We start from the raw sequence: 57671 nt of genomic DNA, 5'->3' as shown, positions 1-57671 counted from the left end.
ATACTGAAGATGAATTTACGATCATAGAATATGTGCCGCTTGGATTGCAAAACAAATACGATTATTATCCGCTGGAAAAAGTTACGATTACATTTCAACCCAACGGAATGTACAATTTAGAAAGCAATTTAATTTTTGAACCGCCACAGTTTGACAAAAAAACCTTGCATCATATTTACAATAGCAACAATGCAATTCTTGAAAAATTGATCAAAAATGTTTCACTCAACGAACAAGAAGATCACGATTTGCGCAATCTTCCGGCAACCTATATGATTTGTTATTTGAATGGTTTTCATGATGCTAAAGACAAACTAGACGCTGCCAAATCGTTTTTAAAAACCTATGATAAAGACATTTACGAACTCTACAAAGCAACAATTCGAATTTTAAGGAAGATCAAATACAGTTAATTTGTACTTTTGTCACATGATGCAAAACATTCGTGTAGCGGTTGACGCAGTCGTATTTGGGTACAAAGACCATCAATTGAACGTGCTTTTGATTAAAAGAAAAGTCGCGCCGTTTCAAGGTTCATGGGCATTGCCAGGCGGATTGGTATTAGAAAACGAAAGTTTAGAAACTGCCGTCGAACGTGAATTAAAGGAAGAAACCAACGTAACTATTGACTATTTAGAGCAATTATATTCGTTTGGAAAACCTGGCCGCGATCCGCGAAACAGAGTCATTTCGGTGGCGTATTTTGCCTTGGTAAAACCTGCACATCACACCATAAAAGCAGATACTGACGCACAAGATGTTGCTTGGTTTCCAATGACTGAATTGCCCGAATTAGCGTTTGATCATCATATTATTTTAGAAAAAGCAAAAACACGTTTACGAAACAAATTGACTTACGAACCTATTGGTTTTGACTTGCTATCGACCAAATTCTTGTTCTCCGATTTAGAAAAACTCTACATGACCATTTTAGAGAAAAAAATTGATCGTAGAAACTTCCGTAAAAAAATCATGAGTTTTGAAATCTTAGAAGAACTCGACGAAAAAGTTTCGGAAGGTCGTGGAAGACCTGCTAATTTGTTCAAATTCAACAAAAAACAATACTTTAAACTTCAAAAAGAAGGTTTCTTATTTGATATCAAATAATTTGGGCGTGCCCGTAAACGGTCAGGCTCTCAGCAGTCGCTCTCTTCGAGGAACTCCAACAAAGCCTCCATCCTTCACGCGAAAATGAACAACCTTTACGAACCAAATAAGTCTAAAATAGTTTTTCTAAAACTACTATTAGCTATCAACTTTTCATACGTCGCATTCTCAAATACTTCTACCAATTCCTCACTTCCTACTTCATTTCGTGTAGGACCATAAAATCTTATATTTGGGTATGACAATTTAAAAACACCTATCAAATTTCTATATTCAGTAAACTCAATTTCGCAAGGAGCTTCTCCACGAATTTCCTTAATGGCCTTATAAAACCCATTCAAAAAACCTTTGGTATGTGTTCCATTATCTATAATGACATCTGCTCTTGGCAATGTAATCGTAGAAAAGGTTTCTTTCCCATTATGTACGGAAAATACAATTTCTGCTTTCAAATCAATAGTTTCACCTTCAATGAAAAACTGAAAAGGTTTCATTAAAAGCTCTGATTCAAAACTTTTTACAGCAAACCAATCTAGCAATCCGTTTGATAAAAGGCTAGTAATAATTTGCTCATTTTCAAACACATGAATTTGTTTTTCAGGATACAAAAAAGTATAGCGTTTAAAGAAATTCAACAACAAATATTCAGGTAATTTTTTGCTGCGTAAAATGGCAGTATCAAACTTAAATGTAATTCTCAACTCATTTGCTTTTGTTACTTCTTTTTCAGAAATCAATTCACCTTTTTCATACATTAGTTCCTTTCCATTCGATTGAATCATGCATGTTTCAGACAAAGCTGGCAACGTATACATTTCATAACCTGATGAATTTATATTTTCAGGAGTTAATTCAAAATTTAAAACACTATCTAAAGCAATTTGAAATGTATCATTTTGAAGATATACAAAGTTTGTTTTACTCCATTTTGAGTGACTCACCAAATATTCAAACAAGAAAGAAATGATTCTCAAATTACCTATTTCATCTACACGACCAATATACATCCCTGGTCGCTTTCGTACATGTTCAATAGGATTTACTATTGGCTGAATACTGTCTTTTGAATACTTATTTTCTTCACTCATAATCGGTGTTTTAAAAGACAATAAGATACAAAAAATGAAGTGTTTTTTCAATCTTTCAATGCTTCAATTTTTTAATCATTGAATTCTTTTAATGTAATTTTTACACAAAATAATTTGCAGAACTAAAAAAGCATTCTATATTTGCGTACAAATAACGCTAATATGAATTATTTACATTTAGATCACGGCTTTACTCCTTTTGGAAAATCAATTGATTTTGAAACATTTACATTTTCTGGCGGAGAACCACATATCAAAATCAAAGAAACGGTAAAAGGCGCAATTACCATAACGCAACGAATTACAAGTTTCAATGATTTAGGTTTTATATTGTTAGCAACAGATGCGTTACGCAGAATGAATGTAAAAGAAATTAACTTGTTCATTCCGTATTTTCCGGCTGCACGCCAAGATCGTGTCATGGTTTCAGGCGAATCGTTAAGTGTAAAAGTGTATGCGGACATCATCAACAGTCAGCATTATGAAAAAGTAACCGTTTTTGATCCGCATTCGGAAGTTACGCCAGCGTTGTTAAATAATGTGGAAGTCATCAACAATCACGAATTTGTAAAACGTTGCTTGAAAACCATAAAAGAAGAAATTGTGTTAATTTCACCTGACGGCGGCGCATTGAAAAAAATATACAAATTATCTTCATATTTAGGCGGAATTGAAGTAATTGAATGTTCTAAGAAACGAGATGTAAAAACAGGTCAATTATCTGGGTTCACCGTTTATGCTGATGATTTAAACCAAAAAACGGCAGTTGTCGTAGATGATATTTGTGATGGCGGCGGCACATTTTTAGGATTAGGAAAAGCGTTGCAAGAAAAAAATTCGGGAGATTTACACTTAATCGTAAGTCACGGAATATTTAACAAAGGATTTGAAGAATTAGAAAACATATACAAAACCATTTTTACCACAAACTCGTTTAGGGATGTGGAATCAAAACAGGTAGTACAAATAAAGTTTTGAGTGAAGAGTTATGAGTTATTAATACCTAATTTAAAATTCAACATTAAAAGAAAAAATTATGAACTTATTAAAACGCTTACAAGGAGGAATATTTGGAGTTGCCACAGGTGACGCTTTGGGCGTTCCGTATGAGTTTTTGAGTAAAAAACGTATGCAACGATTTCCAGCCACAGACATGATTGGTTTTGGAACGCATCATCAACCTTTAGGAACTTGGTCAGACGATAGCTCGCTTACGTTTTGTTTAATGGAAGGTTTACTTTCTGGATACAACCTAAAAGTTATTGCTGAAAAATTTGTCGCTTGGTATGATCGTGCATATTGGTCACCGCACGGAAGTGTTTTTGACATTGGAATTACGACGCGACAAGCCATCGACAGATTAGAACAAGGTCACACGCCAGAAATTTGTGGAGGAATGGACGAGTATTCAAACGGAAATGGTTCGCTTATGCGAATTCTTCCTTTGGTATATTACTTGAGAAATGTAGAGGATATTGAGGAACGCTATCAAATTATAAAAGATATCTCTTCAATGACACACGCACATTTTCGTTCGGTTTTGGCATGTTTTATTTATGTAGAATTTTGTTTGTTATTATTGAATGGAACTGAGAAGTTTCAAGCGTATAAAGAAGTGAAAGAAACTGTCAATTCATTTGTAAAAGCACAAGATTTCAACGAAAAAGAACTTGGGTTTTATTACGAAGTATTACAACAAGATATTGCAAAACGCGATCCTGAATTTATTAGTGGAAGTGGTTATGTTGTCAATTCCTTAGAAGCGTCCCTTTGGTGTTTTTTAACAACCGAAACTTATGAGGAATGTGTGCTAAAAGCTGTCAATTTGGGAGAAGACACAGATACAACTGCCGCAATTGCTGGCGGATTGGCAGGAATTTATTACGGATTTGACGCAATTCCGGAAACATGGAAATTTCAATTAGCTCGTTATGATGACATTCATAACTTAATTGATCGTTTCCACGAAAGTTTATAATAAAAATGAACATACACATCATACAGTCCGACATTACCACTTTAAAAGTTGATGCTATTGTAAATGCCGCAAACTCGTCATTGCTTGGCGGTGGCGGTGTTGATGGCGCAATTCATCGAAAAGGTGGTTTGGAAATTCTGGAAGCGTGTAAAAAAATTAGAGCACGACAAGGAAAATGCAAAACAGGCAAAGCCGTAATTACAACAGCTGGAAAATTACCTTCAAACTATGTCATTCATACGGTTGGACCTGTTTGGAATACTGGTGGAAAAGACAAAGAAAAGTTACTAGCAAATTGCTATAAAAACAGTCTTGATTTAGCTGTTGAAAACAATATCAAAAGCATTGCTTTTCCAAACATAAGTACGGGAATTTATAGATTTCCAAAAAAGTTAGCTGCTGAAATCGCGCTAAAAACGGTTACAGCGTACGAACATATAAACAAAATTGATGATCTCTATTTCTGTTGTTTCGATCAGGAGAATTTTGAGATGTATCAAGAATTAATAAAAAAATGAACACACATAGATTACAATTAGCACAAAAATCATTGCTTGGAAATAGTATTGGAGATGCCTTTGGCGAAAGCTTTTTTGGTCCAGAAGATGCTGTTTACAATGCAATTCACTTTCGTGAAATTCCACAAACCGCTTGGGAATTCACAGATGATACGGTAATGGCAATTGCAATCTATAAATCATTGGAAACGTTTGGTGAAATTAATCAAGATGTAATTGCGAAAGACTTTGCAAAGAATTATCATTTAGATTTCAGAAGAGGTTACGGACCCGCAATGCACAGAACCATGCGTGCTATTGAAGAAGGAAGCCATTGGAAAGAAGTTTCAAATGCAGCTTTCAACGGAATGGGTTCTATGGGAAATGGCGGCGCGATGCGTGCTGGATTGATTGGCGCATATTTTTATGATGATGCAAACAAAGTAAAACAACAAGCATTGTTATCATCTGAAATTACACACGCAAATGAAGAAGGTTGCGTTGGTGCAATGGCTGTTGCTTTAGCGACTGCAATAAACACCAAATTGCATCTAAATAATCAAGTGCTTGATCCGAATGAATTCATAAAGCAAGTTGCTTCAGAATTACCAGATTGTGACACAACTTCTAAGATTAAAAAGGCACTTACAGTATTGCCAAATTATGATATTAGAACTGTCGTTTCAATTTTAGGAAATGGTGTGAAAATGATTGCACAAGACACAGTTCCGATTTCAATTTGGATTGCTGCGCATCATCAAACAGATTTCAAAGAAGCAATTTGGCGAGCCGTTTCTGCTTTAGGCGATAGAGATACTATTTGTGCAATTGTTGGTGCAATTACCATCATGAATACAAAAGAAGAAAACATTCCAGTTGACTGGAAAAATAATGTAGAAAACTGGCAGCAAAGCGAGTTTTACAAAAACAATTAATGTCTACTGTTTCGACAAAGTTCGATATGACATTACAAGAATTAGAAAACATGAAATTAAACATACAAAACTATAAAATACAACATACTGAATGGCCACAAAACGGACATCACATTATGGCACAATACGACGATGAAAAAATAATCGTATATCAATCATACCGACCTGCCATTGGTCATTTTGCAGCTAAAAATCAATTTTTTGGCGGACCATTTAGCTTGGGCAGAATGACCTGGATAAAACCAAATTTTCTTTGGATGATGTACAGAAATGGTTGGGGAACAAAAGTTGGACAAGAAGTCGTTTTAGCAATTCACTTGAAACGGGAAGCTTTCCAAAAATATTTAGAAAATGCAGTGCATTCTTCTTTTAAACCAGAATTATATGATTCGCAAGAAGCTTGGAAAAAAATAGTTAAATCGTCCAATGTACGTTTGCAATGGGATCCAGATCATGATCCGTACGGCGCAAAATTAGAACGCAGAGCGATCCAAATTGGCGTTCGAAACGAATTTATTCGATCGTTTGCAAAAGATGATATTCTCGAAATAGAAGATATCTCAGCATTCGTCGCAGAACAATACGAATTTGTTAAGTCGAATCAGTTAGACAAACTAATGATTCCCGCAGAACGTCCTTTTTTACCAGATGGTGACGAACTGCGGAAAAAATTACAATTACAATGAACACAAATTACCAACAAATAAGAGCGCATTTTGACGCCAAAACGATTACTGTTTATCAAGCATACAGCAAAGCTATTGCATTGCCTGCAATACAAAATAATCGTTTTGAACCTCCATTTTCTTTCAATAGAATGACGTGGATAAAGCCTTCTTTTTTGTGGTTAATGGAACGTAGTAATTATGGTACAAAATCGAATCAGGAATATATTTTAGGAATCAAACTCAAAAGAGAAGCTTGGGAAAAGATCTTAACTATTGGCGTATTAACGCATCCTGATCCGAAATTATATAAAAGTGCTTCTCAATGGCAAGAATTATTTGATGCAGCAAAAATTCATATTCAATGGGATCCTGAAAGAAATTTAAAAGGAGGGAAACTAGAAATACGAAGCATTCAAGTAGGAATCAGTCGCTTTTTAATTCAGGATTTTAATGAAAATTGGATTGAAAGCATAGAAGATTATACGCCATTAGTTAAAAAAATAAATCAATTGCGCAAAGCAGGAAAATATAAAGAAGCGAAACGATTACTTCCTTCGGAAAAATTATATCCAACTCCTGCTGCAATTGCTAAAAAAATTGGAATACAATGAGTAAAAAAAATAAAAACACAAGCAAATTTCTAAGTTATGTACTTAGACATCATCCTGAAAAACTAGGAATTACACTCGATGAAAATGGGTGGACTTCGGTTGCCATTTTACTAGAAAAAATAAACGATGGCAATTATTCACTTTCTATGGAGGAATTAGAAGATATCGTAGCCACAAATAATAAAAAACGCTTTGCTTTTAATGAAGATAAAACTAACATTAGAGCGAGTCAAGGACATTCTGTTTCTATCGATTTAGGTATAGCATCAAAACAACCGCCTGAATATGTATATCACGGAACGGTTGAAAAATTTATTGAATCTATTCAAAATAAAGGATTAATTAAAGGAAGTAGGCAACACGTCCATTTGAGCGCAGACAAAGAAACCGCCATCAATGTTGGAAGTAGAAGAGGAAAACCAATTATTCTGACGATTCGCAGTGGCGAAATGCATCAAGAGAATTATGCGTTTTACCAATCAGAAAATGGTGTTTGGTTAACGGATGAAGTACCAACAAAATTTATTGAATTTAATTCCTAAAAACAGGAATCATGGAAGAATTAGCAACAATTTTGAAAGAGAACTTTCAAAAAGAAAAAAGAAATAAAATTACATTTTTAACAGGCGCAGGATTGTCCGCAGCCAGCGGAATTCCTACGTATAGAAGTACGGACGGAATTTGGGTAAAAGGAACAAAATTTCATAAACCGGAAGAGTTTGGAACCTTCAGCTATTTTAAAGGACATCAAGATGAAGTATGGCAATTTAATTTGTTTAGAAAAGGTATGTTTGAAAAAGCAGCACCAAACGATTCACATAAATTATTAGCTAAAATTGAACAGAAAATTCCAGAAGAATTCTCAATTATCACGCAGAATATTGACGGTTTACATCAACGTGGTGGAAGTTCGGGAAACAAAGTCTATGAAATTCATGGAAACATGCGAACAGTTCGTTGTGCATTAGAATGTTCAAAAGCAGTATATCTATATCCAAATGACATTAAAATTGATCATATCGATCAAGAATTAACGGATACAGATTGGAAAAAATTAGCATGTCCAAAATGCGGTGGTTTATTGCGTCCAAATATTTTATGGTTTGACGAGTATTACAATGAACGTTTATACAAAGTAGATTCTACCTTGCGAATTGCTAAAAATACAGGTATTTTGGTCGTTATTGGAACTTCAGGTTCTACATCATTACCATTAAGTCTTATACAGCAAACGCTAAAATATGGCGGTTATGTTTTAGATATCAATCTGGAAGATAATAATATTACAAAGTTACTTCAAGACAAAAAAAGAGCTTTAACCTATAGAATGACAAGTGATGCTTTTTTGAATGAATTTTATAGTATTTTAGATGAAAATAAATATTAATGTGAAATTGATTAAGAATGAGATCCTGCTTTTCAGCAGGATTAGTTCAACTTAGAATTTTGAGTGCATCTTTTCAGACTTCTCAAAATTGAGTTTCACTAAATTTAAATACATGAGAACACTCGCAATCGGAGACATTCACGGAGGATTTAAAGCTTTAATCCAAGTTATGAAACGCGCCAATGTGACTACAGATGACACCTTAATTTTTATGGGCGATTATGTCGATGGCTGGAGCGAATCTGCCGAATTAGTGGAGTTTTTGATACAATTAAACACCAAACAAAAATGTGTTTTCATTCGTGGAAATCATGATGTTTGGTGTCATGATTGGTTGATAGATGGTCACATAAATGATGTTTGGTATATGCACGGCGGTAAAGAAACCTTGGAAAGTTACGAGCGAATTACGTTTGACAAACAACAACATTTGGAGTTCTACGAAAACTTGGAAAACTACCATATTGACGCTCAAAATAGATTGTTTTTGCATGCAGGATTTACCTCAATGCACGGCGTGACTAAAGAACATTACCCGAAGAATTTTTACTTTGACAGAACACTTCTAGAATCGGCTGTATTGGCAGAACAAGTTGGTATTGAAAACTTAAGCAATGCTCGATATGAACCCGCAAGATTTCAACATTACAAAGAAATTTATATTGGCCATACACCAACTATAAATTATGATTGTGATGTGCCGATGAAAGCTTATAATTTATGGAATGTTGATACTGGCGCAGCGTTTACAGGAAAACTTTCTATTTTAGATATTGACACCAAAGAATTCTGGCAAAGTGATCCGCTTCCAGAATTATATCCTGATGAAAAAGGAAGAAATAAAAAACGCGTTATTCATTGAAAATGAAACTCCTAAAACTATTTATAATTCTTCTCCTGTTTGTGAATTGTTCGGACAAAAAAAGTTCGAATCAACTCATAGAAGTAGACACGAATGTAATTAAACCCAAAACAACTGATCTTTCTTTCCAACTTTCTATTAATAAATATGATAAATCGCAGGATTACTTTATTTTTTACAGTCTTTCTGAAGATCAATTAAAGATCTCAATAGGCGGTGAAATGCACACTAAAAATGATCCTATTGTGTACACTACCAAGTTTCAAAGAAATAGCATTAAACAATTTTTAAAAATTAATATTGATAGTTTATCAGGCTATTATGCTAATTATTGTATTTCTGGTGGAGATTCAAAATCATTCACAATTAGAAATAATGGAATATCTAAAACTATACGATTAGATAATTATTATCATAAAGATTTAAGCCCAGCTATTGAACTCATCAACGAATTAGTTCCTGAAAAATTTAAACTAACGCACAACAAGGATAAACTTTTAAAAGATATTCTTGAATGTGATAAAAATACCCTAGAAAATAATATTCTCCCGTAATTTCAACGATTAAAATCATTATTTCCTTGTGTATTTCTAAAAACATTTTATATTTGCGTATATTTAACGCAAAATAATATTCTTATGAATCCATTATTGCTAACAGATGGCTACAAGCTTGGGCACAAAGATCAATATCCAACAGGAACGACAAAAGTGTACGCAAACTGGACACCACGAAAAAGTAGAATTGAAAACATTGATAATGTCGTTTTTTTTGGATTGCAATACTTCATCAAAAACTACCTCATCAAACAATTTGATACTGAGTTTTTCAGTCAACCAAAAGAAAAAGTTGTCACTGAATATAAAAGAGCTGTCGATCATTATTTAGGTGTAAATTATGATGTTTCTCATATTGAAGATTTACACGATTTAGGCTACTTACCTATTGAAATAAAAGCATTACCAGAAGGAACCGAAGTTCCAATTCGTGTTCCGATGTTTACCATTGTAAATACACTTCCCCAATTTTTTTGGGTCACTAATTACTTAGAAACTTTACTTTCTAATATTATTTGGCAGCCATGTACTTCGGCTTCTATTGCAAAACAATACAAAACCATTTTAACGAAATACGCGCAAGAAACCGACGTTGAAAATCTTGATTTTATCAACTGGCAAGGGCACGATTTTTCTATGCGTGGCATGTCGGGAATTGAATCGGCTATCCTGAGCGGAATGGGACATGCATTGTCTTTTACAGGAAGTGATACGCTTCCTGTGGCAATCAATCTTGAAAAATATTACAATACAGATGTTACCAAAGAATTGGTCATTGGAAGTGTGAATGCTACCGAACACAGCGTGATGTGTGCTGGAAATAAAGAGGATGAAATAGAGACGTTTAAACGCTTGTTAGAAACCTATCCAACAGGAATTCTTTCGGTGGTTTCTGATACTTGGGATTTGTGGAAAGTGTTGACAGACTATTTACCGAAACTTAAAGAAGAAATTTTAGAGCGCGATGGAAAGTTAGTGATTCGACCAGATTCTGGTGATCCGGTAGATATTATTTGCGGGTGCGATCACGAAGATCCAACCATTGCAAAAGGTGTCATTGAATTACTTTGGGCAGCATTCGGCGGAAGCCTAAATACACAAGGATATAAAGTGCTAAACCCTAAAATTGGTGCAATTTACGGCGATAGTATTACCATTGACAGAGCAACACAAATTTGTGAACGACTCAAAGAAAAAGGCTTTGCTTCTACGAATGTTGTATTAGGAATTGGAAGTTTTACCTATCAATACAACACACGAGATACGTTTGGTTTTGCAATGAAAGCTACCTACATAGAAGTCAACGGAGAAGGGCGCGCTATTTTTAAAGATCCAATTACGGATGATGGCACCAAAAAATCTGCAAAAGGCTTGATAAAAGTGTATGAACAAAACGGAACGTTTACGTACAAAGATGAATGTACTTTAGAAGAAGAAAAAGAAGGACTATTGACGACTGTTTTTAAAGATGGACAATTGATGCAAGATCAGTCGTTACAAGACATTAGAATGCTCCTTTCAAAAACTCAACAAGATGTTAATTCTTTTAAAATCACGGCTATTGTAGATATTTAGTGGTACTTTTGCAAAATATTAAAGCACCATCAATGTCTATAAAAAATATACGTTTAGAAGTCATGCAAACGATCGAGAAAGAAATCGATAGTTACATGGATAAATACCTAATTCCGCCCGAAAAGATATGGCAGCCAACAGATTTTTTGCCAAATTCTCAAGGAGATACTTTTTTTGATGAAGTACATCAAATACGAGAAGAATCGAAAGAGTTAGGCTATGATTTTTGGGTTGTATTGGTTGGTGATACGATTACGGAAGAAGCGCTACCAACGTACGAATCATGGTTAATGGACGTAGAAGGAATTAATCAACATGGAGAAAACGGCAGAGATAATGGTTGGGCAAAATGGATTCGCCATTGGACAGGAGAAGAAAATCGTCATGGTGATGTATTGAGTAAGTATTTGTACTTATCGGGTCGTGTAAATATGCGCGAAATAGAGATTACAACACAACACATGATCAGCGACGGATTTGATATTGGAACTGCAAATGATCCGTATCGTAATTTTATATATACAAGTTTTCAAGAATTAGCCACCAATGTTTCTCATAAGAGAGTTGGTATGTTAGCAAAGAAAAAAGGAAATGTATTGCTTGGAAAAATGTGTAATATTATTGCTGGTGACGAAATGAGACACCATTTGGCATATAGAGAGTTTGTAAAAACGATCTTAAATTATGATCCAAGTGAGATGATGTTGGCGTTTGAAGATATGATGCGTAAAAAGATTGTAATGCCAGCGATATTCCTGAGAGAATCTGGAGAACCTGTTGGAAGTGCGTTTGAAAACTTTTCTAATGCAGCACAACGTTTAGGCGTATACACAACACATGATTATATTGATATCTTGAGAAAGCTGAATGCATATTGGGAAATTGATAAATTGACTGGTTTAACGGCTGCAGCCGAAAAAGCTAGAGATTACGTAATGCGTTTGCCCGATCGTATGGCGCGTATTGCAGATCGTGTGAAAATACCTGAAGATATTACAACGTTTAAATGGGTTGAAGCGAATGGAATGCTTTAAAACGCTAAATTTTAAATGTTAAATAGCATAACGTCATTTCGATTGAATTAAAAACTCATATAAAACAAAAAATCCGCTTCAGATGAAGCGGATTTTTTATGATCTATAAAGTTTATTTCTACTACAAATCAAACTTAATTCCTTGCGCTAATGGCAATTCAGTTGTGTAATTGATTGTATTTGTTTGTCTACGCATGTAAATTTTCCAAGCATCAGATCCAGACTCACGTCCACCACCTGTATCTTTTTCTCCACCGAAAGCACCACCGATTTCTGCTCCTGAAGTTCCAATATTTACATTGGCAATTCCACAATCAGAACCTTGTACCGATAAGAAATGTTCTGCTTCACGTAAGTTGTTTGTCATAATTGCAGAAGACAACCCTTGCGCAACTCCGTTTTGAACATCTAACGCATTTGTTACATCTCCAGAATATTTTAATAAGTATAAAACTGGCGCAAATGTTTCATGTTGTACAATTTCGAATGAATTGTCAGCTTCTGCAATGGCAGGTTTTACATAACATCCACTTTCGTAACCTTCTCCAGATAAAACACCACCTTCAACAATGATTTTTCCACCTTCAGCAACTACTTTTTCCAAAGCAGCTTCGTATCCTTTTACAGCATCTTTGTCAATAATTGGTCCCACATGATTGTTTTCATCTAATGGATTTCCAATACGTAATTGTCCGTATGCAGCAACTACTGCATCTTTTACTTTATCATAAATTGAATCATGAATAATTAATCTACGTGTTGATGTACAACGTTGTCCTGCCGTTCCAACAGCTCCAAAAACAGCTCCGATTACGGTCATTTTTATATCTGCATCTGGTGTAACAATAATTGCATTGTTTCCTCCTAATTCAAGTAACGTCTTACCTAAACGTCCTGCAACTTCTTTCGCAACGATTTTACCCATACGCGTAGATCCTGTCGCAGAAATTAAAGGAATTCGAGTGTCTTTAGACATGAATTCTCCAACTCTATAATCTCCATTTATTAAACAGCAAATTCCTTCTGGCAAATCGTTTGCTGCAAAAACTTCTGCTGCAATATTTTGACAAGCTACACCACACATTGGTGTTTTTTCAGATGGTTTCCACACACAAACATCTCCACAAATCCAAGCTAATGCTGTATTCCAAGCCCAAACTGCTACTGGAAAGTTGAATGCAGAAATAATTCCAACAACACCTAATGGATGATATTGCTCATACATTCTGTGTCCAGGACGCTCAGAATGCATAGTCAATCCGTGAAGCTGACGTGATAATCCAACTGCGAAATCACAGATATCAATCATTTCTTGAACTTCTCCTAAACCTTCTTGGTATGATTTCCCCATTTCATAAGAAACCAATTTTCCTAAAGCTTCTTTTTTCTCTCTTAATTTATCTCCGAACTGACGCACAATTTCACCACGCAATGGCGCTGGCATTGTTCTCCAAGTTTTAAAAGCTGAAGTTGCAGCTTCCATCACTTTTTCATAATCTTCCTTTGTCGTAGATTTTACTTTCCCAATCAATTTTCCATCTACTGGAGAATATGATTCAATAAGTTCTCCGTTAGAAAAATTGTCTGAACCTGTTGAAGTTCCTTCATTTATATCTTTTAAGCCTAGTGTTGCTAACGCTTCTTTGATTCCAAAATCAGTAGTAACTGCTCCCATTTATTTATAACTTTTTTTAATTCTTTTGTTAAATTTTTGCGAAGATAGCACAATTCTATCAATCTTCATTGGCAATAAATCGTTTATCATTTCAATTCTAGAATGTTGTAATAGTAATGCGCACGAAGGTATTTTTGATCTTTTTGAATATCAATCATAAAACTTTTTCGTTCTTTATGTAAACGCAATCCTGTTTTTTCTTCGTGTTTTATATTTATAATTTGACTGTATGTAGCTCCGTGTTTTACCAAATTTTCCTTTAATAGAAATGTTTTGGTGTCAAAATAATACCACCATTCTGTATCACTATCAGTATATGTAGCTTTAATTTTATAAGCTTTGCTACCATCTTCCAACCGAACTCTCCCTTCTAATTCTAGGGAAACTTCATCAGCTAAGAGTTTATAAGGTTGCCACAACACATATTGCGCTCCCATGATTTCTTTGTGAGCAACTGCTACCTTTTTATCGTCTGTAACTTGAAAACCATCAATAAAAACAAAAGTGTCTTTTCCATCAAAAACAATGCGTTTTTCTTCACCATTTTCTGTCCAAATTACTTTTGAGGTAAATTGAGGTTGCAAAGTATTATGGAATCGCTGTTTTTTTTGACTTTCTATATTTCCTAAACTGTCGTATAAAATGGTCGTTTTCTCGTATAATACCATTTTGGGTAGTTCCCAATTCGCTTTTCCGCCATGCGCTTCTTCCAGAGATTTATTGACAATCATTTCTGCAGTGAGTTCATTCTCGCAGGATAAAGTCAACATCACTAAACTTATACTAAGAAAAATGGCTTTAATCTTCATCTACGGTAAATCGCTTATCAACAGGCATTACAGTTCCGCATTTGTCACAAGTTCGTAATGCTTCTGATGCATAAAAAGTTTTAAAATGTCCCAAGAAATCTTTCTCAACATCTATCAAAGGAAACTTTACTTCATGCAATTGATGGTTGCAATTGTCGCAATACCATTGCAAACCGTCTAATAAATCGGTTCCTTTTCGCTTTCGCTCGATGACAAGTCCAATAGAATTATCAAAACGCACAGGAGAATGTGGCACATTTGCAGGATGTAAATACATATCACCAGGACCAAGTTTCATGGTTTTCTTTTCGCCATCTTCCTGAATATGTACTTCTATATTTCCTTCCAATTGATAGAATAATTCTTCGGTTTCGTTGTAATGATAATCCTTTCGAGCGTTGGGTCCGCCAACAATCATCACAATATAATCGCCTGCATCTTTATACAAATTTTTATTCGCCACGGGCGGCTTCAATAAGCCTCTATTTTCTTCAATCCATTGATTGAGATTGAATGGTTTTTGTATTGCCATTATGATTTAGAATTTAGGTTTAAAATTACGGATTTTTTAAAGATTCTTAAGCATCTTCAAGCAGATTACAGTTTAAGTTATTGACGTACAAGTGTTAAGTAAGGTAAAACCATACTTTCCTAACAGTATTATTCTATATCTTTTTTTTGTAAAACTTAAATGAAACTAATCATGAAAAAAAAGAAACTTAGTAAACGACTAGAATTAAGAAAGAAAGAAATCTCAAGGATTTCAAGTATACATGGAGGTGTTGTTGCAGTTCCAATAAACCTTAAAACAAATGACGGTAGATGTATTAGTAAAGCAGGTAGTTGCCTCTGTATGACCTATGAAGAATGCAATACTTTTCAACCACCTTGTCCTGTTTAGATAAAAATTTAAAATTTACTACCATGAAAAAAAAGAAACTCAGTAAAAAACTAGATTTAGGTAAGAAGCAAATTTCAAACCTTGGAAACGTAAAAGGTGGTGCATTGGCACTGACAAATTTAACATGTGATATATTTATATGTACTTGGTATAGTGAATTAGGCACGGCTTGCAATTGCGAACCTTCTTGGTATGGCGGATGTGAATCTATCGCAATTCCTTGCCCAAGACCATCTATTCAGAACTGCGATTATTAATATCATGAAAAAAAGACAGCCTGTGGATGCGTAACATCTTGGGGCTTAAATTGTAATTCTGAAGCTCCAGCAGAATGTGCGGATTCAATATTAATCTGTTTATTATAACTAAATATTAATACCATGAAAAAAAAGAAATTAAAAGCATTATCGCTAAAAAAAGCATCTATTTCGAAACTTAGTGGTGGATCATTAGCCCCAGCAGTATCGTTTGCATTTCCTTGTGCACCAACACAAGATTTATTTACGTGTACTTGGGTGAGTGAATTATACACCGCATGTAATTGCGAACCTTCTTGGAATGGCGGATGTGAATCTATTCAATTTCCATGTCCAATAACTATCGATTTGAATTGTAATATAGAATCAGTAAGAATTTGTGAAGCCTAATCTTAAAAACTTAAAATCATGAAAAAAAAGAATTTAAAAACATTATCGCTAAAAAAAGCATCTGTTTCAAAACTCAATGGTGGTAGTAATGTACCAACACCAATTCAATTAACAAGAAATCTACTAGAGTGCATACAGACGCGGGATATCCGTCAATGTACTTGGTATAGTGAATTACTGACAGCTTGTGAATGTCCTCCTTCTTGGGATTTCAGATGTCAGCAATCCATTGATATACCTTGTGAAGCATAAACTTTTTAAAAATTAGAACCATGAAAAAAAAGAAATTAAAATCATTATCACTCAAAAAGGCGTCTGTTTCAAAATTAAATGGCGGAACATCAGGCCCAGTGCCAATTCAATTAACAATAAATATTAAACAGTGTCAATTTACGTGGGATATCTATCAATGTACTTGGTACAGTGAATTATACACCGCTTGTGAATGTCAACCTACCTGGGATTTAACTTGTACGCCTGCTTAATGAATTGTAATATCATCAAAACGCTCTCTTTAAAAGTGGGAGCGTTTTAACTTTTAAAATAAATACTAAAAGCTATGAAAAAGAAAAATTTATATCAAAAATTACGTATCCAAAAATCTAAAATTGCTTCATTTAATCAAATGAATACCATTTACGGAGGTGGAAGATCAAATCCATGCGATTCTATTGAAACAATGGATTGTCCAACCAATACCTGTCCACCAGGAAGTAATGGTTGCAACACAGCAAACTGTCCGCCAGAAACAGCAGAATGTCCATCAGCAAACACCATCTGTTTATGTAATTCATTCATTACCGATCCAGGAATTACAGGTTGTTAATTTAGGATACAATCAACATAAAAGCTCCAAAAGTGTATTCTTTTGGAGTTTTTTTGTGAATTCTTTTTTAAATAATTATCTGATAAACAACTGTTTTTCCATTTGAAATTATGTAATTTTAAGCCTCTAATCAATCTTATCCCAATGAAAAAATCAGCTTTAGTTTTAATTCTACTTGCTTTTATATTAAATAGTTGCACAGACACTACTCCTCAAAAAGAAACCCCTAAAATTGATGAAACTCCTAAAAATAGTTTCGGATTGGTCATTCACGGTGGTGCAGGAACTATTTTGAAAAAGAATTTAACTCCTGAATTAGAAGCACAATACAAAGAAACTCTAGAAAAAGCTGCTAAAAAAGGCTATGATATTCTACAAAATGGCGGTACAAGTTTAGATGCAGTAGAACAAACAATTCACATATTAGAAAACTCACCGTTATTCAATGCTGGAAAAGGCGCTGTATTTGCGAATAATGGAAAAAATGAATTGGATGCTTCTATCATGGAAGGAAAAACATTAAATGCTGGTGCAGTTGCTGGTGTAACAAACTTAAAACATCCAATTTCTGCTGCGCGAAAAGTCATGGAAAATTCAGATCATGTACTATTAGCTAGAGAGGGCGCAGAAGAATTTGCTGCTTCGCAAGGACTCGAAGTTGTAGATCCAAGCTATTTTTATACAGAAAAAAGATTTCAATCACTACAAAGAATAAAAGACAAAGAAAAAGTACAACTAGATCATGATGACAAAGCTGCTTTTGTGGATCCTTTTATCAAAGATTACAAATTTGGAACTGTGGGTTGTGTTGCGTTAGACAAAAATGGAAACCTAGCCGCTGGAACTTCCACAGGTGGAATGACCAACAAAAGATGGAATCGTATTGGCGATTCTCCACTTATAGGCGCAGGAACATACGCAAACAACAAAACCTGTGCTGTTTCTGGGACTGGACATGGCGAATACTTCATCAGAGCAAATGTGGCGTATGATATTTCAGCACTCATGGAATACAAAAAAATATCGTTGCAAGAAGCTGCCAAAGAAGTGGTTCAAAACAAACTAAAAAATATGGGCGGCGATGGCGGAATTATTGCCATTGATGCAAAAGGAAACTTAGTTGCCGAATTTAATACGGCTGGAATGTACAGAGCAATGGTTGATGAAAAAGGAACGATTACCGTTGGAATTTACAAAGAATAAAAAAACGGAAAACTGAAGATATAGTACGAATTCTAAATACATCATAACGAATACTAAATTAACACTATCTTTATGAAAAAGTCTGTTTATTTTACAAAAAAAATCATCATGCGCAACACTACTATTTTCATCCTTCTTTTAGTTTTTGTTGGATTCTTTTCTTGTAAAACGGAAAATCCAGAAACGGATAATATATTTGAATTCAAAGATTATATCTATCAAACAACTGCAGGAACTGTTTCTGTAAATGAACCAATCATTATTGGGCTTCAAAAAGAAGTGCCTGATTGGGCAGACAATGAAGAAGTGCCAACAAAACTCTTAAAAATAAGTCCGAAAGTCAACGGAAAACTATTTGTTCAAAGTAATAAAACCTTACGGTTTGAACCAGATACAGCGTTAAAACCAGATACAGAATACTCGATAACTCTCGACTTAACTAAGATTTATGAAAATGTTCCTGATAAATTCCAAAAATACACATTTGCATTTAAAACGGTTGCGCCAAACTTCACCATCATCACCAACGATTTACAATCCTATTCCAAAGAATGGCAATACCTAAATGGTGTGTTGCGTTCCGCAGATGTCATTCCAAACGAGAAGCTTCAAGGATTGCTAAAAGCAACACAAAACGGCAAAGAATTAGCGATAAAATGGAATTCTGATGCGCTTATTAGTACAACCTACGAATTCACCATAGATAGCATCAACAGACCTGAAGACGATTCGGAAATAAAAATTTCTTGGACAGGGAAACCAATTGGCGCAGATACTAAAGGTTCAAAAGTATACACCATTTCTGGGCAAAACAATTTCTCTATCATTGATGTAAACATCTCGCAAAGTCCAGAACAAAAAATAAGCATTAATTTCTCTGATCCACTATTCAAAAATCAAAACTTTGAAGGATTAGTGACGTTGCAAAATCAACGAAACATTACGTATGCCGTTGACGGGAACATTCTAAATATATATCCAGAAAACAGAATGACAGGCACAGCTGCACTCGAAGTTTTCACTGGAATCAAAAACAAAGAAGGCTTCAAACTCAAAAAAAATTACACACAACGTATTTCGTTTGAACAACAAAAACCACAACTTCGTGCAGTGAGCAAAGGTGTTATTTTGCCAAACTCTAAAAACCTAACCTATAACTTTCAAGCCATGAACTTGAAATCGGTTGATGTGCGAATTGTCAAAATATATCAAAACAATGTGCTTCAATTTTTACAAGAAAACAACCTTAGCGAAATCGATCGATATAGTATTCGTAGCGTTGGAAGACGAATTGCCAAAAAAACCATCAATCTGATCAAAAATGAAAACGAAAATGATGGACAATGGAAAACCTACGGAATTGATTTATCAACACTATTCAAAGCAGAGCCTGGCGCTATTTATCAAATAGAAATTGGCTTTAAAAAAGACTATGCTTTATATACTTGTGATGCAGTTACCACTACAACAGAAGAAGCAAGTAGTGGACGTGGCGATTATTACCAAAATCGAGAAGACGAAGAAGAAAATGAAGAAGAATACTGGGACAATCGTATGTATAGCTTCCGAAACTATCGCTACGATTGGAACGATCGTGAAAATCCGTGCACAGATTCCTATTACCTACAAGATCGATTTTTAACCGCAAACATTCTATCTTCGGACTTAGGTGTGATTGTAAAAAGAGGCGAAAACAAATCGTATTATTTCGCGGTAAGCAATATTATATCTACAAGTCCTATTGGCAGTGCAAAAGTAACTTTGTACAATTACCAACAACAAGAAATAGTTTCAAAACAAACAGACTCGGATGGATTCACCACAATTGATGCAGACAAAAACGCATACTTCGCCATGGTGTCCAAAGGAGAACACATGACGTACGTAAAACTCAACGACGGAAGCTCATTATCCATGAGTAAATTTGATGTTTCTGGAAAAGAAATCAACAAAGGAATTAATGGATATATTTATGGCGAACGCGGCGTTTGGCGACCTGGCGACAGTTTACACTTAGCGTTTGTGTTAAATGACAAAGGAAATCCGCTTCCAAAAAATCATCCTGTAAAAATGGAAGTTACGGATGCGCGTGGAAAATTAGTCTACAAAAATATCCGAACACAAGGTGTTGATAATTTCTACAAATTTACGGTTTCAACGGACGCTGAAGCTCCAACAGGAAACTGGGAAGCCAATGTAAATGTTGGTGGTGTGAACTTCTCTAAAACGCTCAAAGTAGAAACGGTAAAACCAAATCGATTAAAAATTAATATTGACTTTGATGATGAAATCTTAGCCAATTCCAGACCGATTGAAGGAACACTAAAAGCAGCTTGGTTGCATGGCGCACCCGCAAAAAACTTAAAAGCAGAAATCAGTGTAAAACTGACAAACACAAAAGCCTCTTTCAAGAAATTTCCAAACTATGAATTCAACGATCCAACACGAAATTTTAATGCGGAAGAATTTATCATGTTCAATGGAAGTTTGGATGAAAACGGTTTGGCAGAAATCTCTAAAAAAATAAACGTAGACAAAAAAGCGCCAGGCATGTTGCGCGCTTCTTTCCTAACACGTGTATTTGAAAATGGTGGCGATTTCTCTATTGATGCGTTCTCTAAAAACTTTGCACCGTATACTTCTTTTGTTGGATTAAAATCACCCGAACCAAAACAATACGGTTCATTCTATACAGATGAAGATCAGAAATTTGAAATTGTTACGGTTGATGATAAAGGAAACCCGATCAAGCGCAACGGACTCGAAGTAAAGATCTATGAAATTAATTGGCGTTGGTGGTGGAGTTCGTCGTATGAAGATCTTTCTTCCTATTCGGGAAGTGACTATCATAAACACTATAAAACCTTTAAAATAAATACCGACGCGAACGGAAAAGGAAGTTTTAACCTCAACATTCCTGATGAAGAACGCGGACGTTATCTAATTCGTGTGTACGATGCAAAAAGTGGTCATGCAACAGGAAGAACCGCGTATTTCTACAAAAATTGGTGGCGAAGAAGCAATGATGGAAACTCAGAAGCGGCTAAAATGTTGATTTTTGCTGCGGATAAAGAAAAATACAATGTTGGTGAAAAAGCGACAATAACCTTTCCTTCTGGAAAAGGCGGACGCGCATTGGTCAGTGTAGAAAATGGTACGGAAGTACTCAGCACAAAATGGGTTATTACCACAAATGAGCAAACGACAACTACGATTCCAATTACGTCAGAAATGGCGCCAAATGTATTTATAAACATCTCGTTGGTTCAAAAACACAACAATGTTTCCAATGATTTACCAATTCGTTTATACGGAGTCATTCCTATCTTGGTAGAAAATCCTGTAACGATTTTAAAACCTAAAATCTCAGTGCCAGAAACCTTACGGCCAGAACAATCGTTCACGGTAAAAGTAAGCGAAGAAAACAAAAAAGCAATGACCTATACCATTGCAGTTGTAGATGAAGGTTTGTTAGATTTAACGCGATTTAAAACACCAAATCCTTGGGATATTTTTTATCAACGACAAGCACTTGGTGTTCGAACTTGGGACATTTACGATGATATTATTGGTGCGTTTAGCGGAAACATCGATCAGGTATTTGCAGTTGGTGGTGGCGATGGTGGAACTGGTGCTAAAAACAAAAAAGCAAATCGTTTTAAACCTGTAGTTGAATATTTAGGTCCTTTTCAGCTAAAAGCTGGAGAAACAAAATCACACAAAATTTTAATGCCAAACTATATCGGCGCAGTTCGTACGATGGTTGTGGCAGGGAATTCAAATACAGAAGCATACGGAAATGCGGAACAATCTTCGCAAGTGAAAAAACCATTAATGGTGTTGGCAACCGCACCACGAAAGTTGAGTCCAGGAGAAAAAGTAACACTTCCTGTGACCGTTTTTGCGATGGAAAACAAAGTAAAAAATGTATCGTTGGAACTTAAATTACAAAATGGGATTTCAGTCATTGGAAGCGCGAAACAATCGCTTAAGTTTGACAAACCAGATGAAAAAATGGTGTTCTTTGACTTAGATGTAAGCGAAGTAAAAGGCATTCAAACCATAGAAGTTGTAGCAACAGGAAACGGCGAAAAAGCATCCTACAAAATAGAAATCGATGTAGAAAACCCAAATCCGATCACGAAGAAAATTCACGAACTTACCTTAGATGGAAAAACGTCTCAAACGCTTAATTTTGATACCTTTGGTGTGGCAGGAACAAATGCTGCCACGGTAGAGTTTTCTACATTGCCTCCAATGGATTTCACAGCGCGTATGGAATATTTAATTCGCTATCCACACGGTTGTATTGAACAAACAACGTCGAGTGTATTTCCTCAATTATATCTAAACGATATTTTTGATCTAACGGCTGGAAAGAAGCAGCAAATAGAAGCGAATATTGAAAAAGGAATCAAGCGTTTGGCACATTTTCAACGTCCAAATGGTGGTTTAAGCTATTGGATTGGGGAAAGTACGACCAATGAATGGGGAACCAGTTATGCTGGACATTTTATGATTGAAGCCGAAAAGAAAGGCTATACATTACCATTAACTTTTATGAGTCAATGGATTAAATTTCAGAAAAATGCAGCACGTAACTGGCGTTATAAAAATGACAGCTATTACAATTCTGATTTAACACAAGCATATCGTTTGTATACCTTAGCCTTGGCAGGTCATCCAGATTTAGCTTCGATGAACCGACTGCGCGAATCGAATAAATTATCAAACGATGCAAAATGGCGATTGGCAGCTGCGTACGCATTGGCTTCTCAAAAAAAAGCAGCCGAACAAATTGCACAATCTGCAAATATAGATTTCAGACCATCCAAAGCACGCTATGATTATACGTATGGCTCGGTTGATAGAAACCGTGCAATGGCAATGGAAACGATGGTAATTTTAAAAGATAAAAAAGTCGTTGACTTAGCAAAAACGATTGCGAAAGAATTGTCATCAAACCGTTGGATGAGTACACAAACAACCGCGTATAGTTTGTTGGCAATGGGTAAAATGGTCACACAAAATGGCGGTAAAAATATCAAGATGCAATTCTCGGTGAACGGGAAAAATCAACAAAATATTGAAACATCGAAAGCAATTGCGCAACGCGACTTAACTATTATAAAAGGAGCAAATGCATTATTGGTTGAAAACAAAGAAGACAATGTATTGTTTGTGCGTGTATTGAATACTGGAAAATTACCTTTGGGTGAAGAATTAGCCGAGAAACGAAACTTAGCGATTCGCATAACATATAAAGACAAATCTGGTAGTAAAATTGATGTTTCCAAATTGACACAAGGAACCGATTTTATGGCAACTGTGACGGTTTCTAATGACGATTCTGCATTTTTAGGCGATGTTGCGCTTACAGAAATTTTCCCTTCTGGTTGGGAAATTGTCAACACACGTTTTACCGAATATGGAAATACACCATCAAGCGTAGCGAGACATACAGATATTAGAGATGATCGTGTAAATTTCTATTTTGATTTGCCACGTGGAAAATCGAAAACATTCAATGTATTGCTCAATGCTTCGTACTTAGGAAGGTATTATTTACCCGGCATTCAAGCGGAAGCTATGTATGATAATGATTATTTTGTACGCACCAAAGGACAATGGATTGAAGTAGTGAAATAGTTAACTATGAACACAGAATTTACACCGTATTACGCCGTCATCTTTACCTCTATTCAAACAGAAAACATAGAAGGCTATGCGGAAATGGCAAAACAAATGGAAGACTTAGCTAAAAACCAAGCTGGATTTATCAGTATTGATAGCGCGCGAAATGCTGTTGGAATTACGGTGAGTTATTGGGAAAGTTTAGAAGCCATTAAACACTGGAAACAACATACCGATCATTTGATTGCACAGCAAAAAGGAATCAAAGATTGGTATGCTTATTACAATGTAAAAATCTGTAAAGTAGAACGTGAATATAGTTTTAATGAGCGTTCTTAATTCTTTGCAAAAAGAAAAAGCTTTCTAGAAAATTATTAAACACAATACTTTGCTCAAATACATCGTCAAAAAAATAAAAAACAATAAAATAAAAACTGTAATCTTTGGCATCCTATTGATTACATACTATTTCTGTTTGCCAAAAACACTTTTCAATACACCAACTTCTACGGTAATTGAAAGTCGTGAGGGTATTTTGCTTGGCGCGAAAATTGCCGATGACGGACAATGGCGATTTCCAAAACTCGATTCCGTTCCCGAGAAATTCAAGATTTGTATTGTACAGTTTGAAGATGAATACTTTTATAATCATCCTGGATTTAATCCGATTTCCATCGCGAAAGCATTCTGGGAAAATATAGAATCAGGCGAAGTAAAACGTGGCGGAAGTACACTCACACAACAAGTCATTCGGATGTCTCGAAAAGGACAGCGACGTACGTATATTGAAAAATTCAAAGAACTCATTCTTGCAACACGATTAGAGTTTCGACTTTCCAAAGCAGATATTTTAGCTTTATATGCTTCGCACGCACCTTTCGGTGGAAATGTCGTTGGATTAGACGCTGCTTCTTGGCGTTATTTTGGACGAAGACCACAAGAACTCTCTTGGGCAGAAAATGCTACGTTAGCGGTACTGCCAAACGCACCAAGTCTGATCTTTCCCGGAAAGAATCAAGCACGACTAAAAGTAAAACGCGATCGATTACTCAAAAAACTACACGAACAGGAAATTATTGACAAGCTTACCTACGAATTGGCAATTACAGAGCCGCTTCCACAAAAACCATACGCATTGCCACAAACAGCAAAACATTTGCTGAATAAAGTTGTGGAAACGCACAAAGGAAAACGTGTGCAAACTTCCGTAGAATCGTACGTGCAACAAGAAGTAAACGCTATTGTAGCCAAACATTATAAAGAATTAAAACAGAATCAAATTTACAATGCTGCGGTATTGGTTTTGGATGTAAAAACTCGCAAAGTATTGGCGTACATAGGAAATACACCAACCGACAAAGCACATCAAAAAGATGTCAATATCATTCACAAACCGAGAAGTACGGGAAGTATTATGAAGCCGTTTTTGTATACGGCAATCTTAGATGCAGGCGATTTGCTTCCAAATACATTAGTGGTGGATGTTCCGACGAAAATTGGAACGTACAATCCTAAAAATTTTACGGACTCGTATGATGGCGCCGTCACTGCAAAACGTGCGTTGTCGCGATCGTTAAATGTTCCAGCAGTGCGTATGTTGCAACAATTTGGCTTAGATAAATTTCACTATTACCTTCAAGAATTACAATTAAAAGATGTATCGTATAATGCCGATCATTATGGACTTTCATTAATATTAGGTGGCGCAGAAAGTAACTTATGGGATTTGTGTAAAACCTACACAGCTTTTTCGTCTACCTTGAATCATTTTGGTGAAAACTCTGGTCAATACTTTACCAATGAATTTTGTGAACCTTCTTTTATAAAGCAAGAAAGCGTTGATTTTGGAACCTTAACTTCCGAAAAAACCATTTTTGATGCAGGTTCTATGTATCTCACGTATGAATCTTTAAAAGAAGTAAACAGACCCGAAGGCGAAGAAAACTGGGAATTTTTCGATTCTAGCAAACAAATCGCTTGGAAAACAGGCACCAGTTTTGGATTTAGAGATGCGTGGGCAATTGGTACAACGAAAGATTATGTAGTTGGTGTTTGGGTTGGAAACGCTGATGGCGAAGGTCGCCCAGGATTGATTGGAACTTCTGCGGCTGCCCCAATTTTGTTTGATGTGTTTGAAGTGTTGCCAAAAAGTGACTGGTTTGACGTTCCACATGACGAACTCGAAGAAGTTTCCATCTGTTTGAAAAGTGGTTACAGAGCTTCCGAATTGTGTGAAACATCCGAACTGCAATTTATTCCACGAAGCGGATTGAAAACGAAACCATGCCCATATCATATTTGGGTTCATGTTGATAAAGAGGAGCGTTATCAAGTAAATTCATCATGTCAACCACTAAATGAAATGACGCACAAAAGTTGGTTTGTGTTGCCGCCATTGATGGAATATTATTATCAAGGCAAAAATCCGTTGTATAAAACATTGCCACCTTTTCGAAAAGATTGTACCGCAGAAGGGCAAAAAAGCATGGATTTTATTTATCCTGAAGAAGCTGTAAAAGTGTTTCTTCCGAAAGATTTTGATGGAAATAAAAACGGTTTGATATTGCGTTTGGCACATTCCATTCCTGAAACAAAAGTATTTTGGTACTTAGATGAAACTTTTTTAGGCACTACACAAACCATTCACGAAATGGAAGTGAAGCCAACAACTGGCATTCACAAAATCACCGTTGTGGATGAATTTGGTAACGAAGCCAGAAGAACTATTGAAATTCAGGAGTGATATTCTTCTTATTAGGCACAGAATTTAGTATTTTTCATACTTAGTAGCATTTCCCCTAAATATATAAAACCTCATCACGTATGAAACAGCTTTTTTTCATAGCATGCTTCCTTTTGTTTAGTCTAAACTATGCGTTTTCTCAAACAGATTCTTTGACAACAAAGTCATTTGAAGAGTTAGAAAAACGATATTTAGCTACCTACAAAACGCCAAAAGAAGCCAAAAAATATGTAGACGCTTTGTATTTGGTTGCACAAAAAGGAACTGACAAACAACGCATTGCAAAAGCGTTGTATCGCAAAGGATATATTTATTTAAAATTAGGCAATACAAAAGCAGCTTTACAATTTACGGAAGAATCTTTAGCGAATAAATCGCATGATGATGATAAATTATTGTTCCAAAATCTTGTGCAAAAAGGAAATATATTTCTTGCGGAAGGCAAATACGATTCGTCTATACACTTTTATTTGAAAGGAAGAGTCGTTGCTCAAAAAATTGGTAGCACTAGAGATATTTTAGCAATGACAACCAATGTTGCCTTAATTAAAAAACAAATTGAAGATTATACCGGCGCTATTTATGATTTTAAAGGCACTCTAACAGAGATAGAAAAATTAAATTCACCTATATACAATCGTTTGGAAATTGCAAATCATCTTGGTTTGGCTGATACGTATCTGAGAATTCTTCAACCCGATGCTGCTTTAATCCATACGAATAAAGGGTTATTAAAAACTTCTCCAGAAACATACGCCAATTTACATACCGACTTATTGCTGAACAGAGTAATTATAAAGTATCAAAAACAGCAATATCAACAAAGTATTGATTTAGCAATTTCTTTAGATACGCTAATTAAGAATACGGAACAACCTAGAAAATTTGTCACTTCATATTTGTATCAAGCTAAAAGTTATAATGCACTAAAACTAGTTGACTCCGCTATTTTTCAATATGAGAACATTAAGAATTTAGCAAAAATAGAAGCGTTTTCTTTTCCAGAATTGGAAGAAGTATATTATCAATTGGCAAAAATGTATCTACAAAAAAAAGATACTAAAAGCGCCACGCACAATTTTGAACTTTTCGAAGAGTTTAACCAGCAAAAAGATAGCTCAAATATAGTTGTCCATCATACCATAAAAGATTATGATATTGCTCAGCTAAAAGAAGAACTTCGAACCGTTAATGAGAAAAGTACGCAACAAAAAAAGACCGTGAATTATTTATATGTGATTTCGAGTGTTTTAGTTGGTTTTACTATTTTCTTTTTGATTCTTTACAGAAGAAATAAAAACAAAAACAAGAAACGTTTTAGTGAACTCTTAATTCGCATGCAACAGCTTGAAACTGAAAAGAAGAAGCCTAAAACAATTACACATAAAACAGATTTAGCGATTAACGATGAAGGTGTTGTGCAAATATTGAAAGATTTGTCAACATTTGAAGCCAAACAATCTTTCTTACATGTAGATTGTACGCTAGCATATACTGCTAAAAAGTTAAAAACAAACACAGCATATTTATCACATGTAATCAATACATATAAAGGAAAAACATTTACTGCCTATTTGAATGACTTGCGAATTGATACCGCATTAGTCACCTTAAAAAACGACAAGAAAATAAGGTTGTATTCCATGAAAGCAATCGCCAATGAATTTGGATACAAGCGAAGAGAAACCTTCTCTAAAGTATTTAAAAGCACCACAGGAATGGACCCAACTTCGTATATCAAAGAATTGCAATTAAAGGATAAAAACAGGCGTGATAATTCATAAATTGTCTCCACTACATCGTTTCTTTCTATCAAAAAAATATAATCTTTGAGCTAATATTAATTAAACCCTATATTTATGAAACGTTTTGCATTAAATAAAATAAAGATTGCCAAATTAGTAAGGATTCAAGAAATTAAAGGAGGAAAAGCGACACCAAATAGCGCTAGTGCAGACCTACAAGCCTGTGTTACCGATGAGTGTGTTACTGAAAATGGTATGTCATGTGCAGAAATGGTGTGTACAAACACTTCTATTGATGGACAAGATGTGACAGATCCTGCGCCACTTCCATAATATTTATATAATTTAAAACATATTAAAAAAGAGAGTCAACTTTTATATTGACTCTCTTTTTTTGGTCACAATCTTAACAGGTAAACTGACATGTAATTGGCACGGTACAATCAAAAGAGCATCCTGCTGAACAGGCTGTTGCTAACGGATTTGTTTTGTTTAATCCTCCTGTGATTTTTTCGTTCTTAAAGTTTGAAATCGATTTCTTGTTCAACTTTAAGTTTTTAATCGCTTGTTTTTTCATAAGTTTTGCTTTTTGAAAATTTTAAATGATGCTTTCTTAAAAAAGTATAGAAAGCTAAAGAATAGATTCAAGCAATCTGATTATTGACAGATACACCAGCTTTGCGTTCCTGCAGTTGATGGCTTAGGAATAGTCCAAGCGCCACCACCTTTAATTTCTTGTTTACTTAAACTAGAGATGGTAACTTGTTTGAAATTTAACTTTCCTAAGTTTCTTTGTTTTGCTGAATTGTTTTTCATAATTGTTTGATTTTGAGTTTAATTATGAAGCTAAATAAGTGCAAATTCATTTGCAAAAAAAGGAAGATACGTTAGGATTTATAAATTGATAATGCGCATATTTATAAATTATCACGAGTGAATTTTAAGGTAAAAAGGATCTCGACTGCATTTCAATTTTACTCAATGCAAACGCTCAATATGAAATATAGATAAGTGTTTTTTTATGATGATTATTTCTTCTTTTTATCAAAAAAAGTAATCTCAGCTTCAATCGTTTTGCCGTTACGATTTACTTTTACAGTCGTTTTATTACCATTTTCAAATTTCGACAATGCACGCATGTAGGTTTTCATATCGGTGACTTCGTGTTCGCCTAATTGAATGACAACATCACCTTTTTGCAAACCTGCTTTTTGTGCAGGACGATTTTCGCTAATGCCATCAATTCGCATGCCTTTTCCATCAAACAAATAATCAGGAATCACGCCTAACGTTACTTTAAATCGTGGTGTATCTTCAGATTCGTTGACGGTTTTTGTAAATTCAATTTTTCCTTTTGAATTTACTTCTGAAATAATTCTATAAATATAATTTGAAATTTGAAGCATTCCTTCATAATTCAACTTTTCAAAATCATCCGAAGGTTTATGGTAATCTACATGTTGTCCTGTAAACAAATGCAACACTGGAATATCTTGTAAATAAAAAGAAGTATGATCCGATGGTCCAACACCTGATTCACTGAGTTTAAAATCGAACGTATGTTTGCTATTTGCTTTCACTACAGTTTCTTGCCAAATAGGTGAAGTTCCGACTCCGTAAATAGCCAATTTTTTATTTTTCTTCAAACGACCCACCATATCCATATTGATCATATAATTCACTTTCGTTAAATCAATTGTTGGGTTTTTTACAAAATAGTTAGAACCTAACAAGCCCATTTCTTCCCCAGAAAAAGCAATGAATAAGTAATTATTGTTTTTGTTTCCTTCTTTTAATCTATCCGCTAAATGCAACATAACAGCAACGCCACTTGCATTATCATCTGCGCCATTATGCACCATTGGTTCGCCTCTATGCAATGAACCATCTTGTCCCATTCCTAAATGATCGTAATGTGCGCCAATAACAATCGTAGTTTCCGCTTTATTATCAATATATCCAAGAACGTTTCTTCCTGTAATCGTTCCTTTTTCACTATTCTCGATATATACAGTTTCTGCATGCGGATCTGTTTTTGGTGTAAACGTAAATTCTTGGAGATATTTATTGGTGCCTTTTGGTAAAATTCCCATTGATTTAAAGCGTTCAGCAATGTACAATGCGGCAGTTATTTCGCCTTGCGTTCCTGTAGCTCTACCTTTCAATAAGTCGTCTGCCAATACTTCTATATCTGGTTTGATATTGTTTTCTACGGTACGTTCTGTTTTACAAGAACATACCAACACTAAAAAAAGAATTCCAAATAATGGTTTTGTGAACATAAGAAAGTTATTTTTGTGTAAAATTATCAAAATATTACCACTCCATGACACGTATTTTTGTTTTAATCTTACTTTGTACTGTTTTTTCATGTAAAGAAACTACAAAAGAAAAAGCGACAACAACAACGCCTGAATCAGAAGTTATCGTAAAAACGGCTTCAACCGATTCTTTAATTTATCCTGAAGAAAAATATTTTAAAAACATCCGACAAGTTACGTTTGGAGGCGATAATGCAGAAGCGTATTGGAGTTTTGATGACAAACAATTGATTTTCCAATCGAATAACACCAACTGGAATGTTTCCTGTGATCAAATGTTTTTAATGAATGTTGATGAAACGTTTAAAGACAATATGCCACCAATGGTAAGTACAGGAAAAGGAAGAACCACCTGTTCGTACTTTTTACCAGATAATAAACACATTATTTATTCGTCTACGCATTTAGTAGATGAAAAATGTCCAGAAGTTCCGTTGCGTAAAAACGGAAAGTATATTTGGCCAGTGTATGATTCGTTTGATATTTTTGTTGCCGATTTGGAAGGAAATATTGTGAAGCAATTGACCAATGAAGTTGGGTATGACGCAGAACCAACGGTTTCACCAAAAGGAGATAAAATCGTATTTACGTCAACCAGAAGTGGCGATTTAGAATTATATACCATGAATATTGATGGTTCTGATGTAAAGCAAATTACAGACGAATTAGGGTATGATGGTGGCGCATTTTTCTCACCTGACGGAACAAAAATTATCTTCCGTTCATCACGTCCGAGAACAAAAGCAGAAATCAAAGAATACAAAGATTTATTGGCAGAAGGTTTGGTGCAACCAACCGAAATGGAGTTATATATCTGTAATGCTGACGGAAGTGATTTGCGTCAATTAACCGACTTAGGAAACGCCAATTGGAGTCCGTTTTTTCATCCTTCTGGAGAAAAAGTCATCTTCTCGTCTAATCATGAAAGCGAGCGTGGTTTTCCATTCAACTTATACATGATTAATATTGATGGAACTGGTTTGGAACGCATTACACATAGTGAAACATTTGATGCGTTTCCAGTATTTTCAAATGATGGGAAAAAATTAGCTTTTTCATCAAACCGAAATAATGGCGGCGGAAGAGATACGAATCTTTTCATTGTAGAATGGCAGGAATAACCCTGTAAACATTCCCGCAATTTATAAATCAAGACCAATAGTTTTTTGAATTTTGATACATTTCAATTTACTTTGAGTATATTTAATTTACCAAAAGTTTAAATTGCATACTCATGAAAAAAGATGAAAAGAAAATTCAATTAAGAAAACACTTAGTTTCTGTATTAAACGCTTACGAAATTAAAGGTGGAATAAACACAACTTCATTGATTACTGTTACGTGTAAATCTTTTATCCACAACGGTGAAGATAACTGTGTTTCCAATCAACAATAATAAAAAAACAGTCTGGAAAGTGACGCTTGCGTCATGCTGAACTTGATTCAGCATCTCACAAGTAACTAAGTCATTTCCCAGACTGTTTTTACTTTTTAAACACTTGCACAGGATTTCCGCGTTGCACTTGTTTATGTTGCATCCACTTTTGTTGTTGAACTGCTTTTTCCTGTTTTCGATTTTGTGCTTTGATAGCAATATCCAAGCGTGCAAATGCTAGTTTTTTGTTTAAAATTTGCGAACGTTCTTCGCTCGCTTGCACCATAATTCCTGTTGGAATATGTGTGATATTGACTGCCGTTTCTACTTTGTTTACATGTTGTCCACCTGCTCCTGAACTGCGCGCTGTTTTCACTTGAACTTCTTTCGGAGACCAAGAAACCCTTGTTGGTGCTGCATAAACGCGAACGTTTACAAACCAGTTTTTACGCTGGTGATTTGCACGATACGGGCTTTTGAAAATAAATTGCACACTTCCTTGCCAATAGTTTTTAAATTCGTCACTATCGCCTGTTCCACGCAACCAAACCGATGTATAGTTTTGATATTTTGTAGCGACCAACTCAATAACGCTAAATGTAAAATTTGGCAAGCGCGTTAATTTTTCTGTTAAGTATTTTACGGCGAGGCAGCATTCCTCAGGGCCTGAACCTGAAGAAATTTGCACCCAAAATTGATTGTCCATAATTTCTGTTTTTTTATCTAAGCTGAGATCAAACTAATCTTTAAAATTTTTAAGAATGATTTTAGTTAAGCAATTCATACTTTGATTTTTACTTTCTTTATCTTTGCTCGCACAAAGAAAAGAAACAAAAGAAAGTGCGCTTTTTAGTTCATGTCATTTATATTTTAAACTAAAGTATTCATGAATCTTCGATTTCCAGAGGTGTTTTTAGCTTTCTCTTTGGAAAGCTAAAACCGCAATCATTTTTCTAAATTTTAGTTCACTGTTTTCTATTTCATTAAATAAGAGTTCATGAATCTTAGATTTCTCCAAGGTTTCAAAAATTCTTAACGAAAAATGTCTGCTACACTGCGGAAAAAGAAGACCCTGAATGTTATTTTATATTGATCTCATATTAATCCAACATTGTGTTGAATGTGAGCTTCGCTCTAATTTTTTTTAATTTTTTCTTTTTAATTGACTTCTTTACTTCTTTCAATTTTTCGTTTATACGATTTAATTGATTCTCAACAAAGTATCTGTGTTCGCCGTTTAAAGCCAAGTGTTTTGATTTTTTCAAACAGCTTTTTGCTTCTTTAAATTGTTCTTGTTTTTCTAAAAGAATCGCTTTTACATAATGCAAGCGTGCTTTGTCGGTTTGTGGTAATGAAAACCCAACTTCCAACACGTGTAATGCTTCTTTATAATCGCAGATATCAATTAATAAGAACGGATAATAGTAATAGGTTTCTACATATTCATGATCAATACATAATGCACGATGATAATATTCGTGGGCATTTTTATAATCGTGTAATTGCTCATGATAAATTCTTCCCATTAAATTATTGGCACCAGCATGATCGTTTCCACCCAAAACATATTGTAACTTTTCTACACATTGTTCCAAGTCATACGAATAGCTGTCAAGTGCCTGAATGAATAATATATCGTTTGTATATGTTGACATTTTGTGTTCTTTTTTTTTGTTTAACTTTAAGTTGAATCTTCCCTTTTTTGAATACTAGAGAAACCTTGAGAACCTCCGTTTCCCTAGTATTTTGGAAAGAAACAACTCAACTTTTTTTATAGATTCCCGCCTACGCGGGAATGAAAAACTGGAATTATTTATCCATTCGTACAATTTTCGGGGTAAAACTTCCCACAACTTCTACCAATTCGGTTTGATTCGCCATGACATGATGAATGTTTTTGTATGCCATTGGCGCTTCGTCAATTCCGCCACCAATTAAAGTAACACCGTGATCTTTTAATTGTTTTTTAATGTCACTTTGTGTGATGGTTTGCTTGGCTTTTCGCCTTGATAATTGTCGTCCTGCTCCATGCGAAGCCGATTGCAACGAAAGTGGATTTCCTGTTCCACGAACAATAAATCCTGGTGCTGTCATAGAACCTGGAATGATTCCCAACACGCCTTTTTGTGCTGGTGTTGCTCCTTTTCGGTGTACAACTAACTCTTCACCATTGACAATTTCTTTCCAAGCGAAATTGTGATGATTTTCCACCATTGCTAACGGTCGTGAACCTAATGCTTTTCCTAAACGCTTATGAATATCGTGGTGACACGCCGAAGCGTAATCGCCTGCTAAATTCATTGCCAACCAATATTCTTGTCCATCGTGCGTATTGAGATCAAGCCACGCTAAGTTTTTCGCTTCTCCTGGCAATGGCGTTTGTTGTATTGCTAACTTTGTATAGTGTTTTGCAATGTTTGCGCCCATTCCACGCGATCCGCTATGCGATAGAATTCCCAAATATTTCCCGATAGGAACCTTAAATTCGTTGTTTACATCTGAAACATCCACAATTCCAAATTCTACAAAGTGATTTCCACCACCTGATGAACCGAGTTGTCTGTACGCCTTTTTGAACAATTTTTTTACCGTTGGAATATCTTTAAATTCCGTGCGTTCAAAAATTTCATGATCATTGATCGATTTGTGCGTTTCAAAACCTCCAAATTTGGTATGTTCTTGCAGCATGTTTACATATTTGTCTTTGTGACCTTCCAAATACGAAGCTGGAATATCATAAATTGACAAACACATTCTGCAACCAATATCAACGCCAACTCCATACGGAATTACCGCATCTTTCGCCGCTAAAACACCTCCAATTGGCAATCCGTAACCCGAATGTCCGTCTGGCATTAATGCGCCAGCTCTTGCTATTGGAAGTTTCAACGCGGTGTACAATTGGTGTTTTGCTTCTTCTTGAATTCCGTTTTCGCCAAATATGGTAAACGGCGCGCGTTTCGTTTCTAATTGTTTTGCTTCAATATGTACAGGAGTTGTGAGTTCTTCGGCGATTTTGCCAAAAATTCCATCTCCTACATATTTTTCAGGATTTTTAAGCACTGATTTCAAACGCTGTATTACTTTGTCTTTTCGTTCGCGTCTGTAATTTTTCAACATCGCATCAATTGCGATACTGATTGCTTTTCCTTTTTGTGGATATCCTATTGCTATGAGGTCTTTCCCTCGTAATTTTAATTTTGCCATCATTTATATTTTATAACCATTTTCCGATTTTTAGATCGTGCTGCACTGCCCAATCGTTCATGATTTTTTTGGCTGCTGCCGAAATTGGTTTGTTAAATCGTGCTTTTGCTTGCACTATTGTTTGTGATCGTACGTCCACTTCAATCGTTGCTAATGTTTCTTGTCCTTTTAAAAAACTTGTACATCGCAATGTGAAAATACTAGTTACTTTTACGCAGCATGAACGTGCATACGAAGCTACACAGTGGTTCATTTTTTTACCTTCTGCAATTAATTCTTTTGAAGAACAGAGTTCAAATAAGCGATACTTTTTGGCATCTTTTTCTTGTTTTGTTTGAACGATTAATGAACTGTTCAGTAAAGGATTCCACGTAAATAATTCTACCAAACTTGCACTATGAATTGCTTGTGCTACGTGCCATTCGTCTGATTGTCGCGTAAGCGAAGTAATCGTTCTTCCTTTGATTGAATAGTTGCGATCATTTCGGATGCAATCTGCTAAATAGTCCATGATTTCATTCATTTTGTTGAAATCTAACATGGTTTGGTTCATAAAGAACTGAATGACCGTTTCCCAAAAACCTTCGTGTTCAAAGTTGTTTCTGCTCAAGCTAGAATGTGCAATTCTTTCTGCGACCAATTCGTCCGTTCCGAATGCTAATGCTTGCGCTCTTCGCAAAGCCATTTCAATGGTGTAACTCGCTGGTGCTTGTAAAAAATAATGCGCACCTTTTTTTGTGAGTTTTACAGGAACTTTTGCTAAGCTTTTTACACTGTTTCCTCTTCCCAATTCAATAAACCAAGACATGTATTTTCGGTTACTGTCTAACCAAGCTTCGTACATGAATGCTGGTACATTGTATTTTACAAAACAGTGTTTCACCAAATCTTTGAGTTGTCTTTCAGGATTGTGACTACTTCGTTTCCAATCTTTTAGATCGCTTTGATATGCTGAACTAAACCAAGCTATTTGATAGATTGCTCTTAAAGATTCTTCGTTTCGTAAGAGTTTTGTACACCGTTGTTTGAACAAGTGATTTAGTAACTCTTTGAATGCTTCGCGTCTTTTAGATTGTTTCTTTTTGCTCAGCGAGCTGAAAAGATTTTCTAAGGTATATGCAAGTGTATTGTTTTGATAATACGTGCGTTCTTTGCCTTCAAAAATTCGTTCTACCATTGCTGTAAACAGTACTTTTTTTGCTTTGTTATGATTTTTTAAGCTTTTTTGTAATGCTTCTTCTTTAGCTTTGGCTTCTAGTTTTTCCTTTAATCTTCTGGACTTCGATGTATGTTTTCGATGTATATGTGTTGTTTCCATGACTGTCTCTTTTGAATATTGTTTTCAGTAAAATTTTTGCTAAATGATTTCGCGTTTTTCATTTTTTCTGTTTAATAGATTAAAAATTCTTTTTTAGCACTGAAAACACATTTCCGAGTTTACAGTCGCTCCATTTGTTTGATTAAATTCATCTTTTCTTGTTTTGTGTCGCTACACGATTTCTAGTATTTTGTTGTGTTGTTAAAAATATAAAAGCCCGATTCTTAGGTAGAACCGAGCTTTTATACTGTTGTATATGTATTCTTTATTTCAAAGAATAGTTTGGTTCTAATGCGAACAATAGCTTGGTATTCCCAAGTGTTGTTACGATATGTATGTATCCTATTTTGATCATATTTTGAAAATAATGCATAAAAAAACCCGAGTCTTTTATGAACTCGGGTTTTTTATGATGTGATATCTAAACTATTTGAAGATACAACTGGTAAAACCCAAGTCGCATGTCGGAATGTTTCCGGCACCTTTTCGATATGTAAGTTTTACGTTTTGCACTGTATAGTTTTTATTAATATTTGTTTTTTTTTATCTCGTTTTGATGTTTGCAAATATAGAAGATCATTATTCTAATTTCCAAATTTATTTTTTTTCAGCGTCATTTTTGAGGTACATTTTGAGCATGGAATGATCAGAATTTGTCGTTGAAATTTTATCAACATTTAGAATTTCCAAATCTTGTGAAACCCAAATGTGGTCTAGGGAGAGCAATGGAATATTCCAAAACCAAGTTTCGCGAAATCCGTTTCCTTTTTCGGTAAATGCGTGCTGGTAATTTTTTTTGAAATTTTTAAAAAATAACGTCTCAAAAGGTGTGTTAAAATCGCCTAAAACGATTGTTTTGTCATTCGTTTTAATCTCAGAAAAGACATTTTCTAGCATTGGTTTGCGAAAATATTTTACGTTTGCCGAAACATCAACTGCATAAAAATGTATGTTTTTTGTGCTAAAATGTACCACCGTTGTATTCCATTTTGAAGTGATATCTGAATGAATTTTGAATGGTGTTTTTGAAAAAATTCCAATGGCTTCATCATTGAAATAGAAATGATATTCATTGTATTTTGCTTTGATTTTCTCGTAATCGTGTTCATCACATTCTATCAAAATCATCACATCAGGAATTGTTTTACTGACTTCAAAACCATTTTGAAAATTTTCTGTTCGGTACGCATTCCACAAAACTACTTCTAATGCTTTAGCAGTTTCAACTTTTGGCGTGTATATGTAACTATTATTCACCCAAATAATAGCGATTACTACTGCCAATATCGCATAGTACTTTCTGGCGGAAGCCTTTATAAATAGTAATAAAAATAAGAGTCCGAGTACAATCAGCGGAAGCGGAGAAGCATAGAATAGCAACGATGAAATGTAAAATGTATCTTTTATTGTAAAATGCACAATGATCGTCGCAAAAAGGAAGATTTGTAATGTTTTTTTGAAATAAAGTTTTAGCTTCATGCTTAACGTGAGTTCGCCATAAATTTCATTTTATTCCAGTATTTTTTTGTTCTCAATAAGTACAGCGTTCTTAATAAGTCTAAATATTGTTCTTTAATGGTATTCTGTGTTATTTTATCCGAATCTATTTTATTTAAACCTGTGACTGTGTAGTTATTATTTATTTTACGAAGATTGAGATACGTTTCTTCATCATAGAATTTACATGCAACTTTTTCCTTTTCAAATAAACAATCAACAGCTAAAGCTTTCGGGAATTTAATTTCTTCCTTCAAATCCTTTAGTTTGTTTTCTTTTTTGGTATATCGATATATATCTTTTACAATTTTAAAAGTAGCTGCATCACAAGTTTTAGATAATATAGTTAGATCTTCTGTTAGAAAATACGTTTTAACAGCTTTATGAAAAGAATTAACCACTTTTAAGACAGAATCTACGGCTGGTTTTTCTAATAGAAATTTTTTCTGCTTCTCTATTTTATCTTTTGTTCTATTTATTTGACCTACCGTTGGATACGAGTAATTTTCTCCTTTAACTTTCCATTGTTCATTATCCTTACAAAGATTTATCATATAATAATCTCCAAGACTTGTCGTGCAGATTGCGCAATCTCCCTCAATATTGGCATTTCTAATTCTAATATTTCTTATATCTTCTCTTATTCTCGTAGCTCCTCCAGCACCGAGAAGTTTGGCGTATTCTTCATTGAGTTCAATTATTAAGAAAAGTGAATCTGTTGTGATCTGTTTTAGCATTGATGCATCTCCTTTATCAAAAGCTACTCTGCCTTCTATAAATTTATTACATACATTCTTAATTTCACTTTCTTCTCTCATTTTATCACAACTATAGAGTGAAAAAAATACGCAAAGCCAAATAACGTTTCTCATAAATGTTTATATTGATGCTATTTCGTCTGAGATTCTCGCTTTCGCGGGAACAAGTCTATCGCAATGAATATCCTTTGGCTGCCCACCACGGATGAATTTCTATTTCCAAACGTCCAGCTTTTACCATTGGATCTGAATTTGCCAAACTGTCCGCCATTTCAATAGTTGGTACATTATAAATTGTAACGCCGCGAATGTCGCCCAAATCGCCAAAAGGCCCAGAAATATCTGCATATCCTAAGTCGTACATTTTTCCTAAATGATCTAAATGCAGTCGTTGTAAGCTGTCTGCAACTTTTTTAGGTTGCGTACGATTTTTTCCTTTTTTCAGAAATGCTATAAAGTATTCTTGCATTAACACAGTATCTTTTGTCTTTTGATCTACATAGTCAATGACCTTGAATCCTTTGCTTACAAGTTCTTTTTTTAATGCTGCTTTCGATTTTTTAGGTGTTGTTTCAGCGTGATGATCGTGTTCTGTTCCATGTTTGTGTTTGTGATCGTCTTGATTCTGTTTGCATGCAAAACAAAAGATTACGACGAAAAACATAAAGATATATTTATTCATGATGCCAAGTTTTATAGGGTTTTTTACTGAGTTGTGAGTTGTAATATTTTAGTTGCCCTGTGACTTCTTTACCAAGCCAATCGGGTTTTTGAATTGCTTCATTTTCTTCTTGTAATTCTACTTCTGCAACAATTAATCCTTCGTTTTCACCAAAGAATTCATCGACTTCAAAGATGTGGTTTCCACTTGGAATATTGTATCTGATTTTTTCTATGATTCCTTTTTCGCAAAGTGCTAATAATTGTTTTGCTTCCGCGACCGAAATTTCGTTTTCCCACTCAAAACGACTGGTTCCACTTTCATTTGATCTACCTTTGACTGTTAGAAATCCTTGGTTTCCTTTGATGCGAACTCTAACCGTTCGTTCAGCATGTGTATTTAGAAAACCTTGTGCAATTTGAGAAGAACTTATCGCTTCTTCTTTGAATTTTGTATTGTTAACGAGAAATTTTCGTTCTATTTCTTGCATAGATATCGTTATAGAATGCTAAAGATATTATAATTTTGAATATGGACTTTGATTTCCCGTTACGAAAAATTATTCATGTGGATATGGACGCTTTTTACGCGTCTGTAGAACAGTTGGATAATCCTGAACTGAAAGGGAAACCACTTGCTGTTGGCGGCGGTTCTAAACGCGGCGTTGTGAGTGCGGCAAGTTATGAAGCGCGAAAGTTTGGTGTGCGAAGTGCCATTAGTGGTTATTTGGCAAGGAAACGCTGTCCGGAATTGATTTTTGTCCCACCACGATATGATCGCTATAAAGAGATTTCAAACCAAATTCGCGCTATTTTTTATGAATATACAGATTTGGTCGAACCTTTATCACTCGATGAAGCGTATTTAGATGTTACGCAGAATAAGAAAGGAAATCCGAGCGCTTCTATGATTGCTGAGGAAATTCGTGCCAAAATTCTGAAAGATGTTGGTTTGACAGCTTCCGCTGGAATCTCCATTAATAAGTTTATTGCCAAAGTTGCAAGCGATTATAATAAGCCTAACGGACAAAAAACGGTTCCGCCAGAAGAAGTATTGGATTTTTTAGAAGCGTTGGATATTCGTAAGTTTTACGGTGTTGGAAAAGTGACTGCAGAACGCATGTATCAACTCGGAATTTTTACGGGAAAAGATTTAAAAAGTAAAGATGTTGATTTTTTAACAGAACATTTTGGCAAATCGGGAAGCTTCTATTTTAATGTCGTACGCGGAATTCATCTCAGTGCTGTAAAACCAAATAGAATTGCAAAATCGGTTGCTGCCGAACGTACGTTTTCAGATAATTTGACCAGTGAAATTTTTATGCTGGAAAAGCTCGAAAATATCGCAACTGAATTAGAAAGACGCTTAAAAAAGTATTCCATTTCAGGAAAAACAATTACGTTAAAGATAAAGTATAGCGATTTTACCACACAAACACGCAGCAAAACAATTCCGTATTTTATTTCAGATAAAGATTTGATTTTAGAAACGGTAAAAGATTTATTATATCAAGAGAAATTGAAAGATTCTGTGCGCTTGCTTGGAATTTCTTTGAATAATTTAAACACCGATAAGAAAGAAAAGGAGCAAAAAAAAACTGAACAGAAAAAGAGTATTTCTGTCCAGTTAAAGTTTGAGTTTTAGACTTGTTAGATTGCTTCGCTCTTAGTATTTTAGTATTGGCTTCGCCTGTTAGATCGCTTTGCTGTTGTGTGAGTTACTCTTGCTTTTTTTACCACGAATTCACGAATGTTTTTTATTAATCTATAGATACTTTTGAAAGCACATACAACATTTCTGTTCCAATTTGTTCGCAACGTTCGTCGTATTTTGCAGCTTCTTGTAGTGTTCCGTCAAATGCTTTTGGATCTTCAAAAGGCAATGCGATTCTAAAATCAGTTCCTGGTACAAAAGGACAGCCTTGATCAGCTTCAGTACACACCATTATTGCTGCGAATTCTTCTGTAGGGTTCTGAGCATTTTCAAAACGCTTTGAAAATGCATGATATGATGGTTGATCTTCTTTCCATTGAACTGCGTAGACAGAATTTTCAGCTTCAATCAATGCAAAAATTTTAAATCCTATTCGTTGCATTGCTGCCACTGCATTTGGATTAAATGCGGTTGCTTCTGTTCCTCCCGAAAAGGTTTCCATAGCAGGTAATTTGTAATAATCTGCTGCTGCTGCTAACCATAATTGTCCTAAATGACTTCTCCTTGAGTTATGTGTACAAATCACAATAAGTTTCGGAGTTTTTTTGTTTTCGTAGTTTTTTTGAATATACGCAGATAGTGTTTCTAGTTGTGCTTTTCTTTTCTCAGTAATTGTGTCGAAGTTCTGCGTGAGCTTTTTTGCATTTTCTTGTAATTCTTGAAAAATCATAATTGTTTGTAATTAAAAAAATATGCTTCAATACAAACACGTATCAAAGCATATTGCTGTACTATTTATTTTTTGATTTGAATTTATTCTATCAACGAAACACGCAATGTATTTACCATTCCTTTGTCTGTAATTGGCATGGCTGCTAAGTTGATAAGCATGTCGTTTTTCTTAACAAATCCTTTTGCTTTCGCGATTCTGTTTACATCTTCCACAGTATCATCTGTACTTACAAATTTGTCATAGAAAAATGCTTTTACGCCCCAAAGTAGGTTTAATTGTGAAAGTATTCTTTTGTTAGATGTAAATACTAAGATATGTGAATCTGGTCGCCAAGCTGAAATTTGAAAAGCTGTATATCCACTGTTTGTGAGTGTACAAATTGCTTTGGCTTTGATTTCGTTTGCCATGTTTGAAGCATGGTAACATACTGATTTTGTGATGTAACGTTTGGTACGAATGTGTGGTGGCTCTTGTGGCACATTGATTAATGGCGAATCTTCAACACTTTTGATAATTTTCGTCATTTGTTGAATTACTTCTACCGGATATTTACCAACCGAAGTTTCTCCTGATAACATTACTGCATCAGCTCCATCCATTACAGAGTTTGCTACGTCATTTACCTCAGCTCTTGTTGGCGTAAGGCTTGTAATCATAGTTTCCATCATTTGCGTTGCAATGATTACTGGAATTCTTGCTTTTTTAGCGCGTAATACTAATTGCTTTTGAATTAATGGTACTTCTTCCGCAGGAACTTCTACTCCTAAATCACCACGTGCTACCATTAAACCATCACAATACGCAACAATTTTATCAATATTTGCTACTGCTTCTGGCTTTTCAATTTTTGCGATGATTGGAATTTTATGTTCCGAATGCTCGTTGATAATTGCTTGTAAGTCTATTAAATCTTGACTATTACGCACAAACGAAAGTGCCAACCAATCTACATCTTGTCCAATGGCAAAAATGGCATCATTCACATCTTTTTCCGTTAACGCTGGCAATGAAATCGCTGTATTTGGAAGGTTTACTCCTTTTTTAGATTTTAAGGGTCCACCTTGAATTACTTTGGTCAGTACTTCTTGTTTTCCATCGGTATCAACCACTTCAAACATTAGTTTTCCATCATCCAATAAAATACGTTCGCCAGCTTTTACATCTCTTGGAAAGTTTTGATAATTCATGTACACCTTTTTAGAGGTTCCTTTGAATTCTTTTCCTGTACAGAATATAATTTCGTCTCCTGGCTCTACAATTACATCTTCCGACATAACTCCAACTCTTAGTTTTGGACCTTGTAAATCGGCTAATATGGACGTATTATACCCAAATTCTTCACTTAATTCGCGAATCATTGCAATACGTTCTTTTACGTCGTCATAATTGGCATGTGAAAAGTTGATGCGAAATACATCTACTCCTTGCTCAATCATTTTTTTAAGGACTTCCTTAGAACTTGTTGCAGGTCCTAATGTAGCTACTATTTTGGTCTTTTTTCTTTTTGGCATTACTCAAAAATTAAATTGTTCTTAGATTTTAGTTGATTTGGATTCACGGTGTATGCTGTAATTACCTCAGCAATTGCGTTTATTCTAGATACTATAATTTTGGAAGATTTTAAGTAGCTTTCGCTTGATATTTTAACGAAATAATCTACTCTTTTTTGTTCGGGAATTAAATATTTAGAGATGGTTCGTTTTCCTTTTTGATCTGAAAACAATGATCCAGCACTTGCCATTTGCTCCACTTCTTTTTTACTGGTATTGGCTACCAAATTCCATGTTACAAAATTTTCTTCATCGTCCCACTCGTATATCGAGAAAGAAGCTTCCATATAATTATAGTCTAAATCTTCCTGTTTCCTTGCTAATTTTAAGTTGAGATTGGTGTTTAATAAGTACGCTAATCGATAATCTTCTGTTGAGCAATGAATTGCTATCAGCGTATAGTTATCTTCTTCAAAATCATCCTCAAAGAGTTTATGAATTGCCATAAATCTTACTATTAACAAATGTAAATATATAATTTAATGACTAGAAAAGGTTAAATTTTAGCAATGTTTATGAAGATTTCACAACGAAAACGTTATAGCTACCACATTCTTTTTTTGAAATCGCAAAATCTAGTAGAAACTATTGCTGAATTGTTTAAAAAGTGAAAGAATTATCTCAAAAAATTACTGTGAAATTTGTTTTTGAAAAGCAAAATAGGCGCGTTTTGATGCTTTTTCTTCCGCTTTCTTTTTGGAAGTTGCACGTGCTTTTCCAGCAACTCTGTTATCAATAAAAAGTTTTACTGCAAAGTGTTTTAATTCGTCATTTCCAGTATCATCATATACGTCAAACTTGAAGCTTTTCTTTTCTTTTTGACACCATTCAATCAGCAAACTTTTGTAGCTAATTACTTTTCCTTCCAAACGTTCAATATCCACATAAGGGGAAATTACGCGATAGTCAATAAATTTTTCACAGTATTTATAGCCTCTATCTAAGAATATAGCGCCAACTAAAGCTTCAAATAAGTTTCCGTGAATGTTTTCACCAAAGTTGTCTTTTGGAATGCGAGATTGTACTAAATCGATGAGTTTTAAATCGCGTCCGAGTTCGTTCAAATGTTCGCGACTCACAATTTTAGAGCGCATTTTAGTTAAATATCCTTCATTCCCAGATGGAACTTCGTTAAAAAGGTATCCAGAAATGACACTGCTTAACATTGCGTCTCCTAAAAATTCTAGGCGTTCATAGTTTACAGAGTTTCCTTTCGTATCCTTCTGATTCATGGAACGATGCGTAAAAGCTTTCTTATAAAATTTCTTCCGTTTGGTTTTAAATCCGAGAATATCTTCGAGTTCAACAAAAAAATTCCCGTCTTCATCGGATCGGGAATTTAATATTTTTCGAACGAAGTTCATTTGAATTAATCTAACTTTTTAAACAACACACAAGCATTGTGCCCTCCAAATCCAAATGTGTTGCTCATGGCAACTTTTACATCTCGTTTTTGAGGTTTGTTTAGGGTTAAGTTAAGACTCGGATCTATATTCTCATCCGCCGTAGTATGATTTATTGTTGGAGGAACAATTCCGTGTTCCATGGCTAGTATGGAGGCAATAGCTTCTATCGCTCCAGCTGCACCCAATAAATGGCCTGTCATGGACTTCGTAGAGTTTATATTAATGTTTTTCGCATGTGTACCGAAAATTTCTGTAATCGCTTTCAGTTCTGCGACATCTCCTAATGGAGTTGACGTACCGTGCGTATTGATATGATCAACGTCTTCTGGTTGCATTCCTGCATTTTCAAGACAATTTTTCATTACAGCTACAACACCAATTCCTTCTGGATGTGGCGCTGTCATGTGGTAGGCATCAGAAGATAATCCGCCACCAACAAGTTCTGCATATATTTTTGCGCCTCTAGCCTTTGCATGTTCGTATTCTTCAAGAACAATTGCGCCAGCACCTTCACCAAGTACGAAACCATCTCTGGTTGCATCAAATGGTCTTGAAGCACTTTGTGGATCATCGTTGCGTGTTGACATGGCATGCATGGCGTTAAATCCACCCATTCCAGCAATCGTAACTGCGGCTTCACTTCCTCCAGTTACAATAACGTCACAATGTCCTAATCTAATATTGTTTAAAGCATCAATCATAGCGTTTGCTGATGATGCACAAGCAGATACAGTTGTATAATTTGGTCCCATAAATCCATATTTTATGGAAATGTTCCCAGGAGCGATATCTGCAATCATTTTTGGAATAAAGAAAGGATTGAATTTTGGAGTTCCATCACCTTTGGCAAAGTTCATCATTTCTTCTTGAAACGTTTCTAAACCACCTATTCCAGCTCCCCAAATAACACCTACTCTTAATTTATTTACCGCATCTAAATCTAGTTTCGAATCTACAATAGCTTCATCAGAAGCAACCATAGCGTACTGTGAAAACTTATCCATTTTCCTAGCTGACTTTCGATCGATAAAATCTGTAACCGTAAAATCCTTTAATTCACAAGCGAATCTTGTTTTAAACTTTTCTGCATCAAAATGTGTAACTGGAGCGGCTCCGCTTTTACCAGCGATAAGCGCATTCCAATATTCTTCTACAGTATTCCCGATTGGAGTCAATGCCCCCAAACCTGTAACTACAACTCGCTTTAATTCCATCTTTGATAAGTTCGTTTAAATTTAAGAAGAAATTCTTTAAATAGAACATTAGAATGCATAGTATGCATTCTAATGTCTTTTCTAAATATGAAAATTTGTTCTTTCCTTATTTTTTTGCTTCTTCAATGTATTGAATTGCTTGACCAACAGTTGCTATGTTTTCTGCTTGATCATCTGGAATCTGAATATCGAATTCCTTTTCGAATTCCATAATCAATTCTACAGTGTCTAATGAATCTGCACCTAAGTCGTTAGTGAAGCTACCTTCAGGAACTACTTCGTTTTCATCTACACCTAATTTGTCTACGATAATCGCTTTTACTCTTGATGCAATGTCTGACATAATCTTATAGTTTTTAAAATTTAATTGTTGGCAAAAATAAAAAACTTTAGTTTAAAACAACATTTTGTTTGAAAAATGTGTTCTAATTTACTAAATTTTTAATTTAAGTAATTTGCTTTTGCCTTCTTTTTGTTAATAATTATTCTTTTTTTTGTCGAAATAACAGTTACTAAATTCCATTCTTTTTATGAAGCATATTGCAATTTTTGCTTCGGGCTCCGGGACCAATGCTGAAAATATTATTAGATATTTTCAAGAACGAGATAACGCTTCCGTTATTCAAGTTCTGACTAACAATCAGCATGCCAAAGTTTTAGACCGAGCTAAAACCCACAAAATCAGCGCGTTTAGCTTTAACAGAACTGCCTTATATGACAGTAATGATGTTCTAAATTTGCTGCAAAGTGCACATATTGACTTGATTGTTCTTGCTGGATTTCTTTGGAAATTTCCTGAACATATTCTCGCTGCATTTCCAAACAAGGTTGTCAATATTCATCCTGCCTTGCTTCCAAAATATGGAGGAAAAGGCATGTATGGGTCACATGTACACGCTGCCGTGATTGCAAATAAAGAAAAAGAAAGTGGCATTACCATACATTTTGTCAATGAAAATTATGATGAAGGTGCTATTATTTTCCAAGCAAAGACCGATTTAACGGAAATTGATACACCCGAAACCGTTGCACAAAAGATTCATCAATTAGAATACAAGCATTTTCCTGAAGTTATTGAACGCGTATTAACTTCAAACTTATAACCTACAAAATGGCAGACGTACATATATATACCGATGGTTCTTCAAGAGGAAATCCAGGACCAGGCGGTTATGGAGTTGTGATGGAATGGGTTGGCAAACCATATCGAAAAGAATTTTCGGAAGGTTTTCGAAAAACCACCAACAATCGCATGGAATTGCTTGCCGTAATTGTAGCCTTAGAAAAGTTAAAATTTATGCACACCGAAGCCAAAGTATTCACGGATTCTAAGTATGTAGTAGATTCTGTAGAGAAAAAATGGGTCTTTGGTTGGGAGAAAAAAGGATTCTCTGGAAAGAAAAACAGCGACTTATGGATGCGCTTTTTAAAGATTTACCGACGACACATTGTTCGCTTTCAATGGATAAAAGGACATAATAATCATGTACAAAACGAGCGCTGTGATTTTTTAGCTGTGGAAGCTTCAAAAAAAGAGAAAGTGAAGATTGATACATTCTACGAAAGTGAGAGCAATAAATTACTATAAATAGTTTTTTCGCCATCATATTTGTATTTTTGCATTTATAATTCCCTCAATATCAAACATGAAAATCTATATTGCTATGCTGAGCTTTTTAATCAGCGCGCCACTTTTTGCACAAAAAGAATGGTCTTTAAAGAAAGATAAAGACGATATTCAGATTTATACAAGGTCCGTCGATTCAAGTAAAATAAAAGCGTATAAAGCTGAAATGACTGTCAAAAGCTCTTTGGATAAAGTAAAAGACGTTATTATTGATGGCGATCAGTTACACGTTTGGAATTACAAAGCAATTGACAGCAAACTACTTAAAAAATCTTCGGAAAACACCTATCTTATTTGGATGGCACTTGATCTTCCTTGGCCATTGCGCAATAGAGATTTTGTCACTTCGCTAAAGCTGAATAGAGTTTCAAAAGATGCCGTACGTATTGATATTACTGCAGCTTCTGATCAGTATGAAATACAAGAAGATTATTTGCGAATGGCCTCTTTTGAGGGTTATTGGTTGTTAGAACAACAAGGTGATATGGTGAAGATTACACATCAAATGTATGGCGATCCAGGCGGAAATCTGCCAAGTTGGTTTATAAATAGCACAATTGCTAGAGCGCCCTATCATAACTTTGTAGCCTTGCGAGAAAGAGTTCAATAGTTACTTTTATCAAAAAAGAATACCAAAATAAACATCAACCTCATCAACTTATTTTCTTGGGAAAATTTTATGTAAGTTTGCAAAAATTTTAATTAAGGAAATGAGCAAATTATTAATTGTTGGGACGGTTGCTTTTGATGCTATTGAAACACCATTTGGAAAAACAGACAAAATCTTAGGTGGTGCAGCTACTTATATAGGATTATCTGCTTCGAATTTTAATGTAGATTCAGCTATTGTATCGGTTGTTGGGGAAGATTTTCCGCAAGAATATTTAGATATGTTAGCTTCAAGAAATATTGATATTTCAGGAATAGAAATTGTAAAAGGTGGAAAAACATTCTTTTGGAGTGGAAAATATCACAACGATATGAATTCTAGAGATACGTTGGCGACTGAGTTAAATGTATTAGCAGATTTCAATCCTGTGGTTCCTCAAAATTATAAAGATTCAGAAATTGTAATGTTAGGAAACTTACATCCTGGCGTACAAATGAGTGTGATTAATCAAATGGACGTAAAACCAAAGTTAATTGTACTAGATACGATGAATTTTTGGATGGATTGCGCTTGGGACGATTTATTAGCAGTGATCAAAAAAGTAGACGTTATTACTATTAATGATGAAGAAGCGCGTCAATTGTCAAAAGAATACTCTTTGGTAAAAGCGGCACAGAAGATTCATGAAATGGGTCCTAAATATGTAGTGATCAAAAAAGGAGAGCATGGTGCTTTAATTTTTAATGATGGAAACATCTTTTTTGCACCAGCATTACCATTAGAAGAAGTATTTGATCCAACTGGAGCAGGTGATACATTTGCAGGAGGATTTTCAGGATTTTTAGCACAGCATGAAAATATTTCCTTTGAGAGCATGAAGAACGCCATTATATATGGTTCTAATTTAGCGTCTTTCTGTGTAGAAAAATTTGGAACACAGCGAATGGAAACGCTCACGGAAGCAGAAATAACAGAGCGACTAGAGCAGTTTAAAAAGCTGACTCAGTTTGAAATAGAAGTAAACTAAAAAAAAGCGCTCAATATTTGAGCGCTTTTTTTTGTCACAATAATACCGTTTGTTGTTTGATTTTAGTGTACTAGAAAATAATGATTTTTTTCTTTAATTAAAATGATAAATGGTATAAATAACAACAACACAACAAACTACAACAATGAGTGACGCTTTGAAACACGAGTGTGGGATTGCACTTTTAAGGCTTTTAAAGCCATTAGAGTACTATAAAGAAAAATATGGTACCGCATTTTATGGAATCAATAAAATGTATCTCCTAATGGAGAAACAGCACAATAGAGGACAAGATGGTGCTGGATTGGCAAACATTAAACTCGATATGAATCCGGGAGAACGCTACATCAGTAGAGTCCGTTCAAACAAACAACAACCGATTCAAGATATTTTTGCGCAAGTAAATGAGCGTATTAATACTATTTTGGAAGAAACTCCTGAGTTACACAATGATGTACCACGTCAAAAAAAGCAATTACCGTACGTAGGCGAATTATTTTTAGGACACGTACGTTATGGAACTTTTGGTAAAAATAGTATTGAAAGTGTGCATCCGTTTTTAAGACAGAACAATTGGATGCATCGTAATTTGATTGTTGCCGGAAACTTTAACATGACTAACGTTAATGAGCTTTTTGACAATTTAATTAAGATAGGACAACATCCAAAAGAAAAAACGGACACTGTAACCGTTATGGAAAAAATTGGTCACTTTTTAGATGATGCTGTTGCCAAATTATATAAAAAATTAAAAGAAGAAGGATACAATAAGCAAGAAGCTTCTCCCATTATTGCAGAACGATTAAACTTAGCGAAGATTTTACGAAAGTCAGCTAAAAATTGGGATGGCGGATATGCAATGGCTGGATTGTTAGGTCATGGAGATGCTTTTGTATTAAGAGATCCTGCGGGAATTCGTCCAGCGTATTACTATCAAGATGATGAAATCGTCGTGGTTGCGTCTGAACGTCCTGTGATTCAAACCGTATTCAATGTAGATTTTGAAAAAGTTCAAGAAATTACACCTGGAAACGCGTTAATCGTCAAGAAAGATGGAACAGTTCATACTAAAGAAATTTTAGCGCCACTTGAACGTAAAGCTTGTTCTTTTGAACGTATTTATTTTTCTCGCGGAAGCGATGCAGAAATTTATCAAGAGCGAAAAATGCTTGGGAAATTATTACTTCCAAAAGTATTAAAAGCTATTGATGACGATATTAGAAATACCGTGTTTTCGTTTATACCAAATACAGCAGAAACTTCCTTTTTTGGATTGACAGAAGCCGTAGAAGAATATTTAAACGAACGTAAAACCAACGAAATTTTAAGTGGACAACGCTCATTATCTGCCGAAAAAGTTAGAGAAATTCTTTCGGAACGACCACGTGTAGAAAAGATTGCCATTAAAGATGTAAAGTTACGTACGTTTATCACCGAAGATAGCAGCAGAGATGATTTGGTAGCACACGTATACGATGTTACCTATGGCGTGATTAAACCAGAAGATAATTTGGTCATTATTGATGATAGTATTGTTCGTGGAACAACCTTAAAGAAAAGTATCATTAAAATGATGGATCGTTTGCATCCAAAGAAAATCGTTGTCGTGTCTTCAGCGCCACAAATACGTTATCCAGACTGTTATGGTATTGATATGGCACGCATGGAGGATTTAATAGCGTTTAGAGCTGCCTTATCGCTTTTAGAAGATCAGAACAAATATGATTTGGTTGAAGAAGTCTACAACAAGTGCAAAGCGCAAGAAAATTTAAAAGATATTGATGTCAAAAACTTTGTAAAGGAAATTTACGATCCTTTTACAGATGAAGAGATTTCAGAAAAAATAAGTGAACTTATCAAAACGGATGTGGTAAACGCAGAAGTAAAAGTGATTTTTCAAAAGGTAGCAAACCTCAACAAAGCCTGCCCTAAAAATTTGGGAGATTGGTACTTTACTGGAAATTACCCAACAGATGGTGGAAATCGGGTTGTAAATCGTGCATTCATTAATTTTTATGAAGGTAAAAAAGAACGCGCGTATTAACTTTTTGATTATTTAATAGAAATTTTTTTAGACAGGAAGCTATGCGTAATAAGCCTGCCACGATGTTGGAGAGGAAATTCCGAAAGCTTCTTTGTCTTGAATGCTGAATTAACAGGCATTAAATTGATCGAAATCAGTTTGTTAATAGAGAATTAAATTAGCCAATAACGAGAACACTATAGATTTTACTATACAAGAAGTATCATTTGCAAATCATACTGATATCCAATATCAATACAAGAAAAGGCATTAATGATAAACTAGGAGAAACAGAAAAATAAGTTTCCCCATTAACACATATACTTTTGAAGCTACATCTAAAAACGAAGTCTTTATTAAAGACCTAAAAATACCTGTCAGCCAAAGTTTTCTTCAAAATTTAAAAGACATTCATTTTTAGTATAACAATTTCGTCCCTAAAATATAAGTATTCGTCACAACCCCTTTTATATTCGTCACTATTTCAGTATGGTCTGTAACAAAGCACTATCGAAGTAAAGACTAGTTTTTCATGATTAAATAGATTTGAATATTCATTAACATTTAAAACTCTATAATTTATGAAAACAAAAAATCAAATTCTATCAATTATTAAAAAAAGTCTGGCGCTCGTCTTAATAGTGACCTTCGGCTTTACGAGTATTATTGGGTGTGAAACCCTAGACGACAATATAAATGATGAAAATAATACGACAACCAAAGCACAACTCACAGTTATTGTCCCTTCCGCACAGATAGTAGATTGTAATGGAGTCCAAGTTTTAAAGTTTGCAAGCATGCAAGATTTGCATAGTCAACATTTACAGCTATATACTCAATATACAAATGGCGACAATGATGAACAAGTTTTAATTAATTTTGAAAGTTCTTTAGGTTTTCTTCCTTTCAATTCTTTAAGGAAAAAAGATAATTTAATTGATGATTTATTATTACCAGACGATCCAAATTTTAGTCCTTTTATATATACTACAGATCCTATTTTTGAATCTTTTTTAAACTATAACGGAGAAATTATTATTGGTAATTACGTATATATTGTTGATGATGGTTGTGTTTGGTACAAAGCTGAATACTCATGTGATGCTGCTGATGCTTTAATGAAGTTAAGACTCTTAATGTTAGACCCTATTAACCCTAACACCAATCAAGAAATTTATGATATCAAGAAAAATTATAGCGTTGAACAAATTAATGCTTGTGACAATCCAATTTTCGATTTTGAGTCTATTTCTGAAAATGGAGGAAGACCTGTTAAAGATATTGATGTACAAGCAAAAGGAGCTGGTTGTGGGCACCAAGCATTTATAGAGCAAGAAGTAATATCATATAGTCTTGTTGATAATTTAGCGCGTTATAGGCTAACAGCAAATTATATTTCTATAGCCAATAATCCAGATAATATATTTGATACTTTTACTTTTTTAGACAATGCAGATAGAGTTACAATAGTACAATCGTCTCCATTAGGTTTTCCTACATCAGGCTTTAACTACTCTTCAAGTACAGGAACTTATGAAGGACATTGGGTAGAAATTGAGATAGATATTGCTAATCTTAATACTTTTCAAATTGAGTTAGCATCTGTAATTGCTTTCGGAGAAGGTATTGGATGTGCCGACCTTGATACTTTAACATTAGATTTAACTTGCCCTATAAGCATCTCTAAAAAACCAATAAGTGCTGATACGTATGAGTTTAGCGTTACTGGAATAACGGATCCTACAGATTATAACTTATTGAACAATGGAGTTACTTGGAATTTTGGAGATGGTCAAACTCAATCTAACACAGGTCTAAGTGTAGTCCATACGTATGCTGTTCCTTGTGATCCTAAGGAATATCTTGTAACAGCATCAAGAGAAAATTTCCCTTGCGGACCAAACTCTTTAAGCATAAACTCAAATAGCCCTGCGACAGTTGGAGATCCGTGTAAATTTGATAGAGGCAGCGCAAGATATAGTAAACGGGTTGACGGAAAACGTGTCCGTATTAAAGCTAAACATAAAAAGAACCTTGCTGGAACTACAAAAATTAAATTTGTGTTGAGATATAGAAAAGACAATGTAACCAAAGAAATATCCTCTAATGGTTTTATACATCAGGTTACTGGTAATACTTGTTCATCTACATCAATTGCTAGCAAAATTCCCGTTGAAACTAAAACCAGCAAAAAAGCACTACGTGTAAAGTTTAAAGAAAGTGGCGTAAAATATAAATGGGATGCTATTGACCCGTATTTTGTTTCGTTTAATTTAAGTAATGGTTGGTCACATCAACTAAATTACAGCAAACCTTGTCAATAGTATAAAAGTGTTGTGACTTATGTTTCTTTTATATAATTATAAAAAAAAGGAAACAATATAAATAAGAAACAACTAAGTACGGTGATATACAAATCCTTATTACTTGTGGTTTAGAACTTAATATAGATTCAGCTTTTTAGTATCTAACTGATAGAAAAAGAATTAATTTATAAACGTTGAATCCATAAAGAAAAGTTAAAATACACACTTAGTCTAAAAAAGAGGTATTTGGTCTAATTTATTATGGCATGTGTATCGACTCTACTTACATTAGCAATGCCATAGCATAAGTAGGTTAAGTTCATGGTAAGATTTGGGGCAAAAAAAGGTGGTTTATTCCACCTTTTTTTATGCGCAAAAGTTTTTTTAGACTGCTTTACTTTTAGATCGCTTCGCTTTTAGATTTTTTTATTTTGTCATCCGCACTTGATGCGGAATCCACTTTGAAGAATAGGATTTCAAACTTTGCAAAAGTATCATTTGAAAACATCTTGATTATTGATTCTGAAAATCTTGGCTCTTTTTTCAAAACAGCTTCACTTTTAGGCTTTACAAAATTGAGTTTCACAAAAAAAGACTGTCTTTTCAGACAGCCTTTTCTATTTTATAAAAAGTCTATTTTTTTAATTACTTGCTTTCTGCGTAACGTCTTTCAACTTCATTCCAGTTAATTACATTAAAAAATGCATTGATATAATCTGGACGCCTGTTTTGATAGTTTAAGTAATATGCGTGTTCCCAAACGTCTAATCCTAAAATTGGCGTTCCTCCGCAAGTAACTCCTGGCATTAATGGATTGTCTTGATTTGGTGTAGAACATATTTCTACTTTTCCTCCTTTATGTACACAAAGCCAAGCCCAACCTGATCCAAACTGTGTTGCAGCAGCTTTGCTAAATGCTTCAATGAAAGCATCTTTAGAACCATAAGCCGCTTCAATAGCATCTTTTAATTCTCCAGAAAGATATCCTCTATCTTCAGGGTTCATTACTGTCCAGAAAAGACTGTGATTGTAAAATCCGCCTCCATTATTACGAACTCCTGCATTGCTCATGTCTAGGTTCGTTAAAATATCTTCGATTGATTTTCCTTCTAAGTCAGTTCCTGCAATTGCAGCATTTAACTTTGTTGTATATCCATTATGATGCTTTGAATGGTGTATTTCCATTGTTCTTGCGTCAATGTTAGGTTCTAAAGCGTCGTAAGCGTATGATAATTTTGGTAATTCAAAAGCCATTATATCTATATTTATTGATTAAACATTCATTTTTAATTCTTACAAATTTAATCATATCTAAGGACATAATGAAACTCGCAAAAAAGATTGTGCCAATCTTCACATAAGCTTAATCTATTTGATCCTTTTTTATAAAGAATATAACAACGCTTCTTTGGGCACTCAAAATTATTTTTGTCATTATATCTATTGACACATACTTCTGTTTTTTGGTGTTGCGTATTTTAATAGTTTTATGACATAATCCGAGTATTGAAAACGTATACCTCACGTAAAATTCAATCACTTTCGATCTAAATAATAACACATAAACTTTATACAATGATTCATAAAAAGATTTTCTCCACACTGCTTTTTTTAACAATTAGTTTTATCTGTAGTTCTTCAAATATAAAAAGCTCGCTTGTAGTGAACGATCCTGAATTTGAGATTTTAAGTCATTCATGTATTGATGCTAATTATGTCTTATATCTTAAATCTTAAATCTCATATTATTGATATGGGACCACAAGATTACAAATGGAATCTTTATGAAACCTCAATACAAGGTTCTATTTCTTTAGATGATGTCATTGCTACGAGTCAAACTCAAGCAGGAAATTCCAATGCCATATTTGTAGTAGATCCTGAAAAATATTACTTCATAAGTCATAACGTGAGAAAAGAAGCAAATGGCACTTATGAAGAAACTCGGATGGCTGTTCCGCAATATTTTCAGGGAATAACTCAATTTACACTAGAAGATTATGTTGGAATGGAAAGAGCTGTGTTTTGTGATAAGGACAAGATTTTTTTTAATCCGCTTGGATCACAAGGAGAAGGACAGTATTTAATAAGCATTGAAAGACGTATTGTAGCTCCTGGAATTGTCGGTACTTTTTCCAATTATCAAGAACTCGATTGGTTTCCTCCGTATACGGTAAGTGTTAATTTGAATGACGTTTTTACAACTTCACAATATCCTAATTACTTTGTACCCAATTATGAATACAAAATCACTTTTACGCTTACTGATGGCAGTACATGCGCTACAACATCATTAGAGAAAATCTTTAAAGTAATAGCCAATTGTAGTAGTTGCGAAGATGCAACACCTCCAAAAAATTTAGAGGTTAATGGCAATGTATTATCATGGGATCCGGTAATTGGCGCCACGAGTTATATAGTGTTTTCTCCTTCTCAATCAGAAGTTAGTTGCTCGTGTAAAGGCATTACCATGCATTCTCCTGTTCAAGTATTTACAAATTCGTATACAGTTCATCCATCACTTGTAACAGAATGTTTTTTATGGAAAGTTCAAGCGATATGCAACAATGGAACATCTGCAACAACATCAGAGGAAACTCTTTGCTATGGCGCATCTGAACTAAAAAAAGAAAAACTGAGCACAATTTCAATTTCTCCAAATCCAACGAAAGGAATTTTAAAGTTTGCAATAAACACTTTAGAAACAACAGACGTAACTATAGTGATCTATAACTTTTCTGGACATAAAGTTACATCATTTACACAAGCATTAGCTAAAGAAAGGCAAAACGCATTTACATGGAATGGAACAGACAAATTAGTAAAAGGAATATACTTTGTTCATTTTAAAACGGGCAAAGAAACCATCGTAAAGAAAATCATAGTTGATTAAATGTATTAACACCATAATTAGCTCTGAAACAACTTTTGTTTTTAACACAAAGAGTGTCGTTTTAACAAACAGATTCTCTTCTGTATATACTGTTTAACTAAAAATTTTAAATCATGAAAAAAAAGAATTTCATTAAAAAATTACAATTGAAAAAAACACAAGTATCCAATTTCGCAAAAGATCAAATTGTTGGTGGTGGCGAACCAATTGATTTGTCATTACTTGAAACTTGTATTCCTGGATGTGGACTTACTGAAAATTGTACAAAGTATAGAACTTGCAACAATGTTTCATTCAATAACTGTACTGCAAATATTTGTGGATCAGATGACTGTAATCCCGGAGGAAACTCAGGAAAACCATCGTGCATTAACTTTAGCTGCTAGAAACATTTTTAGAAAGTCAATCGAAAGGTTGGCTTTATTTTAATAAGATTATACATTAAACTATAAAATACTACAAAATACCGTAATCAGCTCTGAAATAACTTTTGTATTTTGACATCAAGGGTAACAGTTTAACCAATTGATACTCTTAATAATATAATGTTTAACTAAAATTTTTAAATCATGAAAAAAAAGAACCTAATCAAAAAATTACAATTGAAAAAAACACAAGTATCAAATTTAGCCAAAGGCCAAGTAGTCGGTGGAGGAACATTTGGATGTGAACCAATTGATCTATCATTATTAGAAACATGCTATGCAGGTTGCGGGCTTACAGAAAATTGTACGCAATACAGAACATGTAATGACGCTTCATTCAACAATTGCACGGTTTACAACTGTGGAACTGGCGGCGGTGGAACTACTGGTGGAGGAACTGATCCTTCTGGCGGAATTTCTTGCCCAGGATATGTGTGCTAAACACAAAATGAAATAGTAAAAAAGAGGCTGTCTGAAAAGGCAGTCTTTTTTTTTGCAATTTTTTGAAGTAATTCTTAACTTTAAGAATGAGCAGAAAAGTTATTTTTAAGACCTATTGTCAAGATCAGTTAAGTCTTTTACCTC

Annotated in this window: 59 protein-coding genes (1 of these 59 running past the window's edge); 37 read left to right on the top strand and 22 right to left on the bottom strand. The window is 34.6% G+C overall.

All coding sequences use genetic code 11. The features are described 5' to 3' along the window. Together H2O64_RS05765 and H2O64_RS05760 are read left to right on the top strand one after the other, a co-directional pair. Positions 1-413: the final stretch of an ATP-binding protein gene (locus H2O64_RS05765; RefSeq protein WP_187561219.1), read on the top strand. Its footprint begins 724 nt before the window's first position; the window shows 413 of its 1137 coding nt (coding positions 725-1137); its start codon lies beyond the left edge, outside the window; its stop codon occupies positions 411-413. Between the two features lie 19 nt (positions 414-432). Then, the gene (locus H2O64_RS05760) at positions 433-1107 is read left to right on the top strand and encodes an NUDIX hydrolase (RefSeq protein WP_187561532.1); all 675 of its coding nucleotides are present in this window, start codon (positions 433-435) and stop codon (positions 1105-1107) included. 95 nt (positions 1108-1202) lie between these two features. Here H2O64_RS05760 and H2O64_RS05755 read toward each other — a convergent pair whose 3' ends face one another. Next, positions 1203-2195, bottom strand: a complete 993-nt coding sequence (locus H2O64_RS05755; protein ID WP_187561218.1) for a DNA topoisomerase IV subunit B family protein — start codon at positions 2193-2195, stop codon at positions 1203-1205. 162 nt (positions 2196-2357) lie between these two features. On the opposite strand from H2O64_RS05755, the gene prs reads away from it, so the two are divergent. The 12 genes from prs to H2O64_RS05695 all read left to right on the top strand — a co-directional run bounded on the left by prs (position 2358) and on the right by H2O64_RS05695 (position 12299). Continuing rightward, a complete protein-coding gene (gene prs, locus H2O64_RS05750) occupies positions 2358-3173 on the top strand; it encodes a ribose-phosphate diphosphokinase (RefSeq protein WP_187561217.1) in 816 nt (271 codons plus the stop codon). A 58-nt stretch (positions 3174-3231) separates the two neighbouring features. After that, positions 3232-4173, top strand: a complete 942-nt coding sequence (locus tag H2O64_RS05745) for an ADP-ribosylglycohydrolase family protein (protein WP_187561216.1) — start codon at positions 3232-3234, stop codon at positions 4171-4173. 5 nt (positions 4174-4178) lie between these two features. Then, positions 4179-4691 carry an O-acetyl-ADP-ribose deacetylase gene (locus tag H2O64_RS05740; protein WP_187561215.1) on the top strand — a complete coding sequence of 171 codons (513 nt, stop codon included), beginning with the start codon at positions 4179-4181 and terminating at the stop codon, positions 4689-4691. Continuing rightward, the gene (locus H2O64_RS05735; RefSeq protein ID WP_187561214.1) at positions 4688-5605 is read left to right on the top strand and encodes an ADP-ribosylglycohydrolase family protein; all 918 of its coding nucleotides are present in this window, start codon (positions 4688-4690) and stop codon (positions 5603-5605) included. Before H2O64_RS05740 ends, H2O64_RS05735 begins: the two co-directional genes overlap by 4 nt. Before the next feature lie 26 nt (positions 5606-5631). Further along, entirely contained in the window at positions 5632-6291 is a 660-nt protein-coding gene (locus H2O64_RS05730; protein WP_235982785.1) for a DUF4291 domain-containing protein, read from the top strand. Beyond that, positions 6288-6884 carry a DUF4291 domain-containing protein gene (locus H2O64_RS05725; protein ID WP_187561213.1) on the top strand — a complete coding sequence of 199 codons (597 nt, stop codon included), beginning with the start codon at positions 6288-6290 and terminating at the stop codon, positions 6882-6884. The genes H2O64_RS05730 and H2O64_RS05725 overlap by 4 nt, the downstream gene beginning before the upstream one ends. Beyond that, on the top strand, positions 6881-7426 hold the full coding sequence (locus H2O64_RS05720) for an RNA 2'-phosphotransferase (RefSeq protein ID WP_187561212.1): 546 nt from the start codon (positions 6881-6883) through the stop codon (positions 7424-7426). The genes H2O64_RS05725 and H2O64_RS05720 overlap by 4 nt, the downstream gene beginning before the upstream one ends. An 11-nt stretch (positions 7427-7437) precedes the next feature. Next, on the top strand, positions 7438-8271 hold the full coding sequence (locus H2O64_RS05715) for an SIR2 family NAD-dependent protein deacylase (protein ID WP_187561211.1): 834 nt from the start codon (positions 7438-7440) through the stop codon (positions 8269-8271). Between the two features lie 112 nt (positions 8272-8383). Continuing rightward, the gene (locus H2O64_RS05710) at positions 8384-9133 is read left to right on the top strand and encodes a metallophosphoesterase (protein ID WP_187561210.1); all 750 of its coding nucleotides are present in this window, start codon (positions 8384-8386) and stop codon (positions 9131-9133) included. A 2-nt stretch (positions 9134-9135) separates the two neighbouring features. Then, positions 9136-9687 carry a hypothetical protein gene (locus tag H2O64_RS05705; protein ID WP_187561209.1) on the top strand — a complete coding sequence of 184 codons (552 nt, stop codon included), beginning with the start codon at positions 9136-9138 and terminating at the stop codon, positions 9685-9687. A gap of 84 nt (positions 9688-9771) precedes the next feature. Further along, a complete protein-coding gene (locus tag H2O64_RS05700; protein WP_187561208.1) occupies positions 9772-11265 on the top strand; it encodes a nicotinate phosphoribosyltransferase in 1494 nt (497 codons plus the stop codon). 32 nt (positions 11266-11297) lie between these two features. Next, positions 11298-12299, top strand: coding sequence for an acyl-ACP desaturase (locus tag H2O64_RS05695; protein ID WP_187561207.1), 1002 nt, complete (start codon positions 11298-11300; stop codon positions 12297-12299). 121 nt (positions 12300-12420) lie between these two features. Here H2O64_RS05695 and amaB read toward each other — a convergent pair whose 3' ends face one another. The 3 genes from amaB to H2O64_RS05680 form a co-directional block, all read right to left on the bottom strand. Continuing rightward, positions 12421-13974, bottom strand: a complete 1554-nt coding sequence (amaB, locus tag H2O64_RS05690) for an L-piperidine-6-carboxylate dehydrogenase (RefSeq protein WP_187561206.1) — start codon at positions 13972-13974, stop codon at positions 12421-12423. 86 nt (positions 13975-14060) lie between these two features. Then, complete coding sequence (locus H2O64_RS05685) at positions 14061-14783, bottom strand: hypothetical protein (RefSeq protein ID WP_187561205.1); 723 nt, start codon at positions 14781-14783, stop codon at positions 14061-14063. Then, on the bottom strand, positions 14773-15315 hold the full coding sequence (locus tag H2O64_RS05680; protein ID WP_187561204.1) for a 3-hydroxyanthranilate 3,4-dioxygenase: 543 nt from the start codon (positions 15313-15315) through the stop codon (positions 14773-14775). Before H2O64_RS05680 ends, H2O64_RS05685 begins: the two co-directional genes overlap by 11 nt. A gap of 392 nt (positions 15316-15707) precedes the next feature. Here H2O64_RS05680 and H2O64_RS05675 point away from each other — a divergent pair, with 392 nt between their 5' ends. From H2O64_RS05675 to H2O64_RS05625, 11 genes are all read left to right on the top strand, one after another. Then, the gene (locus H2O64_RS05675; RefSeq protein WP_187561203.1) at positions 15708-15941 is read left to right on the top strand and encodes a hypothetical protein; all 234 of its coding nucleotides are present in this window, start codon (positions 15708-15710) and stop codon (positions 15939-15941) included. 123 nt (positions 15942-16064) lie between these two features. Next, positions 16065-16331 (top strand): hypothetical protein, encoded by a 267-nt coding sequence (locus tag H2O64_RS05670; RefSeq protein ID WP_187561202.1) that lies wholly within the window; start codon positions 16065-16067, stop codon positions 16329-16331. 18 nt (positions 16332-16349) lie between these two features. Then, entirely contained in the window at positions 16350-16583 is a 234-nt protein-coding gene (locus H2O64_RS05665; RefSeq protein WP_187561201.1) for a hypothetical protein, read from the top strand. A gap of 20 nt (positions 16584-16603) precedes the next feature. Further along, positions 16604-16816: a hypothetical protein gene (locus H2O64_RS05660; RefSeq protein WP_187561200.1), complete on the top strand. Its 213-nt coding sequence runs from the start codon at positions 16604-16606 to the stop codon at positions 16814-16816. Between the two features lie 74 nt (positions 16817-16890). After that, on the top strand, positions 16891-17157 hold the full coding sequence (locus H2O64_RS05655) for a hypothetical protein (protein ID WP_187561199.1): 267 nt from the start codon (positions 16891-16893) through the stop codon (positions 17155-17157). Between the two features lie 144 nt (positions 17158-17301). Beyond that, complete coding sequence (locus tag H2O64_RS05650) at positions 17302-18360, top strand: isoaspartyl peptidase/L-asparaginase family protein (RefSeq protein ID WP_187561198.1); 1059 nt, start codon at positions 17302-17304, stop codon at positions 18358-18360. A gap of 108 nt (positions 18361-18468) precedes the next feature. Further along, positions 18469-24009 carry an alpha-2-macroglobulin family protein gene (locus H2O64_RS05645; RefSeq protein ID WP_449550434.1) on the top strand — a complete coding sequence of 1847 codons (5541 nt, stop codon included), beginning with the start codon at positions 18469-18471 and terminating at the stop codon, positions 24007-24009. Between the two features lie 6 nt (positions 24010-24015). Then, positions 24016-24333, top strand: coding sequence for an antibiotic biosynthesis monooxygenase family protein (locus H2O64_RS05640; RefSeq protein ID WP_187561196.1), 318 nt, complete (start codon positions 24016-24018; stop codon positions 24331-24333). A gap of 49 nt (positions 24334-24382) precedes the next feature. Then, positions 24383-26737, top strand: a complete 2355-nt coding sequence (pbpC, locus tag H2O64_RS05635) for a penicillin-binding protein 1C (RefSeq protein WP_187561195.1) — start codon at positions 24383-24385, stop codon at positions 26735-26737. A 152-nt stretch (positions 26738-26889) separates the two neighbouring features. Next, complete coding sequence (locus tag H2O64_RS05630) at positions 26890-28521, top strand: helix-turn-helix domain-containing protein (protein ID WP_187561194.1); 1632 nt, start codon at positions 26890-26892, stop codon at positions 28519-28521. A gap of 75 nt (positions 28522-28596) precedes the next feature. Continuing rightward, complete coding sequence (locus H2O64_RS05625; RefSeq protein ID WP_187561193.1) at positions 28597-28815, top strand: hypothetical protein; 219 nt, start codon at positions 28597-28599, stop codon at positions 28813-28815. A 73-nt stretch (positions 28816-28888) separates the two neighbouring features. Here the strand turns inward: H2O64_RS05625 and H2O64_RS05620 are convergent, their stop codons facing one another. From H2O64_RS05620 to H2O64_RS05610, 3 genes are all read right to left on the bottom strand, one after another. Next, positions 28889-29059, bottom strand: a complete 171-nt coding sequence (locus H2O64_RS05620; protein WP_187561192.1) for a hypothetical protein — start codon at positions 29057-29059, stop codon at positions 28889-28891. A gap of 80 nt (positions 29060-29139) precedes the next feature. After that, on the bottom strand, positions 29140-29298 hold the full coding sequence (locus H2O64_RS05615; protein WP_187561191.1) for a hypothetical protein: 159 nt from the start codon (positions 29296-29298) through the stop codon (positions 29140-29142). A 212-nt stretch (positions 29299-29510) separates the two neighbouring features. Next, positions 29511-30764, bottom strand: coding sequence for a M20/M25/M40 family metallo-hydrolase (locus H2O64_RS05610; RefSeq protein ID WP_187561190.1), 1254 nt, complete (start codon positions 30762-30764; stop codon positions 29511-29513). Between the two features lie 44 nt (positions 30765-30808). Here H2O64_RS05610 and H2O64_RS05605 point away from each other — a divergent pair, with 44 nt between their 5' ends. Together H2O64_RS05605 and H2O64_RS05600 are read left to right on the top strand one after the other, a co-directional pair. Further along, on the top strand, positions 30809-31924 hold the full coding sequence (locus tag H2O64_RS05605; RefSeq protein ID WP_187561189.1) for a TolB family protein: 1116 nt from the start codon (positions 30809-30811) through the stop codon (positions 31922-31924). Positions 31925-32037: 113 nt separating this feature from the next. Further along, a complete protein-coding gene (locus H2O64_RS05600; RefSeq protein ID WP_187561188.1) occupies positions 32038-32199 on the top strand; it encodes a hypothetical protein in 162 nt (53 codons plus the stop codon). An 88-nt stretch (positions 32200-32287) separates the two neighbouring features. Here H2O64_RS05600 and prfH read toward each other — a convergent pair whose 3' ends face one another. The 8 genes from prfH to H2O64_RS05560 all read right to left on the bottom strand — a co-directional run bounded on the left by prfH (position 32288) and on the right by H2O64_RS05560 (position 40109). Continuing rightward, complete coding sequence (gene prfH / locus H2O64_RS05595) at positions 32288-32884, bottom strand: peptide chain release factor H (protein WP_187561187.1); 597 nt, start codon at positions 32882-32884, stop codon at positions 32288-32290. A gap of 394 nt (positions 32885-33278) precedes the next feature. Next, on the bottom strand, positions 33279-33833 hold the full coding sequence (locus tag H2O64_RS05590; RefSeq protein WP_187561186.1) for a tetratricopeptide repeat protein: 555 nt from the start codon (positions 33831-33833) through the stop codon (positions 33279-33281). Positions 33834-33987: 154 nt separating this feature from the next. Next, positions 33988-35385, bottom strand: a complete 1398-nt coding sequence (locus tag H2O64_RS05585) for an RtcB family protein (RefSeq protein ID WP_187561185.1) — start codon at positions 35383-35385, stop codon at positions 33988-33990. Positions 35386-35395: 10 nt separating this feature from the next. Further along, a complete protein-coding gene (locus tag H2O64_RS05580) occupies positions 35396-36703 on the bottom strand; it encodes a PcfJ domain-containing protein (protein ID WP_187561184.1) in 1308 nt (435 codons plus the stop codon). A 597-nt stretch (positions 36704-37300) separates the two neighbouring features. Continuing rightward, complete coding sequence (locus H2O64_RS05575) at positions 37301-38182, bottom strand: endonuclease/exonuclease/phosphatase family protein (protein ID WP_187561183.1); 882 nt, start codon at positions 38180-38182, stop codon at positions 37301-37303. Between the two features lie 2 nt (positions 38183-38184). Then, positions 38185-39018: a hypothetical protein gene (locus tag H2O64_RS05570; protein ID WP_187561182.1), complete on the bottom strand. Its 834-nt coding sequence runs from the start codon at positions 39016-39018 to the stop codon at positions 38185-38187. Between the two features lie 109 nt (positions 39019-39127). After that, positions 39128-39640, bottom strand: a complete 513-nt coding sequence (locus tag H2O64_RS05565; RefSeq protein ID WP_187561181.1) for a YciI family protein — start codon at positions 39638-39640, stop codon at positions 39128-39130. Next, a complete protein-coding gene (locus H2O64_RS05560) occupies positions 39633-40109 on the bottom strand; it encodes a CYTH domain-containing protein (protein ID WP_187561180.1) in 477 nt (158 codons plus the stop codon). Before H2O64_RS05560 ends, H2O64_RS05565 begins: the two co-directional genes overlap by 8 nt. 41 nt (positions 40110-40150) lie before the next feature. On the opposite strand from H2O64_RS05560, the gene dinB reads away from it, so the two are divergent. Next, positions 40151-41263, top strand: a complete 1113-nt coding sequence (dinB, locus tag H2O64_RS05555) for a DNA polymerase IV (RefSeq protein ID WP_187561179.1) — start codon at positions 40151-40153, stop codon at positions 41261-41263. 115 nt (positions 41264-41378) lie between these two features. Here the strand turns inward: dinB and H2O64_RS05550 are convergent, their stop codons facing one another. From H2O64_RS05550 to H2O64_RS05525, 6 genes are all read right to left on the bottom strand, one after another. Next, positions 41379-42002 carry a low molecular weight phosphatase family protein gene (locus tag H2O64_RS05550; RefSeq protein WP_215907127.1) on the bottom strand — a complete coding sequence of 208 codons (624 nt, stop codon included), beginning with the start codon at positions 42000-42002 and terminating at the stop codon, positions 41379-41381. 83 nt (positions 42003-42085) lie between these two features. Further along, on the bottom strand, positions 42086-43516 hold the full coding sequence (pyk, locus tag H2O64_RS05545; RefSeq protein WP_187561178.1) for a pyruvate kinase: 1431 nt from the start codon (positions 43514-43516) through the stop codon (positions 42086-42088). Then, positions 43516-44001 carry an IPExxxVDY family protein gene (locus H2O64_RS05540; protein ID WP_187561177.1) on the bottom strand — a complete coding sequence of 162 codons (486 nt, stop codon included), beginning with the start codon at positions 43999-44001 and terminating at the stop codon, positions 43516-43518. Before H2O64_RS05540 ends, pyk begins: the two co-directional genes overlap by 1 nt. 183 nt (positions 44002-44184) lie before the next feature. Beyond that, the gene (gene rnc, locus H2O64_RS05535) at positions 44185-44919 is read right to left on the bottom strand and encodes a ribonuclease III (RefSeq protein ID WP_187561176.1); all 735 of its coding nucleotides are present in this window, start codon (positions 44917-44919) and stop codon (positions 44185-44187) included. Between the two features lie 5 nt (positions 44920-44924). Next, a complete protein-coding gene (gene fabF / locus H2O64_RS05530; protein ID WP_187561175.1) occupies positions 44925-46175 on the bottom strand; it encodes a beta-ketoacyl-ACP synthase II in 1251 nt (416 codons plus the stop codon). Between the two features lie 106 nt (positions 46176-46281). Beyond that, positions 46282-46518, bottom strand: a complete 237-nt coding sequence (locus H2O64_RS05525) for an acyl carrier protein (protein WP_187561174.1) — start codon at positions 46516-46518, stop codon at positions 46282-46284. A gap of 187 nt (positions 46519-46705) precedes the next feature. Between H2O64_RS05525 and purN the strand changes: the two genes are divergently transcribed. From purN to H2O64_RS05495, 6 genes are all read left to right on the top strand, one after another. Continuing rightward, a complete protein-coding gene (purN, locus tag H2O64_RS05520) occupies positions 46706-47278 on the top strand; it encodes a phosphoribosylglycinamide formyltransferase (RefSeq protein ID WP_187561173.1) in 573 nt (190 codons plus the stop codon). Between the two features lie 8 nt (positions 47279-47286). Beyond that, positions 47287-47763, top strand: a complete 477-nt coding sequence (rnhA, locus tag H2O64_RS05515; protein WP_187561172.1) for a ribonuclease HI — start codon at positions 47287-47289, stop codon at positions 47761-47763. A gap of 58 nt (positions 47764-47821) precedes the next feature. Then, entirely contained in the window at positions 47822-48412 is a 591-nt protein-coding gene (locus H2O64_RS05510; RefSeq protein ID WP_187561171.1) for an START domain-containing protein, read from the top strand. Between the two features lie 100 nt (positions 48413-48512). Continuing rightward, the gene (locus tag H2O64_RS05505; RefSeq protein WP_187561170.1) at positions 48513-49439 is read left to right on the top strand and encodes a PfkB family carbohydrate kinase; all 927 of its coding nucleotides are present in this window, start codon (positions 48513-48515) and stop codon (positions 49437-49439) included. A 145-nt stretch (positions 49440-49584) separates the two neighbouring features. Continuing rightward, positions 49585-51483 carry an amidophosphoribosyltransferase gene (locus H2O64_RS05500; protein WP_187561169.1) on the top strand — a complete coding sequence of 633 codons (1899 nt, stop codon included), beginning with the start codon at positions 49585-49587 and terminating at the stop codon, positions 51481-51483. A 560-nt stretch (positions 51484-52043) separates the two neighbouring features. Continuing rightward, complete coding sequence (locus tag H2O64_RS05495; protein ID WP_187561168.1) at positions 52044-53786, top strand: PKD domain-containing protein; 1743 nt, start codon at positions 52044-52046, stop codon at positions 53784-53786. Between the two features lie 627 nt (positions 53787-54413). On the opposite strand, the gene H2O64_RS05490 is transcribed toward H2O64_RS05495, so the two are convergent. After that, positions 54414-55022: a superoxide dismutase gene (locus tag H2O64_RS05490; protein WP_187561167.1), complete on the bottom strand. Its 609-nt coding sequence runs from the start codon at positions 55020-55022 to the stop codon at positions 54414-54416. A 499-nt stretch (positions 55023-55521) separates the two neighbouring features. Between H2O64_RS05490 and H2O64_RS05485 the strand changes: the two genes are divergently transcribed. From H2O64_RS05485 to H2O64_RS05475, 3 genes are all read left to right on the top strand, one after another. Continuing rightward, positions 55522-56661, top strand: coding sequence for a T9SS type A sorting domain-containing protein (locus H2O64_RS05485; RefSeq protein WP_187561166.1), 1140 nt, complete (start codon positions 55522-55524; stop codon positions 56659-56661). Between the two features lie 113 nt (positions 56662-56774). Further along, positions 56775-57047 (top strand): hypothetical protein, encoded by a 273-nt coding sequence (locus tag H2O64_RS05480; protein WP_187561165.1) that lies wholly within the window; start codon positions 56775-56777, stop codon positions 57045-57047. 183 nt (positions 57048-57230) lie between these two features. Beyond that, positions 57231-57527: a hypothetical protein gene (locus H2O64_RS05475; protein WP_187561164.1), complete on the top strand. Its 297-nt coding sequence runs from the start codon at positions 57231-57233 to the stop codon at positions 57525-57527. The last annotated feature ends 144 nt before the right edge of the window (positions 57528-57671 follow it).

This window comes from Kordia aestuariivivens (assembly GCF_014397005.1).
Taxonomy (GTDB): Bacteria; Bacteroidota; Bacteroidia; order Flavobacteriales; family Flavobacteriaceae; genus Kordia; species Kordia aestuariivivens.
This window is presented reverse-complemented; position numbering and strand designations above follow the sequence as displayed.

Excerpts from the sequence above, each read along its gene's own strand:
- H2O64_RS05490 (WP_187561167.1), bottom strand. The coding sequence starts at position 55,022 with ATGGCTTTTGAATTACCAAAATTATCATACGCTTACGACGCTTTAGAA.
- H2O64_RS05670 (WP_187561202.1), top strand. The coding sequence starts at position 16,065 with ATGAAAAAAAAGAAATTAAAAGCATTATCGCTAAAAAAAGCATCTATT.
- H2O64_RS05705 (WP_187561209.1), top strand. The coding sequence starts at position 9,136 with ATGAAACTCCTAAAACTATTTATAATTCTTCTCCTGTTTGTGAATTGT.
- H2O64_RS05505 (WP_187561170.1), top strand. The coding sequence starts at position 48,513 with ATGAGCAAATTATTAATTGTTGGGACGGTTGCTTTTGATGCTATTGAA.
- H2O64_RS05715 (WP_187561211.1), top strand. The coding sequence starts at position 7,438 with ATGGAAGAATTAGCAACAATTTTGAAAGAGAACTTTCAAAAAGAAAAA.
- H2O64_RS05525 (WP_187561174.1), bottom strand. The coding sequence starts at position 46,518 with ATGTCAGACATTGCATCAAGAGTAAAAGCGATTATCGTAGACAAATTA.
- amaB (WP_187561206.1), bottom strand. The coding sequence starts at position 13,974 with ATGGGAGCAGTTACTACTGATTTTGGAATCAAAGAAGCGTTAGCAACA.
- H2O64_RS05745 (WP_187561216.1), top strand. The coding sequence starts at position 3,232 with ATGAACTTATTAAAACGCTTACAAGGAGGAATATTTGGAGTTGCCACA.
- H2O64_RS05600 (WP_187561188.1), top strand. The coding sequence starts at position 32,038 with ATGAAAAAAGATGAAAAGAAAATTCAATTAAGAAAACACTTAGTTTCT.
- H2O64_RS05730 (WP_235982785.1), top strand. The coding sequence starts at position 5,632 with ATGACATTACAAGAATTAGAAAACATGAAATTAAACATACAAAACTAT.
- H2O64_RS05590 (WP_187561186.1), bottom strand. The coding sequence starts at position 33,833 with ATGTCAACATATACAAACGATATATTATTCATTCAGGCACTTGACAGC.
- H2O64_RS05560 (WP_187561180.1), bottom strand. The coding sequence starts at position 40,109 with ATGCAAGAAATAGAACGAAAATTTCTCGTTAACAATACAAAATTCAAA.
- H2O64_RS05655 (WP_187561199.1), top strand. The coding sequence starts at position 16,891 with ATGAAAAAGAAAAATTTATATCAAAAATTACGTATCCAAAAATCTAAA.
- H2O64_RS05580 (WP_187561184.1), bottom strand. The coding sequence starts at position 36,703 with ATGGAAACAACACATATACATCGAAAACATACATCGAAGTCCAGAAGA.
- rnc (WP_187561176.1), bottom strand. The coding sequence starts at position 44,919 with ATGAACTTCGTTCGAAAAATATTAAATTCCCGATCCGATGAAGACGGG.
- H2O64_RS05650 (WP_187561198.1), top strand. The coding sequence starts at position 17,302 with ATGAAAAAATCAGCTTTAGTTTTAATTCTACTTGCTTTTATATTAAAT.
- H2O64_RS05640 (WP_187561196.1), top strand. The coding sequence starts at position 24,016 with ATGAACACAGAATTTACACCGTATTACGCCGTCATCTTTACCTCTATT.
- H2O64_RS05700 (WP_187561208.1), top strand. The coding sequence starts at position 9,772 with ATGAATCCATTATTGCTAACAGATGGCTACAAGCTTGGGCACAAAGAT.
- prfH (WP_187561187.1), bottom strand. The coding sequence starts at position 32,884 with ATGGACAATCAATTTTGGGTGCAAATTTCTTCAGGTTCAGGCCCTGAG.
- H2O64_RS05570 (WP_187561182.1), bottom strand. The coding sequence starts at position 39,018 with ATGAGAGAAGAAAGTGAAATTAAGAATGTATGTAATAAATTTATAGAA.
- H2O64_RS05685 (WP_187561205.1), bottom strand. The coding sequence starts at position 14,783 with ATGAAGATTAAAGCCATTTTTCTTAGTATAAGTTTAGTGATGTTGACT.
- H2O64_RS05485 (WP_187561166.1), top strand. The coding sequence starts at position 55,522 with ATGGGACCACAAGATTACAAATGGAATCTTTATGAAACCTCAATACAA.
- H2O64_RS05755 (WP_187561218.1), bottom strand. The coding sequence starts at position 2,195 with ATGAGTGAAGAAAATAAGTATTCAAAAGACAGTATTCAGCCAATAGTA.
- dinB (WP_187561179.1), top strand. The coding sequence starts at position 40,151 with ATGGACTTTGATTTCCCGTTACGAAAAATTATTCATGTGGATATGGAC.
- H2O64_RS05585 (WP_187561185.1), bottom strand. The coding sequence starts at position 35,385 with ATGGCAAAATTAAAATTACGAGGGAAAGACCTCATAGCAATAGGATAT.
- H2O64_RS05615 (WP_187561191.1), bottom strand. The coding sequence starts at position 29,298 with ATGAAAAACAATTCAGCAAAACAAAGAAACTTAGGAAAGTTAAATTTC.
- H2O64_RS05710 (WP_187561210.1), top strand. The coding sequence starts at position 8,384 with ATGAGAACACTCGCAATCGGAGACATTCACGGAGGATTTAAAGCTTTA.
- rnhA (WP_187561172.1), top strand. The coding sequence starts at position 47,287 with ATGGCAGACGTACATATATATACCGATGGTTCTTCAAGAGGAAATCCA.
- H2O64_RS05575 (WP_187561183.1), bottom strand. The coding sequence starts at position 38,182 with ATGAAGCTAAAACTTTATTTCAAAAAAACATTACAAATCTTCCTTTTT.
- H2O64_RS05495 (WP_187561168.1), top strand. The coding sequence starts at position 52,044 with ATGAAAACAAAAAATCAAATTCTATCAATTATTAAAAAAAGTCTGGCG.
- H2O64_RS05735 (WP_187561214.1), top strand. The coding sequence starts at position 4,688 with ATGAACACACATAGATTACAATTAGCACAAAAATCATTGCTTGGAAAT.
- pyk (WP_187561178.1), bottom strand. The coding sequence starts at position 43,516 with ATGCCAAAAAGAAAAAAGACCAAAATAGTAGCTACATTAGGACCTGCA.
- H2O64_RS05675 (WP_187561203.1), top strand. The coding sequence starts at position 15,708 with ATGAAAAAAAAGAAACTCAGTAAAAAACTAGATTTAGGTAAGAAGCAA.
- H2O64_RS05510 (WP_187561171.1), top strand. The coding sequence starts at position 47,822 with ATGAAAATCTATATTGCTATGCTGAGCTTTTTAATCAGCGCGCCACTT.
- fabF (WP_187561175.1), bottom strand. The coding sequence starts at position 46,175 with ATGGAATTAAAGCGAGTTGTAGTTACAGGTTTGGGGGCATTGACTCCA.
- H2O64_RS05645 (WP_449550434.1), top strand. The coding sequence starts at position 18,469 with ATGCGCAACACTACTATTTTCATCCTTCTTTTAGTTTTTGTTGGATTC.
- H2O64_RS05620 (WP_187561192.1), bottom strand. The coding sequence starts at position 29,059 with ATGAAAAAACAAGCGATTAAAAACTTAAAGTTGAACAAGAAATCGATT.
- H2O64_RS05760 (WP_187561532.1), top strand. The coding sequence starts at position 433 with ATGCAAAACATTCGTGTAGCGGTTGACGCAGTCGTATTTGGGTACAAA.
- H2O64_RS05625 (WP_187561193.1), top strand. The coding sequence starts at position 28,597 with ATGAAACGTTTTGCATTAAATAAAATAAAGATTGCCAAATTAGTAAGG.
- prs (WP_187561217.1), top strand. The coding sequence starts at position 2,358 with ATGAATTATTTACATTTAGATCACGGCTTTACTCCTTTTGGAAAATCA.
- H2O64_RS05565 (WP_187561181.1), bottom strand. The coding sequence starts at position 39,640 with ATGAATAAATATATCTTTATGTTTTTCGTCGTAATCTTTTGTTTTGCA.
- H2O64_RS05610 (WP_187561190.1), bottom strand. The coding sequence starts at position 30,764 with ATGTTCACAAAACCATTATTTGGAATTCTTTTTTTAGTGTTGGTATGT.
- H2O64_RS05725 (WP_187561213.1), top strand. The coding sequence starts at position 6,288 with ATGAACACAAATTACCAACAAATAAGAGCGCATTTTGACGCCAAAACG.
- H2O64_RS05475 (WP_187561164.1), top strand. The coding sequence starts at position 57,231 with ATGAAAAAAAAGAACCTAATCAAAAAATTACAATTGAAAAAAACACAA.
- H2O64_RS05660 (WP_187561200.1), top strand. The coding sequence starts at position 16,604 with ATGAAAAAAAAGAAATTAAAATCATTATCACTCAAAAAGGCGTCTGTT.
- H2O64_RS05480 (WP_187561165.1), top strand. The coding sequence starts at position 56,775 with ATGAAAAAAAAGAATTTCATTAAAAAATTACAATTGAAAAAAACACAA.
- H2O64_RS05720 (WP_187561212.1), top strand. The coding sequence starts at position 6,881 with ATGAGTAAAAAAAATAAAAACACAAGCAAATTTCTAAGTTATGTACTT.
- purN (WP_187561173.1), top strand. The coding sequence starts at position 46,706 with ATGAAGCATATTGCAATTTTTGCTTCGGGCTCCGGGACCAATGCTGAA.
- H2O64_RS05665 (WP_187561201.1), top strand. The coding sequence starts at position 16,350 with ATGAAAAAAAAGAATTTAAAAACATTATCGCTAAAAAAAGCATCTGTT.
- H2O64_RS05540 (WP_187561177.1), bottom strand. The coding sequence starts at position 44,001 with ATGGCAATTCATAAACTCTTTGAGGATGATTTTGAAGAAGATAACTAT.
- H2O64_RS05680 (WP_187561204.1), bottom strand. The coding sequence starts at position 15,315 with ATGGCAATACAAAAACCATTCAATCTCAATCAATGGATTGAAGAAAAT.
- H2O64_RS05550 (WP_215907127.1), bottom strand. The coding sequence starts at position 42,002 with ATGATTTTTCAAGAATTACAAGAAAATGCAAAAAAGCTCACGCAGAAC.
- H2O64_RS05500 (WP_187561169.1), top strand. The coding sequence starts at position 49,585 with ATGAGTGACGCTTTGAAACACGAGTGTGGGATTGCACTTTTAAGGCTT.
- H2O64_RS05695 (WP_187561207.1), top strand. The coding sequence starts at position 11,298 with ATGTCTATAAAAAATATACGTTTAGAAGTCATGCAAACGATCGAGAAA.
- H2O64_RS05605 (WP_187561189.1), top strand. The coding sequence starts at position 30,809 with ATGACACGTATTTTTGTTTTAATCTTACTTTGTACTGTTTTTTCATGT.
- H2O64_RS05740 (WP_187561215.1), top strand. The coding sequence starts at position 4,179 with ATGAACATACACATCATACAGTCCGACATTACCACTTTAAAAGTTGAT.